The 57671-nt window shown below is 36.8% G+C and carries 51 protein-coding genes and 1 pseudogene (2 of these 52 cut by a window edge); 21 read left to right on the top strand and 31 right to left on the bottom strand.

The genetic code is table 11. The annotated features are described in order from the left end of the window. Positions 1 to 1240, top strand: partial view of a HAMP domain-containing sensor histidine kinase gene (locus tag B9O19_RS03435; RefSeq protein WP_102365110.1) — the 3' portion only. The gene continues 239 nt to the left of window position 1, outside the view; 1240 of the gene's 1479 nt are visible here — the last part of the coding sequence; its start codon lies beyond the left edge, outside the window; it ends in the stop codon at positions 1238 to 1240. A 327-nt stretch (positions 1241 to 1567) separates the two neighbouring features. Here B9O19_RS03435 and B9O19_RS03430 read toward each other — a convergent pair whose 3' ends face one another. From B9O19_RS03430 to B9O19_RS03405, 5 genes are all read right to left on the bottom strand, one after another. Further along, on the bottom strand, positions 1568 to 2317 hold the full coding sequence (locus B9O19_RS03430; RefSeq protein WP_102365109.1) for an SDR family NAD(P)-dependent oxidoreductase: 750 nt from the start codon (positions 2315 to 2317) through the stop codon (positions 1568 to 1570). Between the two features lie 1276 nt (positions 2318 to 3593). Further along, positions 3594 to 4010 carry an RrF2 family transcriptional regulator gene (locus B9O19_RS03420; RefSeq protein ID WP_102365107.1) on the bottom strand — a complete coding sequence of 139 codons (417 nt, stop codon included), beginning with the start codon at positions 4008 to 4010 and terminating at the stop codon, positions 3594 to 3596. Beyond that, entirely contained in the window at positions 4007 to 4441 is a 435-nt protein-coding gene (locus B9O19_RS03415) for a rhodanese-like domain-containing protein (RefSeq protein ID WP_102365106.1), read from the bottom strand. Before B9O19_RS03415 ends, B9O19_RS03420 begins: the two co-directional genes overlap by 4 nt. A 102-nt stretch (positions 4442 to 4543) precedes the next feature. After that, positions 4544 to 5893 carry an FAD-dependent oxidoreductase gene (locus B9O19_RS03410; protein ID WP_102365105.1) on the bottom strand — a complete coding sequence of 450 codons (1350 nt, stop codon included), beginning with the start codon at positions 5891 to 5893 and terminating at the stop codon, positions 4544 to 4546. A 1047-nt stretch (positions 5894 to 6940) separates the two neighbouring features. Continuing rightward, a complete protein-coding gene (locus tag B9O19_RS03405; RefSeq protein WP_102365104.1) occupies positions 6941 to 9436 on the bottom strand; it encodes a transporter substrate-binding domain-containing diguanylate cyclase in 2496 nt (831 codons plus the stop codon). Positions 9437 to 10010: 574 nt separating this feature from the next. Here B9O19_RS03405 and B9O19_RS03400 point away from each other — a divergent pair. Next, positions 10011 to 10196 (top strand): 4Fe-4S dicluster domain-containing protein, encoded by a 186-nt coding sequence (locus B9O19_RS03400; RefSeq protein ID WP_102365103.1) that lies wholly within the window; start codon positions 10011 to 10013, stop codon positions 10194 to 10196. 247 nt (positions 10197 to 10443) lie between these two features. Here the strand turns inward: B9O19_RS03400 and B9O19_RS03395 are convergent, their stop codons facing one another. Beyond that, positions 10444 to 10815, bottom strand: a complete 372-nt coding sequence (locus B9O19_RS03395; RefSeq protein WP_172620952.1) for a RidA family protein — start codon at positions 10813 to 10815, stop codon at positions 10444 to 10446. Positions 10816 to 10853: 38 nt separating this feature from the next. After that, positions 10854 to 12047, bottom strand: coding sequence for a threonine ammonia-lyase (ilvA, locus tag B9O19_RS03390; protein WP_102365101.1), 1194 nt, complete (start codon positions 12045 to 12047; stop codon positions 10854 to 10856). A 344-nt stretch (positions 12048 to 12391) separates the two neighbouring features. Here ilvA and bsh point away from each other — a divergent pair, with 344 nt between their 5' ends. From bsh to B9O19_RS03320, 13 genes and pseudogenes are all read left to right on the top strand, one after another. Beyond that, positions 12392 to 13366 (top strand): choloylglycine hydrolase, encoded by a 975-nt coding sequence (gene bsh, locus B9O19_RS03385; protein WP_102365100.1) that lies wholly within the window; start codon positions 12392 to 12394, stop codon positions 13364 to 13366. 854 nt (positions 13367 to 14220) lie between these two features. Beyond that, entirely contained in the window at positions 14221 to 15153 is a 933-nt protein-coding gene (hprK, locus tag B9O19_RS03380; protein WP_102365099.1) for an HPr(Ser) kinase/phosphatase, read from the top strand. Between the two features lie 25 nt (positions 15154 to 15178). Next, a complete protein-coding gene (locus B9O19_RS03375; protein WP_102365098.1) occupies positions 15179 to 15901 on the top strand; it encodes a phosphatase in 723 nt (240 codons plus the stop codon). 21 nt (positions 15902 to 15922) lie between these two features. Continuing rightward, a complete protein-coding gene (gene murB / locus B9O19_RS03370; protein ID WP_102365097.1) occupies positions 15923 to 16834 on the top strand; it encodes a UDP-N-acetylmuramate dehydrogenase in 912 nt (303 codons plus the stop codon). Between the two features lie 18 nt (positions 16835 to 16852). Further along, complete coding sequence (gene rapZ, locus B9O19_RS03365; RefSeq protein ID WP_102365096.1) at positions 16853 to 17710, top strand: RNase adapter RapZ; 858 nt, start codon at positions 16853 to 16855, stop codon at positions 17708 to 17710. Positions 17711 to 17732: 22 nt separating this feature from the next. After that, entirely contained in the window at positions 17733 to 18830 is a 1098-nt protein-coding gene (locus tag B9O19_RS03360) for a gluconeogenesis factor YvcK family protein (RefSeq protein WP_102365095.1), read from the top strand. A gap of 5 nt (positions 18831 to 18835) precedes the next feature. After that, positions 18836 to 19759: a DNA-binding protein WhiA gene (gene whiA, locus B9O19_RS03355; RefSeq protein ID WP_158648904.1), complete on the top strand. Its 924-nt coding sequence runs from the start codon at positions 18836 to 18838 to the stop codon at positions 19757 to 19759. Positions 19760 to 20419: 660 nt separating this feature from the next. Beyond that, a complete protein-coding gene (gene spoIVA / locus B9O19_RS03345) occupies positions 20420 to 21883 on the top strand; it encodes a stage IV sporulation protein A (RefSeq protein ID WP_172620951.1) in 1464 nt (487 codons plus the stop codon). Positions 21884 to 21957: 74 nt separating this feature from the next. Then, a pseudogene (locus B9O19_RS03340) lies at positions 21958 to 22305 on the top strand (sigma factor); the annotation flags it as partial. A gap of 419 nt (positions 22306 to 22724) precedes the next feature. After that, entirely contained in the window at positions 22725 to 23468 is a 744-nt protein-coding gene (locus B9O19_RS03335; RefSeq protein WP_102365091.1) for a DUF2577 domain-containing protein, read from the top strand. A gap of 4 nt (positions 23469 to 23472) precedes the next feature. After that, a complete protein-coding gene (locus tag B9O19_RS03330; protein WP_102365090.1) occupies positions 23473 to 25812 on the top strand; it encodes an FAD-dependent oxidoreductase in 2340 nt (779 codons plus the stop codon). Between the two features lie 187 nt (positions 25813 to 25999). Continuing rightward, positions 26000 to 28054: a copper amine oxidase N-terminal domain-containing protein gene (locus tag B9O19_RS03325; protein WP_102365089.1), complete on the top strand. Its 2055-nt coding sequence runs from the start codon at positions 26000 to 26002 to the stop codon at positions 28052 to 28054. 210 nt (positions 28055 to 28264) lie between these two features. Continuing rightward, positions 28265 to 30319: a copper amine oxidase N-terminal domain-containing protein gene (locus B9O19_RS03320; protein WP_102365088.1), complete on the top strand. Its 2055-nt coding sequence runs from the start codon at positions 28265 to 28267 to the stop codon at positions 30317 to 30319. A gap of 616 nt (positions 30320 to 30935) precedes the next feature. Here B9O19_RS03320 and B9O19_RS03315 read toward each other — a convergent pair. From B9O19_RS03315 to B9O19_RS03240, 16 genes are all read right to left on the bottom strand, one after another. Further along, positions 30936 to 31742, bottom strand: coding sequence for a CHAP domain-containing protein (locus tag B9O19_RS03315; RefSeq protein WP_102365087.1), 807 nt, complete (start codon positions 31740 to 31742; stop codon positions 30936 to 30938). After that, positions 31739 to 32188 carry a phage holin family protein gene (locus B9O19_RS03310; protein ID WP_102365086.1) on the bottom strand — a complete coding sequence of 150 codons (450 nt, stop codon included), beginning with the start codon at positions 32186 to 32188 and terminating at the stop codon, positions 31739 to 31741. The genes B9O19_RS03315 and B9O19_RS03310 overlap by 4 nt, the downstream gene beginning before the upstream one ends. Position 32189: 1 nt before the next feature. Next, positions 32190 to 33158 carry a hypothetical protein gene (locus B9O19_RS03305; RefSeq protein ID WP_102365085.1) on the bottom strand — a complete coding sequence of 323 codons (969 nt, stop codon included), beginning with the start codon at positions 33156 to 33158 and terminating at the stop codon, positions 32190 to 32192. Positions 33159 to 33173: 15 nt separating this feature from the next. Continuing rightward, positions 33174 to 35009 carry a hypothetical protein gene (locus tag B9O19_RS03300; RefSeq protein ID WP_102365084.1) on the bottom strand — a complete coding sequence of 612 codons (1836 nt, stop codon included), beginning with the start codon at positions 35007 to 35009 and terminating at the stop codon, positions 33174 to 33176. Between the two features lie 6 nt (positions 35010 to 35015). Next, positions 35016 to 35549 (bottom strand): putative phage tail protein, encoded by a 534-nt coding sequence (locus B9O19_RS03295; RefSeq protein WP_102365083.1) that lies wholly within the window; start codon positions 35547 to 35549, stop codon positions 35016 to 35018. Next, positions 35530 to 36612, bottom strand: a complete 1083-nt coding sequence (locus B9O19_RS03290) for a baseplate J/gp47 family protein (protein WP_102365082.1) — start codon at positions 36610 to 36612, stop codon at positions 35530 to 35532. The genes B9O19_RS03295 and B9O19_RS03290 overlap by 20 nt, the downstream gene beginning before the upstream one ends. A gap of 15 nt (positions 36613 to 36627) precedes the next feature. Beyond that, positions 36628 to 37044 carry a DUF2634 domain-containing protein gene (locus B9O19_RS03285; protein WP_102365081.1) on the bottom strand — a complete coding sequence of 139 codons (417 nt, stop codon included), beginning with the start codon at positions 37042 to 37044 and terminating at the stop codon, positions 36628 to 36630. A 71-nt stretch (positions 37045 to 37115) separates the two neighbouring features. Beyond that, on the bottom strand, positions 37116 to 38114 hold the full coding sequence (locus tag B9O19_RS03280; RefSeq protein WP_102365080.1) for an XkdQ/YqbQ family protein: 999 nt from the start codon (positions 38112 to 38114) through the stop codon (positions 37116 to 37118). A 5-nt stretch (positions 38115 to 38119) separates the two neighbouring features. Continuing rightward, entirely contained in the window at positions 38120 to 38782 is a 663-nt protein-coding gene (locus B9O19_RS03275; RefSeq protein ID WP_102365079.1) for a LysM peptidoglycan-binding domain-containing protein, read from the bottom strand. Next, a complete protein-coding gene (locus B9O19_RS03270; RefSeq protein WP_102365078.1) occupies positions 38775 to 40451 on the bottom strand; it encodes a hypothetical protein in 1677 nt (558 codons plus the stop codon). The genes B9O19_RS03275 and B9O19_RS03270 overlap by 8 nt, the downstream gene beginning before the upstream one ends. 317 nt (positions 40452 to 40768) lie before the next feature. Continuing rightward, positions 40769 to 41155: a hypothetical protein gene (locus B9O19_RS03265; protein ID WP_102365077.1), complete on the bottom strand. Its 387-nt coding sequence runs from the start codon at positions 41153 to 41155 to the stop codon at positions 40769 to 40771. A 279-nt stretch (positions 41156 to 41434) separates the two neighbouring features. After that, positions 41435 to 41848: a phage tail assembly chaperone gene (locus B9O19_RS03260; RefSeq protein WP_102365076.1), complete on the bottom strand. Its 414-nt coding sequence runs from the start codon at positions 41846 to 41848 to the stop codon at positions 41435 to 41437. Between the two features lie 71 nt (positions 41849 to 41919). Then, positions 41920 to 42384 carry a phage tail tube protein gene (locus B9O19_RS03255; protein WP_102365075.1) on the bottom strand — a complete coding sequence of 155 codons (465 nt, stop codon included), beginning with the start codon at positions 42382 to 42384 and terminating at the stop codon, positions 41920 to 41922. Positions 42385 to 42421: 37 nt separating this feature from the next. Then, positions 42422 to 43771, bottom strand: a complete 1350-nt coding sequence (locus tag B9O19_RS03250) for a phage tail sheath C-terminal domain-containing protein (RefSeq protein WP_102365074.1) — start codon at positions 43769 to 43771, stop codon at positions 42422 to 42424. 14 nt (positions 43772 to 43785) lie between these two features. Continuing rightward, the gene (locus B9O19_RS03245) at positions 43786 to 43965 is read right to left on the bottom strand and encodes a hypothetical protein (protein ID WP_102365073.1); all 180 of its coding nucleotides are present in this window, start codon (positions 43963 to 43965) and stop codon (positions 43786 to 43788) included. A 126-nt stretch (positions 43966 to 44091) separates the two neighbouring features. Beyond that, entirely contained in the window at positions 44092 to 44559 is a 468-nt protein-coding gene (locus B9O19_RS03240; protein WP_330007151.1) for a phage tail terminator family protein, read from the bottom strand. A gap of 451 nt (positions 44560 to 45010) precedes the next feature. Between B9O19_RS03240 and B9O19_RS03230 the strand changes: the two genes are divergently transcribed. From B9O19_RS03230 to B9O19_RS03220, 3 genes are all read left to right on the top strand, one after another. Beyond that, complete coding sequence (locus B9O19_RS03230; protein ID WP_102365070.1) at positions 45011 to 45310, top strand: nucleotidyltransferase family protein; 300 nt, start codon at positions 45011 to 45013, stop codon at positions 45308 to 45310. Continuing rightward, positions 45300 to 45650 (top strand): HepT-like ribonuclease domain-containing protein, encoded by a 351-nt coding sequence (locus B9O19_RS03225; RefSeq protein ID WP_102365069.1) that lies wholly within the window; start codon positions 45300 to 45302, stop codon positions 45648 to 45650. Before B9O19_RS03230 ends, B9O19_RS03225 begins: the two co-directional genes overlap by 11 nt. Before the next feature lie 1070 nt (positions 45651 to 46720). Next, the gene (locus tag B9O19_RS03220; protein ID WP_102365068.1) at positions 46721 to 48352 is read left to right on the top strand and encodes a recombinase family protein; all 1632 of its coding nucleotides are present in this window, start codon (positions 46721 to 46723) and stop codon (positions 48350 to 48352) included. 208 nt (positions 48353 to 48560) lie between these two features. Here B9O19_RS03220 and B9O19_RS03215 read toward each other — a convergent pair whose 3' ends face one another. From B9O19_RS03215 to B9O19_RS11615, 3 genes are all read right to left on the bottom strand, one after another. Then, on the bottom strand, positions 48561 to 48788 hold the full coding sequence (locus tag B9O19_RS03215) for a hypothetical protein (RefSeq protein WP_102365067.1): 228 nt from the start codon (positions 48786 to 48788) through the stop codon (positions 48561 to 48563). A gap of 81 nt (positions 48789 to 48869) precedes the next feature. Next, positions 48870 to 49025 (bottom strand): hypothetical protein, encoded by a 156-nt coding sequence (locus B9O19_RS11620; RefSeq protein WP_158648903.1) that lies wholly within the window; start codon positions 49023 to 49025, stop codon positions 48870 to 48872. Positions 49026 to 49194: 169 nt separating this feature from the next. Next, positions 49195 to 49362, bottom strand: a complete 168-nt coding sequence (locus B9O19_RS11615; protein WP_158648902.1) for a hypothetical protein — start codon at positions 49360 to 49362, stop codon at positions 49195 to 49197. Positions 49363 to 49471: 109 nt separating this feature from the next. On the opposite strand from B9O19_RS11615, the gene B9O19_RS03205 reads away from it, so the two are divergent. Together B9O19_RS03205 and B9O19_RS03200 are read left to right on the top strand one after the other, a co-directional pair. Next, on the top strand, positions 49472 to 49888 hold the full coding sequence (locus tag B9O19_RS03205) for a sigma-70 family RNA polymerase sigma factor (protein WP_330400552.1): 417 nt from the start codon (positions 49472 to 49474) through the stop codon (positions 49886 to 49888). Positions 49889 to 50041: 153 nt separating this feature from the next. Further along, positions 50042 to 50836 carry an HAD family hydrolase gene (locus B9O19_RS03200; RefSeq protein WP_102365064.1) on the top strand — a complete coding sequence of 265 codons (795 nt, stop codon included), beginning with the start codon at positions 50042 to 50044 and terminating at the stop codon, positions 50834 to 50836. Here the strand turns inward: B9O19_RS03200 and pdxR are convergent. Beyond that, positions 50831 to 52219 carry a MocR-like pyridoxine biosynthesis transcription factor PdxR gene (gene pdxR / locus B9O19_RS03195; protein WP_158648901.1) on the bottom strand — a complete coding sequence of 463 codons (1389 nt, stop codon included), beginning with the start codon at positions 52217 to 52219 and terminating at the stop codon, positions 50831 to 50833. The genes B9O19_RS03200 and pdxR overlap by 6 nt on opposite strands. A gap of 228 nt (positions 52220 to 52447) precedes the next feature. Here pdxR and aspS point away from each other — a divergent pair, with 228 nt between their 5' ends. Then, positions 52448 to 53794 (top strand): aspartate--tRNA(Asn) ligase, encoded by a 1347-nt coding sequence (gene aspS, locus B9O19_RS03190; RefSeq protein WP_102365062.1) that lies wholly within the window; start codon positions 52448 to 52450, stop codon positions 53792 to 53794. A 169-nt stretch (positions 53795 to 53963) separates the two neighbouring features. Here the strand turns inward: aspS and B9O19_RS03185 are convergent, their stop codons facing one another. The 4 genes in view from B9O19_RS03185 to B9O19_RS03170 are tightly spaced (at most 18 nt apart) and all read right to left on the bottom strand, a layout consistent with a single transcriptional unit that may run on beyond the window. Then, positions 53964 to 54914, bottom strand: coding sequence for a hypothetical protein (locus B9O19_RS03185; protein WP_102365061.1), 951 nt, complete (start codon positions 54912 to 54914; stop codon positions 53964 to 53966). 18 nt (positions 54915 to 54932) lie between these two features. Next, a complete protein-coding gene (locus tag B9O19_RS03180; RefSeq protein WP_102365060.1) occupies positions 54933 to 56522 on the bottom strand; it encodes an MBOAT family O-acyltransferase in 1590 nt (529 codons plus the stop codon). A 15-nt stretch (positions 56523 to 56537) separates the two neighbouring features. Continuing rightward, positions 56538 to 56765, bottom strand: coding sequence for an acyl carrier protein (locus B9O19_RS03175; protein WP_102365059.1), 228 nt, complete (start codon positions 56763 to 56765; stop codon positions 56538 to 56540). A gap of 1 nt (position 56766) precedes the next feature. Next, on the bottom strand, positions 56767 to 57671 hold the 3' portion of the coding sequence (locus tag B9O19_RS03170; protein ID WP_245862996.1) for an amino acid adenylation domain-containing protein. It continues 598 nt past the right edge of the window; 905 of the gene's 1503 nt are visible here — the last part of the coding sequence; its start codon lies off the right edge, out of view — the gene reads right to left on this strand; it ends in the stop codon at positions 56767 to 56769.

Here is a 57671-nt window from a genome sequence, read left to right as displayed (position 1 = left end):
TATAATCACGGACGTTGACGGCAGGGTGATAGTTAACACTACCGAAAGCGGTTACTGGGCGAACGAGTCAAGAGAATCATTAGAGCTAGATCATCTGCGTGAAGTCTTGTCCGGCAAGCGTGTAACCGTTGTAGGAACCATGAATGGTGCTTTCAATGAAACGATGTTCACCCTGGAAGTTCCTGTTATAAGAGGAGAAAACAAAGCGGTTTATGGCGCTGTGCTGGTAAGCACGCCGATACCGCAAAGGAGGAGCATGCTTTTTGAGCTGTTTAAAATCCTTTTATTTTCGGCTCTTGTGGTTATAGTGGTTTCGTTTATTCTTTCTTATATGCTTTCCAGGATTTTGGCTAACCCGATAAAAAGAGTCAGTAAGAGCGCCAGCGACTTTGCCGGCGGTGATTTAACATCAAGAGTTGCTATAGACAGGGTGGACGAGAACGTGACGGAGATAACAGAACTTGCTGACGCGTTCAATAACATGGCTGACGAACTTGAAAAGTCTGAGGATATAAGAATGAGTTTTATTTCCGATGTTTCTCATGAACTCAGAACCCCTATGACAACCATAGGCGGATTTATTGACGGTATTTTAGACGATACTATACCGCCTGAGAAGCAGAAGGAGTATTTGAGCATCGTCAAAGATGAGGTGACGAGGCTGTCCAGACTGGTTAATACTTTCTTGGATATAACAAGAATGCAGTCGGATAAGGTGAATATCGTAAAATCAGATTTTGATATAAATGAGGTTATCCGCCTTATTATAATCGGTCTCGGTCCTAAAATAGATAAGAAAAACTTAAATATTGATTTGGTTTTTGATAATGATGTTTGTTATGTCCGAGCCGACGCTGATAAGATAAAAATGGTTATAACAAATCTTATAGATAACGCAATAAAGTTCACTTATGACCGTGGAACAATAACAATAACCACATGTCCTAAAGGCAGCGAAGTGTTTATATCAGTTCATAATACCGGTGTGGGAATACCGGAAGAACAGCAAAAAATTATATTTGAAAGATTATACAAGGTGGATAAGTCCAGAAGTATAAACAAAGAGGGCACCGGCATAGGTCTTTATATTGTAAAGAGTATGCTCGGCGCCCACGGCAAGGATATAAAGGTAAAGAGCGTTGAAGGCGAGTATGCAGAGTTCAGTTTTTACCTTGACAGGGGAAAACCAACTGTCAAAGGAGGAGGAAAACCGATACTGCCTGACAATAAGATAAAATAAAAATAAGCCGGACAATATGTCCGGCTTTTGTTTTATATAAAAATTAAAATCGATAAAAACTTGCAGTCTGGCTGACAGTAATATCCGAATGAGACGTCCGACAGAGGTGTCTGACCAAAAAGCTTGAGCGAGGCGCCTGACCGAGGTGACTGTCTAGGGTTCCTGACTGAGAATCCTGACCGAGGTGACCGACAAAGATGTTTGCATAAGGTTCCTGACTGAGCAGTTTGACAGAGCTGTTTGACTGAAATTATTAACTGAAATTATTAACTGAAATGTCTGAGCAATAGAAGTATATAATTAATTATCCAAACAGCAAATACTAAATTACATAACCAGTCCTCCGTCAACATGTATGATAGTTCCGGTTGTAAATGTCGAATCATCAGAGGCAAGATATACATAGGCGCCGGCAAGCTCGTTCGGTTCTGCCGCCCGTCCGAGAGGTGTAATCCGGCGCATACCTTCCATCATTTGGTCGTTTACCGAATGGGCTACCATATCGGTTAATACCACGCCAGGCGCTACTGCGTTAACCCGGATATTATACTGACCGAGTTCTTTGGCGCATGATTTGGTTAGACCGTTTATGCCAAATTTTGAGGATGAGTAAGCTGTCTGCATCTTGCCGCCGTAACTGCCGACCATAGAACTGGTGTTTATGATACTGCCGCCGCCGTGCTCTTTCATAACAGCGGCAACTTCTCTTATGCACTTGAACGGACCTGATAGGTTTATCCTTATAACCGAATCAAAATCTTCATCTGACATTTCAAATATATGTTTTGCTGAGGTCACCCCTGCGTTATTCACCAATATATCTATTTTGTCCCACTGTGCTAAAACGGTTTTAACCATTTCAGCTATAGAATCACTGCTGGAAATATCAACGCCTACAGGAATCAGTTCCGCTTCCGGGAATGATTCTTTTAGTTTATCAACTGCTTTTTGTGCAGAAGATACCCGGCTTCCGCACACCGCAACTTTGGCTCCCTCTCTCACGAAAGCCTCTGCAACGGCAAAACCTATACCTCTTGACGCCCCTGTTATAATAGCTGTTTTATCTTTAAGTTTCATTTTAATAATCTCCTTTTTAATATATTTTAATTATTATTTAACAATGATAATAAACTTCAAAAATTTTTTCCGTAAGTAATTTATATAAACTTTTTATACATTTAAAATAATAGCAAACTTAACGTTTATTGCAAACAGTTTAATTGATTTGAATTAAAATAATATGTCTGGAAACAGTGTAAAAATTAAATTTTATTTAAAATATTTTCTTATATATGAGGTTTTTAGTAAACATCGCAAGGATGTGGTCACAGTTGCATCACGGTGATGCTTACTACACCGCATTTTATATAACTTTTAAATATTTTCTTATATGCGGAGTTTTTTAGTGAACTGCGGAAGGACGCGCTTGCGCGTCTCGTTAGGTGAGCAGACATCTCACGCGAAGCGTGAACATATATGCGACAATTTGACATAATCCGTTTTATATAAAACGGTCCCAAGACTGCGCGCCTAACGCGGCAAACTGCGTTTGCCCTCCGGTGCTTGCTAAACCGCATTTTATATAACTTTTAAATATTTTCTTATATGCGGAGTTTTTTAGTGAACATCGGAAGGACGCGCTTGCGCGTCTCGTTAGGTGAGCAGACATCTCACGCGTAGCGTGAACATATATGCAACAGTTTGTTATAATCCGTTTTATATAAAACGGTCCCAAGACTGCGCGCCTAACGCGGCAAACTGCGTTTGCCCTCCGATGTTTGCTAAACCGCATTTTATTTATAGTTTTAAGAGTTAATATTCAAAATACACTGTATTTTAGTGAACTGCGGCAGGTGTGACCACACTTTTAAAAAAAGTGTGTGTAATACATACTAACTTGTTTTGCCATTACCTGCAATGTCATTAGTATGTATACTCAATGCAGACAACGTCTGCCTCGTTAGGTGAACAGCCATCTCACGCGTAGCGTGAACATATTTGGAACAGTTTGTTATAATTCTTTTTATATTTGTCTTTTCCGCGACTGCGCGCCTAACGCGGCAGATTTCATCTTCATTGAGTATACATATTAATGACCTTGTAGGTTGTAAAGAAATGGGTATGTATGTATAACACACACTTTTTAAGAAAAGTGTGGTCACAGCCCTACCGATGCTTACTAAACCGTATTTTTATAATTTATTTTTTAAAAATATTTTCTTATATACCTTAGACTATCATCATGGTATAAATAAAACAGTCTGCCGGTAATTTTCTAAATAGTTTTTTGAGTCTGCATTTATTTTATATCACATATAGGCAAAGTGAAAAATATAAATATCATGCCTTCAAATTATTCCTTTTTAAATAATTCTCTTTCCACGTCCGCAATGGTTATCGTATCTAAATATTCGTCGCAGAGATGATTCAGACTTGAATAGAGATTGTCGATATATCCTGCCATACCGGACGCTACCTGACAGTTCATTTCCTTGTTGCCGCTGTGCCAGGTAGTGTCGGCAAACTTTACATTTAAAGCCTTTGCTATCTGCCCCAAGGTTACTTGCCTAGTCTTTTGATATGAATATCCACCGGCTGTTCTGCCTTCGCGAGTTTCAACCAGTCCGGCCTTTTTCAGTTTCGCAAGCACTCGACGTATTCTCACAGGGTTTGTGCAGACGTTTTCGGCAAGTGTTTCGCTGGACAAAGTGTCCGCTTTATGATGAAGAAATACCATTGCGTGTACTGCTACAATAAATTCACTGTTCATTCTGTCACACCGCTTTCCGTTTCGTATTGCCAGTCTGCTATACCGCCAAAGTCATAAACATTTTTATAACCTAGTTTTATCAGTTTATCAGAGGCCTGTTTGCTTCTCACTCCTGTGCGGCAGTATATAAGCAGAACCGCCTCTTTGTCAGGGAGCATTTCGTCTGATTTCTCTGCAATAGTTTCATTTGACACAAGTATTGCTCCGGGGATATGTTTTTCTGCGTATTCTTCCGGTCTTCTTACATCAACAACAGTAACGCCGCCGCTCTCCATCATGATTTTCGCTTCTTCGGATGAGATTTTGTGGTACACTCCGGCGGCAGAATCAGGAGTTTCAGAGGAAGGAATAATGCCTACGCTTTTTGCGGCGCATGAGGATAGAAGAGTTATAGCTGTCAGAATGAAACAAATTATTATTTTACGTTTCATGTTTTACCTCCTCTTATAATAAAATTATAGTATTTTACATCTCTTTAAGAGACGTTGATATACGGTTTATAGATACTGCGGATTAGTCAATCCTTTATTTTGTCATAAAGTGAAAAGGTCGTTTAAAGCTTCTGCCATAGTTGGGTGCGTAAATATACGGTCCCGCAGAACGGTGTAATCCGCGTCCATATCCATAGCCAGTTTGATAATGTTTATAACCTCATAGGATTCAGCGCATAACAGCATAGCTCCCAATATCTTATTTGTATTTTTGTCTATCAGCGCTTTTAGTATACCGTCAGTGGATTTGAGAACCTGAGCTTTTGGAATAGTTGAAACCGGAAGTGCTGCGGTGATATAATCTATGCCGGATTTTTGCGCTTCTTTCTCGTTCATACCAACTCTTGAATACGGAGTTGATAAAAATACGCTGTATGGAACATTCCTTCTGCTGTCAGCTGTATAATTTCCTGAGCCTGACAATTGAGACCATACTATTCTTGAATCATCAAGGGATATATATGTGTGCTGAAGTCCGCCGGTCACGTCTCCCATAGCCCAAACGTTTTCTGCTGTAGTACGAAGATTTTGGTCGACCTTGACAGCTTGTTTGGAGGTTAACTCTATGCCCGCCGCCTGACAGTTGAGTTCGGAAGTGTTGGGAATACGTCCGGTTGCTGCAAGAACTGCGTCGGATTCGAGACTGTAATCTTGTTTATTCCATTCAAAAACTACTTTTGGTCCTTCATCAACATATTTAATTTTGGCTCCAAGTCTGAATTTTACTCCGCTCTTTTCAAGAATAGCTTTTATTTCTCCGGCTATATCCTCATCTTCACGGGGCAAAAACGTTTCACCGTCTTGAATCACGGTAACATCACTGCCGAAACCGCTGAACATTGAGGCAAATTCCAAACCGATATATCCGCCGCCGATTATTGTAAGCTTTTCCGGGAAATTATCTAAATCCATAAGTTCCGCACTTGTGTATATTCCGGATGTTGTTGATAGGCCGCTTATAGGAGGAATGCGTGGCGTTGAACCGGTATTGATAAATATTTTATCCCCTTCAATGATAATAGATTTGCCGCCGGTTTTAACTTCAATCTTAGATCTTTCTGCAAATCGGGCTGTGCCGTTATAAATTGTTATGTTAGGAGAGGAAGCCAATTTATCATAATTTTTTGTTCTAAGCATTTTGGTCAATCTTCGTTTTTCTTCTATAGCTTCACGATATTTTTTTTCTTTTTCAGCTGCGTCTCCATATGGATTGGCAGAAGCGGCACTGTGTATTAGGGATTTGGATGGAATACATCCAACGTTTATACATGTTCCGCCGTACATGTTTGGATCTTTCTCAATAAGAGCAACACTCTTTCCTGTTTTGGCGAGTTTCCCGGCAAGTGTTTTACCGCCTTTGCCGAATCCGATAATTACAGCGTCATATTTCATATAAAGCACCTCCTAAAATTTAATCTGTAATTAATTCGGTTACAGATTATACTGTGATTATAACAGTTACAGTTAAGCTTGTCAAGTATTATTTATATTTTTTAATAAAGCATTAAATTATATAGCTATTTATTGTAGAGGATACAATATGATGAACAGATCCTGTTAAGATTCTCACATGGCGAACTATGGTAGGGCTGTGGTTACACTCTGCTGCGTTAGGCGCGCAGCCACGGAGAAATTTGTAATCAAAAAGGATTAATACAATCTGTTCCAAGTATGTTCACGCTTTGCGTGAGATGGTTGCTCACCTAACGAGGCAGACGTTGTCTGCATTGAGTATACATACTAATGACATTGCATGTAATGGCAAAACAAGTTAGTATGTATTACACACACTTTTTTTAAAAGTGTGGTCACACCTACCGATGTTCACTAAAAGCTCAGCATATGAAAATATTTTAAATAAAAAGTTATATAAAATGTGGTGTAGCAAACATCGGTAGGTATGACTCCACCTGAAAAGATGGATGTTATTCAAAGTAACATGTTTTGATAACCTACAATGTCTGTGACCCCACCAGTATGGTGGGTGTGATACAAAATAACTTGTTTTGATTTACCTACAATGTCAATAATATGAATACGCAATGCGTACGAAGTACGCCGCGTGAGGCGCGCAGTCATGGGAAAACATGTAATCAAAAAGGATTAATACAATCTGTTCTAAGTATGTTCACGCTTTGCGTGAGATGATGGCTCACTTAACGCGGCAAACAAAGTTTGCCCTGCCGCAGTTCACTAAAAATACTGTTTACTATAGAATTTATTTATTTTACTTGACTTTATCATTTTTGTCTAATTGTAGATATGATATTGGGGCGGTAAATAGATGTGGCAGACATGAAAAATATTATAAAATAAAAAAATATAATATTATTAAAATAAAAGGAATGAGCCCGGTATTATACCGGGCTCATTTATAATCAAGTTAAAATATAATTCTTTTATACAATTATCTTATTTATATGGCGTCTAATATGTGCGCTATTCCACTATTTCAAATTTATCCCGTCCTGAATTTTTGGACCTGTAAAGTGCCTGGTCGGCAGTCTGATATAAAACGTCATAATACATTCCGGCTCTTGCGACCGCTACACCCATGCTTATGGTTAAGTGATTGTTGTCATCAAGTTTTATATTGTGAACTGAACTGCACAGGGAAGCGCATTTTTCAGCAAGTGATTTTGTATCCCTTATCTTGCTCATGTAAACCAAAAATTCATCTCCGCCGGGACGTGCGACTATATCGTTGGAACGAAAACTGTTTTTCAGTAAATCGGCAACTGCGCGAAGCATTTTATCTCCCCATAGATGACCGTATGTGTCATTGATATTTTTGAAATTGTCAAGATCTAAAATCAGCAGGGCGCTCATATCGGCTTCGGTTAGTTCGGTCAGACTTTTGGAAATCAATCTTCGGCTTGTTTCGTTGTTATAGATATGAGTCAGGCTGTCGCGCTGTGCTTGGTCAAGCAAACTTTCTTCTGCATTTTTCTCTTCGTCGATTATATTGATTCTGCCTACAGCATAGAGAGGCATTCCATTATCGTCGCGTATGGTTTCCATTGTTATGCGCAGCCAGTGCAGGTTCTCGTCAAAGCAATATATTTGCGCTTCAATAACTCCGTCTTTGCCGCTTTGTATTATATTTAGAAAAGCGTCTCGGCCTTCCATTTTTTTCTCTGACATCTCATGGTCTGCGTCATTAAAAATGTATTCTATCAGTTTTGAATCATCTTGTTTGCTTAAATCAGGATTGTTGAATACCATTGTGTTTTTCTTAAAATCATATTCAAAAAAATAGTCGTTAGAAACTGAATATAAGCTGAGGTGCTTTTGAAGGTCTATCTGCATTTCTTTATTTCGTCTGTTGCGCTGAACCAGTATTATTATCAACAGAAGCATTATAATTAAGAATATACCGGCTATACCGGAAATTATCTGTATAGGATATTTTGAAATATAATATTCAAAGTTATAATCTCTTTGCTGTATTGTGTTAATATTTATTATGGCCTGAAGCTCGTTTTCGGATATTGTCAGTATTAATTTATTCATTATGCTCAGTAGGGTTTTGTTTACGGGTTTATGAAATCCAAAACAAGAAACTGCAGGCGTATATGTTTGAGGTATCATATTCAAGTTTTCATATCCGGGCTGGCTGAGATAATATTCGGCGGTCAGAGAGTTTATATAAGTGTAGTCTTCTCTGCCGTTTTTTACCGCAATCAGGCAGTCATAAACAGAATCATACCACGTAACTTTTCCAATGGTCTCTCCCTTGTATAAAGAATATTTAGGAAGCGCAAGCCGTTTTCCTACAATATTTTCCTGACTTTGATTATCTCCCATAATCAGAAGATACTGACTTGAGGTATAAGGACGCGACATTGCGAGCCCGTTTTCTCTGGCGGTATCATAGTCATAATTCATTTCTGCTATTATGTCGACAGTGCCGTCTTTGACCATTTTATATAATTCGTCCTGATTTTTTGCTTCTTTAAATATAAAATGAAGATTTGTTTTTTCTGATATATAATTCAATAACTCTATAGAGATACCTTTCAGTTCTCCAGTATTTTTATTTTTGTATTCAAACGGCGGACGGCTTGTATCAACTCCTACCCGTATTGGACCGGCTACCTTGATATATTCCAGTTCCTCATCTGAAAGTTTTATTTTTTTATCGTCTGAAACAAAATATTTATTATAAAGCTTTCCCGTAAAGTATGGGTCGGCGGCTTCAATATCAAGCATTGCCTCATTTAGTTCAGCCATAAGACTGCTATAAGCGTTATTTTTTGATAATATAAAATAAAATTGCTTAGGAGCAAAACTTGCTATTGTTTTAAGTTCATCAGAAGCACTCAAACTGGTGCTGAGCATAGCGTCGGCACGGCCTGTTTTCAGTGCGTCTATTTGGTCTTCATAATTTGCGCAGACAACAAACTCAGGTGTAATCAGATTCATATCACAGTATTCATTAAGTTCGCGTATATGTTGTTCATCTGTATCTGACGTAACGGCTATACGCATATTTTGTATAACAATTGAGTCAACGGCGGTATCATTACTTTGACCGATTAAAGTTTGCAGAACCGTCTCAACAGAACCATAACTATGACCGGTATAGGCAAATTCCCGGTTTATGCTTTCGTCATAAAGCGTTGTTCCCATCAGGTCTATTTCTCCATTTTTCAGCATTTCCATAAGAGCGGAGACCTGTTCGCCGGCTGTGCCCGGAACTTCAACAAATTCATAACTCCATCCGGTATATTGGGCTATTTCTTCAAGATATTCGTAGGTATATCCAGTATAATTTCCATTTTCATCAAAATCGGTCATTAAACTTTGTATAGGATATCCTACCTTTATTGTTCTGTTGTTTTCAGCAGAACAGACAGCCGTACATGCAAATGTGACCGCAAAAAATAAGGAAAAGAATAAAATATATGTGCAAAATGTTCTTTTTATTTTCATATTCTCTCCCTCCTGTTAATCTAATATATTTTTATATTATAATATATTATATGAAAAATAGCAATAGTTTGTCGAAAAATATTTATTTAACTTGTACAATAAATATGTTGAATTAATGAAAAAATATATATAATTTTATTACTGATGTAAAAAATAGTAAATATTGAATAAAAAATAAATATAGACATTTTATACAGCATATCTTCAGTACTAATTTTATAAATCAATTTATAATTTAGATTGATTTAAAGTTAATTATATAAGGAAAGAGAGGAGGTAGTTTTTAATAATTATAAAAAACGTTATACATTAAAACAAAATCCTGAATGTGCAGTATTTATAAGACTAAAAATAAAAATTATAATGGTTCTGTTGTGAGTGTCAGAGTTTTTTATAGAACCTTTAAATTTTTTGAACATATTTAATTAAAGAGGAAGAAGTCAAAAAGGAGTGGTAAATAAATGTAATTGTGTATCAATAATTGACAAGCCCTCTGAATAATAGTATATTAATGCTGTAAATCCGCGGCAGGTTAATGTTTGCGGTAAAAATAATAAAAAGGAGATACATAGCTATGAAAGTAATTATAAATAAAGATAAGTGTCCGCAAAACCACAAATGCCCGTCAATAAAAGTCTGCCCTAAGAATGCGATTACCCAAAAAGACAGTCATTCATTACCGCAGATAAATTATGACTTGTGCATACTGTGCGGAAAATGTATGAAGTTTTGTCCCAAAGGCGCATTTGAAATGCAGTAAAAGTATTTGGCTTTTAATTTTCTATATAGGAGTAAGGCAGACGTTATGTGCGGTTTCTGTAGATATAGTTTTATTAATTAATTATTCAAGATAAAGACATCCAGTGGCAATATTGCCACTGGATGTCTTTAATATGCTTAAAATTAAATATGCTATAAATGTATTATGATATTTTATTGCATGTTGAATCTGAACAGTTCACATTATTTAAATTATTCAGCATAGACTTTAACTATAATTTGTTTTATTATTTTTCGGCTATAACTTCCACTTCTACAAGCGCATTTTTGGGAAGCTGCTTAACAGCTACGCAGGAGCGTGCAGGCTTGGATGTGAAATATTCTCCGTAAATCTCATTGAATGAGGCAAAATCATTCATGTCCGCTAAAAAGCAAACTGTTTTTATCGCCTTGTCTACTGAGCTTCCGGCCGCTTCAAGCACTGCAGTCAGATTCTTCATAACCTGCGTTGTCTGACCTTTTATGTCATTGCTTTCAATCTGTCCGCTTTCGGGATTTATAGCAATCTGTCCGGACGTATATATGAGCCCTCCGCATTCAACTGCCTGTGAGTAAGGTCCTATAGCTTCCGGTGCATTATTTGTGTATATTTTGTTCATCATTATACCTCCTGTAATATATATCTTTGAATAATGATTTATTTAATTTTAAATCCGCCGTTTACAAGGGCGTCTTTTATTTCATCCAAATGTTCCTGGTTCCTTGTCTCTATGGATATTCTGAGCACGCAGTCGTTTATATCAAGTCTTTCATCCGAACGGTTATGCTCCAAAGAAACAACGTTCGCACCGTAGGATGAAATAATTTCTGAAACTCCCAATAGCTGACCCGGTTTGTCAGTGAGTTCTACTACCAGCTCAGCCAAACGTCCGGCTTTTTGGAGACCTCTGTTTATAACTCTTGAAAGTATAGTAACGTCTATGTTGCCGCCTGAAACAAGACAAACAACATTCTTTCCTTTAATAGGAAGCTTGTTGAACATAGCGGCGGCAACAGAAGTGGCGCCGGCGCCTTCTGCTATCATTTTTTCACGCTCAATAAGTTCGAGAATAGCTGTAGATATTTCGTCGTCACTTACGGTTACAATGTCGTCTACATATTTTCTGCAGATTTCAAAAGTGTTGACTCCGGGCGTCTTGACCGCGATTCCGTCTGCGATGGTATGAACGTCTTCCAGCGTTTCTATTTCATCATCTTTTATGGATTTTACCATTGAAGCGGCGCCCTCGGCCTGAACGCCGTAAATTTTAATATCCGGGTCCAGCGATTTTAGAGCAAACCCAACGCCGCTGATGAGACCGCCTCCGCCTATCGGAACAATTACGGCGTCAACTTTTGGCAGCTGTTCAATAATCTCAAGCCCTATTGAACCTTGGCCGGCAATAACCATTTCATCATCAAACGGATGTATAAAAGTGGCTCCTGTTTCTTCAACTAAAGATACAGCTTTTTCGTAAGCGTCGTCATACACACCTTTTACAAGGCAGACTTCGGCGCCATAGCTTTTGGTTGCCTCAACTTTGGATATTGGGGCGCCGTCAGGAATACATATTTTTGCCTTAATGCCGTTTTTGGCTGCGGCAAGAGCAACGCCCTGAGCGTGGTTTCCGGCTGAGCAGGCGATTACGCCTTTCTTCTTTTCCTCATCTGAGAGCTGAGAGATTTTATAATAAGCGCCTCTGACCTTAAAGGAACCAGTGACCTGAAGATTTTCTGTCTTTATGTAAAGATTGCAGTCAGGACAGATTTTCGGAGCTTTTATAAGCTCGGTCGGTCTGATGATTTCTTTTAAGACGTGTGACGCGTGGTATATTTTATCAAGGGTGACCATATTACTTCTCCTTTAAATTGGTATATATATGTTTTTTCTGCAGTATTTGTTATTATACTGCTTGATAGGAGAAATTTCAAGGTTAAAATACACAAAATTATTTTATATATTTTAAAAAATACACTCAAAAATGCCGTACCGGCGCCGGCTTATGATTATAAAGCAATGACGTTTGAAGCGGAGTTTTAAAGTGTTTGAACAGAGCGGAGCCGCAGATTAATCAGATTAATATATTTAAGCACGATACTGCTTAAAACGATTATCAATACGCTGTTTAAGACATAATAGATATATAATTTGAATAAAAATCTGAAGAGAAAATAAATCTCGAAAGGCGGCATAAGATGTGCACGGCAATAACTTATAAAACAGTTGACAGCTATTTTGGCAGAAACCTTGATTATTATTTTTCTTATACTGAAACAGTAACAATAACTCCGCGGAACTATCCATTTTCATTCCAAAGCGTTAAAAATATGGAATCTCACTATGCTATAATCGGCATGGCATATGTGGTTTATGATTATCCGCTTTATTATGATGCAACCAATGAAAAAGGCCTGAGCATAGCGGGGCTGAATTTCCCGGATAACGCCGAATATAAAGATTTTGCGGAGGGGAAGGACAACGTCGCTCCATATGAGCTTATTCCATGGATATTAGGGCAGTGTGAAACAGTTGAAGAAACAAAGAAACTTCTGAAAAATGTAAATATATGGAATGTAAATTTTAATAAGAAGCTGATTTCCACGCCGCTGCATTGGCTCATCGCTGATAAGGACTGCTCAATTACAGTGGAGTGTGTAAAAGAGGGGTTAAAAGTTTACGACAATTCCGTGGGAGTTTTAACAAACAATCCCACATTTGATTTTCAGATGTTTAATTTAAATAACTATATGAAAGTTTCCAAAAAAGAGCCAACAAATGAGTTTTCAAATAAGGTGAAGTTAAAGGAGTATTGCAGCGGTATGGGAGGGATTGGTCTTCCTGGGGATTTATCGTCAGTTTCCCGTTTTGTGAAAGCGGCGTTTACAAAATTAAACTCAATATCAGGCTGGTCGGAATCTGAAAGTATCAGTCAGTTTTTTCACATTCTCGGGTCTGTTGCACAGCAGAGGGGATGTGTATGTATGCAGGAGGGAAAATATGAAATCACAATATACAGCTCCTGCTGCAATATGGATAAAGGGATATATTATTATACAACGTATGAAAACAGCCAAATCTCAGCTGTAAATATGTATAACGAGGATTTGGAAAGTAAGGTGTTAGTCTCATATCCTTTGATAAAAGGACAGCAGATAAATAAACAGAATTAGCAGTCATGGTTCCGCCCGCTCGTTGTGCGGAACCATTTTAGTTATAATATAGAATAATAAAATTTTGATATTCTTATATTTATATAAGAAAGCGTGTAAGGTAAATAAATATCGGAAGGCAATATTTAAGCCTTCCGATATTCATTAAAAAGGCAAAGAAATACTACAATAAGATAAGACGGAAATGTCAAATATTAAAAGGATTATAACAAACTGTTGCAAGTATGTTCACGCTGCGCGTGAGATGATGGCTCGCCTAACGAGACGCGCAAGCGCGTCCTCCCGAAGTTCACTAACAAAACTTAGCATATAAGAAAATATTTTAAAATAAAAAGTTATATATAAAAAGTGGAATAGCAAGCATCGGTAGGGCAGATGTAATCTGCCGCGTAAGGCGCGCAGTCGCGGAAAAGATAAATATAAAGGTATTATAACAAACTGTTGCATATATGTTCACGCTGCGCGTGATATGGCGGCTCACCTAACGAGACGCGCAAGCGCGTCCTTCCGAAGTTCACTAAAAACTCAGCATATAAGAAAATATTTTAAAATAAAAAATTATATAAAATTTTGCTATGGCAAGCATCGGCAGATGTGGTCGCAACCCAGACGTGATTCGCTGGAAACTCGATGTAAATTAATGATAAATATTATAATTTAATCATTAATTTGGAACCACAGCAGCGCGTGGCGCGCAAGTATATTTATAATAAATTATTTGCCTTATTAACAAAATAGCCGAAAATGTTTATATCCTCTCGCTTTAAAGTGAAAAATCTATTGCAAAATGGTTTTAATAATAGTATAATTACTTTGTTTAAGATATTTAATTTGAAAATCAGAGGTATTGCCTTATGGAAAAAGAAGTATTTACTGTTAATTTGGAAAAAGTAATACGTGAAATGAAATTGGATAGACTTTATTATCCGAATAAAGAAGTTTTGATTGATACAGCCGACCTTAACAGACCCGGCTTGCAGATAACAGGATTTTTCGATTATTTTGACCCGAGCCGTATTCAGGTTTTTGGTATGGTCGAGAATACGTATCTCGCCGGATTGTCTTCTGAGGTTCGTTACAATAGTCTTAAAAGACTTTTTGAAAAACAAATATCAGCCGTCATTTTGACTAGAAACAGTAATGCTTCTGCCGAGATGCTGAAACTTGCTGAGGAGTTTGAAACGCCGATGCTGAGAACTTCTCAGCCTACATCGTCTTTTACAAGTTCGCTAAACGCATATCTTAACGTGGAACTTGCCCCTAGAATCACTCGGCACGGCGTGCTGGTCGAAGTATACGGTCAGGGAGTGCTTATATTGGGTGAGAGTGGAGTTGGTAAGAGTGAGACGGCAGTGGAGCTTATTAAGAGGGGTCACAGGCTTGTGGCTGACGACGCCGTTGAGATAAAAAAGGTTTCCTCAAAGTCGCTGATTGGCGTGTCTCCTGATATAATCAGACACTTTATTGAGATAAGAGGTATAGGAATTGTGGATGTTAAAAATATCTTTGGTATGGGCGCTGTCAAGGAGTCTGAAAAAATTGATATGATAATACATCTTGAGGCTTGGGAAAAGGGCAAGCAGTATGACAGGCTGGGTCTTGTGGATGAATACACCAATATTCTGGGCTTGGATATTCCATCGCTGACTATTCCGGTAAAGCCCGGCAGAAACTTAGCCGTTATTTTCGAGGTTGCGGCTATGAATAACAGACAGAAACGTATGGGTTATAATGCGGCTGAAGAGCTTAACAGAAGAATAACTGATCAAATCAGTCATTTTGATTGATAAATTGCTATGGAGGTAATTATATTTGAAAGTTTTAGTTGATACACATACTCACACAAACTGCAGCAATCATGCTTTTGGAACTATATGGGAAAATATGAAGTGCGCAAAGGCAAAGGGGCTGGAGATGGTTTGTATGACCAACCATGCTCCGGCGATTCCGGATTCCCCTCATATTTGGCATTTTAACACAATGAAGGAATTGCCCGAATATATTGAGGGTGTGAGACTGCTTTGCGGCTGCGAGGCAAATATCCTGAATTCTGACGGTGAGATTGATATGCCTGTTCAGTATTTAAAATCTATGGATGTTGTTGTCGCTTCAATTCATCCGCCGTGTTATGAGTCTAAAGACTTGCCGGACCATACCGAGACATGGCTGAACGTGGTGAAGAATCCGTATGTTAATATCATGGGACACAGCGGCGATCCGCGTTTTCCGTATGATATTGACGCTGTTGTGAGGGCGGCCAAAGAAAATAATAAGTGTATTGAGATTAATAACCATTCGTATGCGGTGCGTAAAGGCAGCGCTGAGAATTGCAGAAAGATTGCTGAAAAGTGTATGGAAGTCGGATGCAGGATTGTTTTAAGCTCAGACGCGCACAGTCCGTTTGATGTTGGGAATGTTGAAAACGGGATAAAGATGCTGGAGGAGATAAACTTTCCTGAAGAATTGGTTATGAACACAAGTGCTGACAGATTTATCGGCTATTTAAGGTCGGTTGGAAAAGATATTGTATTGTAAGACATAATATTGGAGGGAACGATGAATAACATGATTATAACCCTGGCAAAAGGTATCGTCGGGGAATCAAATGTTAAGACAGATGAGCCGATGAGCTCTCACACGACTTTCAGGGTCGGCGGAGCGGCGGATTTATATATTACTCCTCAGAATGAGAGCCAGCTTGCTTCGCTTATCAAGCTTTTCAGGCAGTTTAAGGTTGAGTTTCATGTAATCGGCAACGGTTCAAATCTTCTTGTGGGAGACAGGGGCGTCAGGGGAGCGGTTATTGAAATAGGAAGAAATCTGAGCAGCATTGAAGTTTCTAAAAATATGGTAACCGCACAGTCGGGAGTTCTGCTTTCCAGGCTTGCAAATTCGGCGGCAGGCAATGGTCTTGCAGGGCTTGAGTTTGCGTCGGGTATACCTGGCTCTTTCGGCGGAGCTATATACATGAATGCCGGAGCTTACGGCGGTGAAATGAAGGACATTATAACAGAAGTAGTTTATCTTGATGAAAACTGTAAAATTTGCACCGTGAGCGGCGAAGACTGCGGTTTTGGCTACAGAAAGAGTATGTTTACAGACAGTGATAAGATTATACTGCGCGGAACGCTCAGGCTTCAAACGGATGAAATTGATGAAATAAAGGCAAGAATGCAGGAACTTACACGCAGAAGGGTTGAGAAACAGCCGGTAGACAAAGCCAGCGCAGGAAGCACGTTTAAACGTCCTGAGGGATACTATGCCGCGGCGCTGATAGAAGAATCGGGGCTAAAAGGATATTCGCACGGCGGCGCTTCAGTTTCGGAGAAACATGCCGGATTTGTTGTTAACAATGGAAATGCTACGGCTGAAGACGTGCGGAATGTAATAAAACATGTTCAGAAAACAGTTAAAGAAAAGTTTGGGGTTGACCTAAATACAGAGGTTAAGTTTTTGGGTGAATTCTAAAGTCTAAGGAGCAGAAAAGTGAAAATTTTAATTGTTACAGGGCTCAGCGGAGCCGGAAAAACTCAGGTGATTAAGGCGCTTGAAGATATTGGTTTTTATTGTGTTGACAATATGCCGCCGGAGCTTATACCAAAGTTCGCTGAGATATGCCATAAGGCGACAGAAAAAATGGATAATATAGCTATTGTCACCGATATCAGAGGCGGCGATATGTTCGGCGAGCTGTCAGAAGCTATAGGCGAGCTCGAGGAGCTTGGGTTTGAGTGTGAAATACTGTTTTTAGAGGCTTCAAACGAGACTTTGATAAAAAGGTATAAGGAAACCAGGCGTCTGCATCCCAGCGCCGGCGGAGGCAGGATAATTGACGGTATCAATAAGGAGCGCGTTCTGCTGAGCGACGCTAAGTCGAAAGCGGCGCATATAATTGATACGTCCGACTTGTCGGCAGCCCAGCTGAAAGCTCAGATAAAATCTATGTTCAGTTCAAAAGAGGATTTGGGACTGATTATTAATGTTATGTCATTTGGTTTCAAATATGGTCTGCCTATGGATTCTGATTTGGTGTTTGACGTAAGGTTTCTTCCAAATCCGTTTTATATTCCCGAGCTGAAAGAAAAAACGGGTCTTCAAACCTGCGTTCACGATTATGTTATGGAGTTTGATGAAAGCAAGAAATTTTTGAAAATGCTGACGGATATGGTGTCGTTTCTGATACCTGAATATATCAAAGAGGGAAAGAGCCAGCTGGTAATATCGGTCGGCTGCACAGGGGGACACCATAGAAGCGTTACCCTTGCGGAAGAGCTTTATAAATTCCTAAAAAAGAGCGGTAATAACGTAACTGTTACACACAGAGATATTAAGAAGGGGATATAGCCGCGGCTATATGTATCGTATTATGGCGGTTTCAAAATATGAAAATTTCAAAAAAACAAACAGCACCGGGTTTAATCCCAAAATAGTTTCTGTCGGCGGCGGTACAGGATTATCGGCAATGCTGAGAGGTATAAAAAAATATACTTCCGATATAACGGCAGTAGTCACTGTGGCTGATGACGGCGGCGGAAGCGGCGTTTTGAGGGAGGATCTTAAAATGCCTCCGCCGGGAGATATAAGAAACTGTATTCTCGCCCTCTCAGAGGTTGAGCCTATAATGGAAAAACTGCTTATGTACAGGTTTGACAGCGGTCTGCTTGAAGGGCAAAGTTTTGGCAACCTTTTGGTTGCGGCTATGACAGGAATCTTCAGCGGAGATTTTGTTGAGGCTGTCCGAAACGTCTGCAAGGTGCTGAACATAACCGGAAAAGTGTTCCCGGTTACGGCTTCTGACGTAGAGTTGGTGGCAACGCTTGAAAACGGACAAACTGTGGTGGGGGAGTCCAGAATAGGCAGTTCGGTGAGTGACCATAACAGCCACATAAAAAAAGTGCGCTTGCGTTCTAAATCTGATTATTTGATGCCTGTTGAGCCGCTGAAAGAAATTTTAGACGAGGTGCGGAAAGCAGACCTTATAACACTGGGTCCCGGCAGTTTATATACGAGTGTGCTCCCGAATTTGGTAATCGGTGATTTAAAGGACGCAATAATGGAGTCTAAAGCTCCTGTTGTATATATAAATAATATAATGACCCAGCCCGGCGAGACTGATGAATATACGGCTTTTGACCATGTGCTGGCTATATTGGATCATACATATGACAGCTTTATTGATTATTGTATTGTGAACACAGGAAAAATAAGCGGAGCGCTTCTCGAAAAGTATGCTGATGACGGTTCGTGTCCTGTGGCTTATGATAAGGAACGTTTCAGTTCTACAGATATAACCGTGGTAGAAAGGGATTTGTCCACTGTGGACGGCAATGGTTTTGTCCGCCATGATATAAACGTTTTGGCGGATACGCTGCTTGATATTATTAATATAAACAGGAACGAGCAGGGGCTTAAAGTCAGTTCTGAAGGCGTTTTGTTATATAACCCTAAAACACGGCGGAGGTGATAGTTGTGGATAAGTTTGGTTGTGTTAAATCTTTTTCAAGACGTGTTAAAGAGGAAATATACAGAACAGAGGTTGTTGACCAGTGCTGTATAATGGCAAGATTTTCAGGACTTATTCTATTCGGAGCGAATATTATCAGCAAAAACGAGATAAAATTTGTAACCGACAATCAGGATGTTATGGGCAGTTTTGTAGAGCTTTCACGCCTGCTTGGGATAGAAGCTGATGTGAAACAGGTAAGCGATAAAAATTTTAAATACACAGCTTCAATATCAGATAATGTAAAAATAGCCCAATTGTTATATGATTTGGATTTGCTGAACAGCCTTACAGGAGACGTTAACTACCATGTCAGCCGCAGTATAGTGAAAAGGCCGTGCTGTAAACGGGAATTTTTAAGAGGTGCATTTTTGGGAGCGGGTACGGTCAGCGACCCGATGAAAAATTATAATTTTGAAATTGTGACCTCAAAGTTTTTGCTCTGTGACGAACTTATAAACCTGTTTATGGAAATGGATTTTAAGTTTCATAGGATAGAGAGAAAAAACAAGTATGTCGCATATGTTAAAAACAGCGAGATAATAGCTGATATACTCTCATTTTTGGGAGCGTATAAGTCTCAGATGGAGCTTATTAATATTAAGATAGAAAAAGAGATAAGAAACGATGTTAACAGAAGCGCCAACGGAGAGACGTCAAATTTATCAAGGACTATAAACGCGTCTGTGGAACAGATTTGCGCGATTCAGAAAATACAGAAAATGACAGGTCTTGACAGCCTGCCGGACGACCTGCGCGAGATTGCGATTCTGCGTTTGGAAAATCCGGATTTGAGCTTAACCGAGCTTGGCGGACTTTTAAACCCTCCGCTAACCAAATCGGGCGTTAATCACAGGATGAAAAAAATACTGGCGTTTGCCGGAAACTAGATATATAAAATAAATACTCAGCCTTCAAAAACTGTTTTGGTTTTTGAGGGCTTTTTATATTATAAAAAGAAAGGACCCCTTTCGCCGGACGCTTGAAAGACGAAAGGGGGTGGAGCTTAATATGTTTGTTTTGTTTAGAAAGTTATAGAAGAATTATGATTATGGTTTAATATTTACTCCTCTTCGCGGATGGTCTTTACTCCAAACATGAGTTTTAGGATTCCTCTGATAACCTTTGGGGGTTTTATAACAACGATTTGCATATGTATTGCTCCTTTATAATATATTTAGGTTTGATAACCTATAAAACGAATTCACTTCTTTTGTTTATTTGCATATGAATTTAACTCCCGCGCAAATGAGTGCGATACCGAATAAAGCTATAAGGAGGTAGGTCGGGATTATTTGTGCTAAGAATACGCCCACTCCCAGAGCGACAAGAACCGGACCCAGTATTGATATGCTGTTTTTCTTTTTGCAGCAGGGCCTTTTTCTGAACATTTTTAACACCTCATCTCTAACTTGCCTCAGTATAATATATTCAAAAATCAAAATTTGGTTACGAACCTGAATTTTATCAATCATATTCTTGTCTGTTTCTGCATATCATCTAACAAATGATTCATGCCGGTCTACCAAAGTTTTAAGGAGGAAACAATAATGCGAGATAACTTGTACAATGACATTGCACTCAGGACACAGGGGGATATTTATATAGGGGTGGTTGGCCCGGTAAGAACGGGAAAATCAACCTTTATAAAACGTTTTATGGATCTGCTGGTTCTGCCCAATATCGGAAACGATTACAAAAGGGAACGTGCAATGGACGAACTGCCCCAATCGGCAGCGGGAAAAATGATAATGACCACCGAACCAAAATTCATACCAAATGAGGCGGCACAGATAACCGTGGGAGACCACGCCAATCTGAAAGTCAGAATGATTGACTGCGTGGGATATATAGTTCCCAGCGCTTTGGGTCATATTGAAAACGAGATGCCGAGAATGGTAATGACGCCGTGGTCTGCTAATCCTATGCAGTTTGAGCAGGCAGCTGAAATAGGAACGCGGAAGGTTATATCGGAGCACTCGACTGTAGGGGTTGTTGTAACTACAGACGGAAGCATAACCGAGATACCCAGAGAAGATTATGTTGGAGCCGAGGAGCGTGTTATAAACGAGCTTCTTGCTTTAAACAAGCCTTTTGTTATCCTTCTTAATTCCGCTCACCCGGACGCAAAGGAAACAAAAGAATTGGCAAAACAAATGCAGGGAAAATACAATGCGACAGTAATACCGGCGAATTGTTCAGAATTAAATGAAGAAGATATCAACAATATTATGGAAAAAATGCTGTATGAATTTCCTCTTATGGAACTCTCTGTGTCAGTTCCGGCTTGGGTTAGTTCTATGGATAACACAAATATTTCTGAAGATATTTACAGCGCCATTGAGAACGCTGAAAAGATATCAGACGTAGATATGATTCCTAAAATATTAAAGGAAGAATGCGAGTTTGTGGATTCAGCTCAGATTGTTGAAATCAACCCTGGATATGGAGAGGCAAGGATTGAGGTTTCGGTTCCTGACAGTCTGTTCTATAAGACGCTTAACGAAAGGTCAGGATTAAACATCAATGATAAGCAGGCTTTACTTAAAGAGATAGAAGCCCTGTCAAAGATGAAAAAGGAATACCAGAAAGTTGCGTATGCTTTGGGCGAAGTAGACCGAAAGGGCTATGGAATCGTATACCCATCAATAGATGAGCTGACTCTCGACGAGCCTGAAATAATCAAGCAGGGAAGCCGGTTTGGAGTAAGACTCAAGGCGAGCGCAACATCTGTTCATATGATAAAAGCTGATATAAAGACAGAGGTAAGCCCGCTGGTCGGAACAGAGAGACAGTCTGAAGAACTTGTAGAATATCTGATGAGCGAGTTTGAGAGCGACCCAAAACAGATTTGGCAGTCAAATATATTTGGAAAGTCGCTGCATGAACTTGTTAACGAGGGTCTGCACAATAAACTGTCGAAAATGCCTGACGACGCCCAGCAAAAGCTCAGAGAAACTTTGGAGCGTATTATCAACGAGGGCAGCGGCGGCCTGATTTGTATAATTTTATAGTTTAACAATATAAACCAAATGATGAGTTATAGACTTTAACGTCCTTGACTCATCTTTTTTTATGGAGGTATATTATGCTTGCTTTTATAAATTCTGTACTACAGTCATTAATACTGCTTATTTCATATATTTCAAACCATAATTCTTTTCCCAAACCGCTTTCCAAAGAGGAGGAGGCGGAATGCCTGAGGCTTATGGCGGAAGGAGACGAGGAGGCAAAAAATAAACTTATTGAACATAACCTGAGACTGGTTGCTCATGTGGCAAAAAAATATTCGTCGTCAACCGCGTGCGCCAGCGACAGCGAAGACTTATTGTCCATAGGAACGATAGGGCTTATCAAGGGAATAAACAGTTTTGACGCCTCAAAAGGCACTAAGCTTGCAACATACGCTGCACGATGTGTTGAAAAACCAATACTCACATAACGGCTCTGATTGTGAGAGAATTAAAATGTAATATATAAAATCAGACGTATCAGTTTATAAAACTATATAATAAAAGTGAATAAAGAATAAAAGACTTTCTCATTTAACATTGTCATATGAGAAAGTCTTTTTTTGTGTATAACTGTTTTTTATAAATTAATTCTATACTTTTATTAATTCATATTTTGTCTGTGTTTAATTATTATTTTACCTGATGATATTTATAAAAATATTTTACATCTTTAAATGGTTAAAATCGGTTTTATGCCAAATAAGTTTTTTAGAATTTATCTTAAAAATCTTTCAGATAATAGCCGGAGTTCAGCAGAAAAAATTTAATATTGATATGTGTGGGAAAATTTTTTGCCTTATAATGATTATAAAATAAGTAATTTATTTAAGGAGGTTATTTTTTGAGTGGTTCAGGTAATTTAGTAAATTTAATTAAAGAAATTGCTGTCGGTGCGGTTTCCGCAAGCGAGCCGGTGCAGATTGTATATGGAGTGGTTGTCAGCGAATCGCCTTTGAAAATTAAAATCGATTCAAATTACGTTTTAACAGAGGAATTTCTTGACCTGTCTATAAATGTAACAGACCACGAGGTCATGATGAAAGTTGATGAGGAAACCGAGATTGACAAGTCCATAGGAACAAGCCATTATCATCCGGGAACGGGATTTAATGTGCCCAATATTGATACGTCGCATAAACACAGATACAAAGGAAAGAAAAAATACACTGTGCTTAACGGGCTTAAAGTCGGCGAAACCGTGCTTTTGATGCAAGTTCAGGGAGGACAAAAGTATGTTGTTATGGATAGGGTAATCAGACGGGGCGGAGACGGAAGCGACTATCCGGAATTTGTTCTTAACAAATCATACTCTTTAACCTTAGATGATGAAGTAGATTCATATATTTATAAGTTCTGCCCGACTAAAACAAGAAACTATGTATTTTCACTCAGTCCATACGGAAACTCTCTTGTATATAAAACCAGCCCCAACGGGTCGGAGGTCGAGAATATTTCAGCGCAAATCGAGCTTTATGATGATATATCCCTTGCAGCCCCTGTTGCTGTCGGAGAGTGGAATGTAAGAATGCTGATGACTGAGGGCGAAACCTATTATATAAAATTTACGGAAAAGGAGAACGGATAAATTTATGAGTATAGAAGCTGCATTAAGCGGAAGCCAGGAAGTAAGGATATTTAAAAATGGAGTAGAAATGAGTTTTGTAAATGAAGCGGGTGAACTTGAAGCGCCGCCATTTATTGAAAATGACAGAACATTTATACCCGTAAGAAAAGTAAGCGAGGCATTAGGAGCCAAAGTTTTATGGGCGTCAGATGGAAACAAACAAACAATAATTATTATATTGGATAGTATAGTTATAAGACTGGTTGTAGGCGAACGTAATATGAGTATTTGGCGAAATGTACCGGATGCTAATTTGGAGATGTGGAGGACGGAAAGTATTAATATAAGTCCTGAAAAATTAGACGAGTGGAATAATAATGGTCTTCCCATAACAGAGACTAAAATATTGGATGTTACGCCTCAGGTGCTCAGTGACAGAACATATGTACCGATAAGATTTATAAGCGAGGCGCTGGGGAAAAAAGTAGGCTGGGATAATGAGGAAAGCACAGCTTATATATGGACAAATATGGAAGCACGGGATGAAAATGATTATGATATAGTTATATACGGAGGAGGACTGCAGGCGTATGCGTCCGCAGTAGCGGCGGCAAAACAGCGCACGACTAAGCTGACAAAGATACTGTTAATAGCGCCGTATCCGGTGGATGAACTAGGAGGAATCAGCACAACAGGAGGACAGAATGCCTGGGATGTGAGTAAATCAGATGACGGAAATTTTTATCATCAGGGCACATTTAAAATATTATATGATAGGTTTCCGATGTCTTATAATACACAGGAGATGTCTAATTATTTAAAAAGCAGTTTAAAGGATTATCTTGTGGATTATAAAACACAGTATGATATAAGCAGGGTAATATGTAAAGAAAAAGCAGCCGGCAATACTAAAGAACCTATTAGGATAGAAAAAATAACTATAAGAGGAATTGCAAGGGATAATGAAGCAAAAGACTATACAAATGGGTATGTAAAATGGACAAATGCCGCTCCGATTACAATAACGGGAGAAATATTCATTGATGCGTCCGAGGAAGGCCGTCTGGCAAGGTCGTTGAATACTTCTGCTACAACGGGTAGATATAATTGGCCGGCAGAATATTTAGATTATGATGAGAATGGAATTATAAGTGATTCTCCAACAAAAACTGTGCCATGTGATAACACGCCGGCAGTAAGACAGCAGGCGGCAACTATAATATATAAATTAAAAGGTGTAGATTTAAGTATATATAAAGGATCATTTTCAAGTTCACCAAATAGAGTATATCATTCGTTATGGGGCGGAGACGAATATAAGGTAAAAGGAAGCGAAACATGGCAATTCAATGATAAGTATTCAAGTCAGGGAATAATAATAAAGTCTTTAAATGCAGGAACAAACAATCCAGCAAATGATGATTATTATATAAATAATTTTCTTTTATTTAACGTGGATGGACGTGCTAATTATAGGGATACACCGGAGGGGCGGAGAGGTTTTTCTTCTGAAAATTCTGATGATGAAAACTATATTCAGGATTTTTATCCTAAAAATAAATTTAAAGATACTATGACAACGGATGAAGCGTGGGTAAAAGCAAGAGACTTTTTTGTATATAAAAAGGAAGAAATTTTAAATGCGATTCATCAAATAGATGGATTTGGAGGTGCCAGTTTTACGGGATATAGTAATGATGTTGGTGGACAGCCAGAAATATGTGATATATTATATTTGAGAGAAACTGTGCATACATCTAAAAATTTTAGTCAAAGAACAAATAATTCGGAAAATAATTATCATGTTATGATTGATGATGCTTTTCAAGGTATAAACGGAGTATATGACGACAAGGATAAGGTTATAATAAATATAGCTCAAAAGAATGAAAATAAAACCTATAGCCACAGAATAGGAATAGCATCATATGGTTTAGATATTCACCCTTATGGAGTAAGAGATCTTATAGATGAAGAAAGTTCAGATGGAATTAAATATATATGGCATAATAAGAGTTTTGAGAAGATGAGACCGGATTTTAAGAAGAATTATTTAGATAAGTGCCTTAACTTCTATAATCCGGATAAATTTTATTCACCTGAATACCCGCTTTATGTGCCTTACGAGGCATTAATTACTAATCAAGTATCAAATTTGCTGCTGCCGGGATACGCTGCAGGTGTGTCATCAGAGGCATGGGGACTTGTGAGAATATTTGCAAATCTGTGCGTTTTGGGTGATGCAGCCGGAGTCACCGCAGCGTATTCGATAGCGGACGGAACTGATCCATTATATTTAAATGAAGCTGATATAGGAGGAATTCAGGATTGTCTTAGAAATTTGGGGGCAAGATTAGAAATATAATTTTAAAACACAGTCTTTTTTAGTTAATACTTTAAAAAGACTGTGTTTTTTATTATGTCGTAAAAACAATATAAATGTTGTCAAAAGTTTATCTATATGTTGCACAATATAAATAAAAGGGTTGATTTATAAAATATATAATGGTATAATATAACAAAATATTGATAAGGTAAAAGGAGGAAAATAAGTGTTAAATAACAAAATAAAAACGGCAATAAGTTTCATGTTGGCGTTATTAATGATGGTACCAACATTAGTTGTATTTGCAGAAAATGAGTTAGATTGGGAAACATATTATGATATCAGAGAATATTCATGGTCATATAAAAATAAGCTAAATGCAATAGCGTATCATGATGGAACATACGTAGCTGTAGGAGACAATGGACTTATAATTACAAGTACAAATGGAACAGAATGGAGTGCGCAAAAAGTAGAAACGGATTGCAAAAGATTTCGTGGTGTAGTATACGGTGCTTCAAGATTTGTGGTGGTTGGCGGAGGATATTATGGTGGAGACGAGAAAAAATATAGTAAATCTGAAATTTTAATATCAGAAGATGGAATAAAATGGAAAGCGGTTGAAACAGAGGAAACAGAAAAATACAGATTTGTATCAGTAGCATATAATGGAAAAGTTTTTGTTATTGTAGACGACACAAATTATGCATTGGTATCACCAGATGGATTTAATTGGCAGGGGTATAAATATTCTGATTCAACTTATAGTTCTTCGTATAAAGATCGTACAACAGAAATAATAAGTGATGGAAATGTATTTTTGATAAAAAAGTATAGAGACTTGTTTTCTGTTTATAATATAAATAATTTATTTTTTTCAAATGATGGAACGAATTGGAAAAGTATAAATCCATATGAAAATATGAATTATAGCTATAATTCATATCCCGGATATGAAGAAATAACATATTATAATGGTAAGTTTGTTATATGGTCATCAAATCCGGATTACTTATTGACATCTATAAGTGGTGAAGATTGGATTGCTGAAAAAATAAATGATCCACTGATTAAGTACAGTCATGAAACTAATTATAGACATGTTACAACTGACGGAAATCAACTTTTCTTAAATTTATTAGATGCTCCATATAAATCATATGTATCAAATGACGGCATAAACTGGACAGTTGCTCCGTATGAAGCGGAAGGAGCACTGTTATATGTAAATGGACTATATATATTACAGTCAAACAAAGGAACGCTAACTTCAAATAATGGTATAGATTGGACGCCTATTAATATAACAAATGCTCCAATATATGAAAATCTAAATAGTGGAATAGAAATAGAAGCAGAATATTATTCACCTAAGTTGGCGAACGAGTCAGAATATAATCATAGTGATGGAGTGGTTGCCACAGATGGAAATGTCTATTTTAGCATAAAAAGGATACCATATTCGGGAGGAGGAGATGCAGGTGCCCCTTCCCAGTATTGTACAGATATTTATTTTTCAACTGATGGAAGTTTTAATTATTCATTGTATTCAGATAGTCGTATAAATATAAAAAATTGGAAAGAACTAGGACTTTATTACGGCCCTGAAGGAGCAGGTTCAAAATATAATGACAGCAAAATATTTTATGGAAGAGGTTTGTTTTTAGTAACAAGCAAAGAAAAAATATATTATTTTGATACTACAAACATGAGTTTAGCGCAGGCAAATTGTCCTGAGGGATATTACATAAATAGTATAATATACGATGGAGAGAGGTTTATAGCCGCAGGAAAAGGAATGTTATACTCTTACAACGGAATAGACTGGACGGCGGATGAAAATTTCCCAAAAGATAAAGTAATAAATAAGTTGTATTGGAATAGGGACTATTACGTAGGAGTGGGAGACGATGTTGTAGTAGGGGCACAGCGTTCGATAGTAAGAGTGGAAGTAAATGGACAGGAATTGACGTTTGATACACCGCCGAGAATGATAAGTGATCGAACCTTTGTACCAATACGAGCATTGTTTGAAGAAATGGGAGCAGAAGTAAATTGGGACGAAGAAACAAACACAGCCACAGTAACACAAAATGATCAAACAATAACATTCCAAATGGACAATACAGCGGCAACGGTAAACGGAGAAGTTAAAGAAATGGACGTTCCGGCACGAATGATAAACGACAGAATTATGATACCGCTCCGCTTTTTATCAGAAAATCTAGGCTATCAAGTAGACTGGGATGATGAAAATTATCTTGTATCGATAACATATTAATTAAAAACAAAGTATTGATTTAAAATTAAAGAATAAAGAAACTTAAAACACAGTCTTTTTAAAAATTAAGGCTGTGTTTTTTATTGTGAAAATAATAAAAGTATAATTATATTTAAATTAATCTATTGTATAAAAACAATAAAAAGCTTGATTAATTAAACAAATTATAGTATACTAAAATAAAAGAAATATGGAAAAGGAGGAAAATAAGTGTTAAATAACAAAATAAAAACGGCAATAAGTTTCTTGTTGGCGTTATTAATGATGGTACCAACATTAGTTGTATTTGCAGAAAATGAGTTAGATTGGGAAACATATTATGATATCAGAGAATATTCATGGTCATATAAAAATAAGCTAAATGCAATAGCGTATCATGATGGAACATACGTAGCTGTAGGAGACAATGGACTTATAATTACAAGTACAAATGGAACAGAATGGAATGCGCAAAAAGTGGAAACGGATTGTAAACGGTTTCGTAGTGTAGTATACGGTGCTTCAAGATTTGTTGTGGTTGGTGGAGGATATTATGGGGAAGACGAAGGAGAATATAGTACGTCTGAAATTTTAATATCAGAAGATGGAGTAAAATGGACGTCGGTTGAAACAGAGAAAACAGAAAAATATAGATTTGTATCAGTAGCATATAATGGAAAAGTCTTTGTTATTGTAGACGACACAAATTATGCATTGGTATCGTCGGACGGACTTAATTGGCAGGGATACAAATATTCTGATTCAACTTATAGTTCTTCTAATAAAGATCGCACAACAGAAATAATAAGTAATGGAAATGTATTTATAATAAAAAAATATGGGGATTGGTATTCTGATTCTGAAATGAAAGATATCTATTTTTCAAAAAATGGAATTAACTGGGAACATATAAATCCATATAAAGAAATAGATTGTAATAATATAAAAGACATAAGAAGTGAAGAAGTAATATATTATAATGGTAAATTTATTCTATGGTCGTCAAGACCAGAATATTTATTGACATCTGCAAATGGCGAAGATTGGATTGCAGAGAAAATTAGTGATTCATTATTTAAGCACAGTCAAAAAGCAAATTATAGACATGTGACAACTGATGGGAATCAACTTTTCTTAAATTTATTAGATGCTCCATATAAATCATATGTATCAAATGACGGCATAAACTGGACAGTTGCTCCGTATGAAGCAGAAGGACCGCTGTTATATGTAAATGGACTATATATATTACAGTCAAACAAAGGAACACTAACATCGAATAATGGTATAGATTGGACACCTATTAATATAACAAATGCTCCAATATATGAAAATCTAAACAGTGGAATAGAAATAGAAGCAGAATATTATTCACCTAAGTTGATGAATGAGTCAGAATATAATCATAGTGATGGAGTGGTTGCCACAGATGGAAATGTCTATTTTAGCATAAAAAGGATACCATATTCGGGAGGAGGAGATGCAGGTGCCCCTTCCCAGTATTGTACAGATATTTATTTTTCAACTGATGGAAGTTTTAATTATTCATTGTATTCAGATAGTCGTATAAATATAAAAAATTGGAAAGAACTAGGACTTTATTACGGCCCTGAAGGAGCAGGTTCAAAATATAATGACAGCAAAATATTTTATGGAAGAGGTTTGTTTTTAGTAACAAGCAAAGAAAAAATATATTATTTTGATACTACAAACATGAGTTTAGCGCAGGCAAATTGTCCTGAGGGATATTACATAAATAGTATAATATACGATGGAGAGAGGTTTATAGCCGCAGGAAAAGGAATGTTATACTCTTACAACGGAATAGACTGGACGGCGGATGAAAATTTCCCAAAAGATAAAGTAATAAATAAGTTGTATTGGAATAGGGACTATTACGTAGGAGTGGGAGACGATGTTGTAGTAGGGGCACAGCGTTCGATAGTAAGAGTGGAAGTAAATGGACAGGAATTGACGTTTGATACACCGCCGAGAATGATAAGTGATCGAACCTTTGTACCAATACGAGCATTGTTTGAAGAAATGGGAGCAGAAGTAAATTGGGACGAAGAAACAAACACAGCCACAGTAACACAAAATGATCAAACAATAACATTCCAAATGGACAATACAGCGGCAACGGTAAACGGAGAAGTTAAAGAAATGGACGTTCCGGCACGAATGATAAACGACAGAATTATGATACCGCTCCGCTTTTTATCAGAAAATCTAGGCTATCAAGTAGACTGGGATGATGAAAATTATCTTGTATCGATAACATATTAATTAAAAACAAAGTATTGATTTAAAATTAAAGAATAAAGAAACTTAAAACACAGTCTTTTTAAAAATTAAGGCTGTGTTTTTTATTGTGAAAATTAAAATTAAAATCAAAATTAAAATTGTATAATATTATTCTTATTTGTATAAAAACAAATAGATTAGTTAATCAAACGAATTATACTATTTGCTATATTTATTTCTGTAATCTTTAATATATAAATTTTTTAATATAATATTATTAAATTGGTATGAAAATAAGGGAGAGCCGTGGCTCTCCCTTAAATATGGTAAAAAATATTGTGTTATAATATTGCGTGTGTTAAGCTAAATTGAAGCCGTGTTATCTGACTGATAATATATTTGGATTATTTGTGTAAAAAACAATTTAGACATAAATATCATTTGTATGCCGTTAAAAACTTATATACATATAAATTATTTTGGTGAGTTTTAAACCAAAGATGATTAGACTTTTTATAAGAGAGGCTAGTTTATTGTTCACTTAAAAATAAAACTTTATATCTTATAAAAAAATTTTTACGTAATGAAAAATCACCTCATCTTATAATAATTATAAAAGTATTATAATCACAGTTATATCATAATTTTACAGAGTTTTTTATTCGCCGTATAATCCCATGCGGTCATTGATGACCAGCATTCGCAGCATATTTTCATCAAGGTTCAGACCGTTTTCGTCTCCTTTCAAACCGCCGCGGCTGGCAAGCTTCTGAATTGTAGCCTTTGCCCAATCAGGCATATTGTCGTCTATGTAATTATATATCATTGGGTTTGCGGCAGATTTTAATTCTGCTATCTCCTGCCCCATTGTGTTGATAATTTCTGCTAAGCTGTCTATTTTTGATGATAATTCTTCATATTGCGTCATGGTTATATCCTCCTTATAGTTTATATTGCCATATCCTAATATGCGGTTGTATGACATACTGTACGATTTTTCTGCCACAGAACCGCCGTTTGCAACCACACCTGAAGAACTTGATGTGTTCCCTTCAATTGTGTATACGACGCCATTTTTTGCTTCAGAGACTATCCCAACATGACAAGCTGTGCCGGAACTATCTTTAAACATTATTACATCACCAGGTTTGGGATTGATTGTTTTCCAGATTCCTTTGCTTTTAAAATTTGCTACACCGTATGGGCAATATGCAAAGTGTCCGCCCAGCATTTCTTCAGCTTTGCCGGTTCCGTATACATTTGCAAACACAACAGACACAAACATTGCACACCATGGCTGAGCTTGATATATATTTAAGCTTTCGCCAAAGTAATTGCAGTAATCGACTGCAAACCGTGTATAGTTATTGTCTCCTGCATTTGCTGTGAAGTCGTTTAAATTTGAATTAGAAGCTTTTTCTAAATACCCAACCCACTTTTTGGCTTCTTCTACAATTGAATTCATTTTTTATCACCGCTTTCGTTTATCTTTTTTGATGCGACTTCCAACCCTTTGGTTAAAAAAGACGGAACATTGACACCAAGTAATGTGAGATTCTCAAGTATACTTCGTATCTCATTAATAATAAATACGGCCAGTGTAAACCATCCAAAATATATAGTGATGCCCAAATCTATACCGACTATTTTTTCCATATCAATCAATGAGCGGGCAACAAAAAAGGCTATGGCAATCACCAGCCAATAGCCAACTTTTTTAATTATACCTTTTAGTCCCTTATTGGAATTCTCTGTGTTAGTATACTTTGCTTTTGCTACTCCGGTGAAGTAATCTGCTATATTAAAAACCAAAAATCCAAGAAATAAATACCAAAATTCTCCGAAAACCGTTGCAAGGAACACAGCAATACCTCCCCAAAGTATATTTGCTTTATTAATTATATGTTCCATTTTAGCCTCCGTTAGTATTTGTTTCTGATATACTTTTTTTAATTAAATCCAGCGCCTGCTTTTTGGTGAAAATCTTTTCCGACGGGTCAAAACTTTCGATATACGATTTTATCTTAAGAATTTCATCTGTCGGCTCAGGGTATTTATATTCCTCATATTCAATATCCAATTCATCAAGACAATAATTTATGTTGGATATATCAACGTTATCGCATTGAATGTCAAATAAAAAGGCATTGCTTCTTTCAATGCCTTTTTTGAAGGTTACATTTGTTTTTCTGTCGCACGAACGTATGATTAAGTTTTCACGGTCTATTTTCAGGCATATGTAAGGGTCTTTTTCGGTTCCGCTTCCTGTTGCCGGTGTGAGGGTATATTCATCTTCCATAAGCAATATCAAAAGATTTTCACCGGGATATGAGTCAATTGCCTGTTGTAAGACTTCTGTGTCATTTGTACCGTCGCATATGAAATCCGCATAATCTCTTGCCATCTTTTCTTTTTCGCTGCCCCTGAACGAATAACCGCAGTCAGTATGTGAAACAACTATTTGACGATAATTGTTATCTAAAAGAAATTTTTGTCTTTGTGCTTCAATTTTCCGGCATGTTTCTGAACTTTGCAGCTGTTTTCGGCCTACATATAAGAAATCATGCGTAACTTTTTCATTTCCGCGTACATATTTTTCTTCGTTTCTTCCAGTTAGGCGGCTGCGCTCTGTTGTGTCACAACGAACTCTAAGTTTGCGCAGAGTTTCAAAGTCATAAACAATAGTAGTATTTATTTGGTTTGCTGAATTATCATGAGTATTTTCAGATGTATTTGGATGAACTATTTTTGCTGCCGGAAAAATAATTTTATTTTCAGGTGTAACTGCAAAATCTTCTATTAAGTCATTTAAGTCTAACTTCTGAGTTCCTAACACTTCTATCTGATCTTTGTTTAAAAGCTGATGATTTGTAAATATCATATTTTTCCTCCTTTTTTAGCTGGTAATGTTATTATAGATTCCGTTGGTAAGTGTGGACGCATTATATATTACTGTATCGGAATTGTTCGCTGCTATAACACCGGAAACATTTTGTTTAATAGAAATGCTAAGTCCACGGCAGCCGGTAATAGTAGTATTGTTTCTTGCATCAACATGTGCGTAACCTATGTTGTCTTGTACCCGAACTCCGGATAATATACAATTTTCAGCATAAATACTTGGTTCGCATGCATCTATGATAATTTTACTGTTAACAAATTTTCCTCCATTTAACCAAAGCAGTTCAGTATCGTTTGATGAAGATACACATGAAATAGTTATGTTTTCGAAATATGAGGAAGAACCGCCCTGCAATATGGATACAGAAGAAGCACCGGATGAAAAGTTAATATTTAATTTTAAATCACGAATAATATCACTGTCATAGCCTTCAATTCCACATAAGTTTTTCCCAACAAGATTACTGGTTATATTAAATGTTGCACTGTTACCCATAATATTTCCTATGCTCATATTTGCTGTGTGTATAGCACAGTTTTTTGCGTCGGAAAAGTCGGGGTCATCGCTGTAATAATCTATGCCGTCAATATTTAAATTATAAGTGCCGTATTTAAACTCAATGTTTGCTCTCGCACCATTTAAATTTTTTAGCGATTCGTGAATTATTCTTCTGTCATTTGTACCGTCGCAGAGTACATCTGCTGACAGCTTGTCAGCAATAGATGAGTTATTAGCTGCAAAAGTAATTGTTGAACTTTTGCTGGTTTTTGAATTGCCGTTAGTAATAAGCCTAGCTGTTTCAAATGGTGTTGTTAACGTACCATAGTAATCTTTTTCATTATTATTGTTATAAATGTAACCTAGCTTTATATTTCCAATATATATTCTTAGTTTCGAAATACTGTTGTCTGTAGTGTCGATTTTAAAGAATTCTCTATCATAGGGATTTTTTATAATATTATAGCAAACTCCGCTTGATTGGATATTTCCATTAAATTTATAATATTCTATATAACAATCCCAATCTGAACCAAGGTCATATGTTTCCGCAACATGTATTTGCTGAGCAGGAATAGTTATTTTATCAAATTCTGCGCATGTCACTTCTATAGCGGGAATGTTAAACATTTGTTCCCAATTTCCGTTAGAGTTTATATCAACATCGTATGATGGCGCTGTAATTTGACCCGAAAATTTTATTGCAATAGCAGAGGATTGATTAAAGTCAGCCAATTCATTTAAAGCGCTTACAATATTGCTTTTATCATTAGTCTTCAAATCTGACAGTTTGCCTACATCTGTTAGATATTTTCCGCTTGTTGACGAGGGGGTTCCATCACAGCTGGTAATTTGGTAATTGTATGTTTGCAGAGTAAATTCTTTTCCGTTTGTGCCTTTTCCAAGCTGAATGCAGTCAATGTCGGCGCCGTTGCTTAACGTTCCGCATTTAGCATTGTCGCCGACAGCAGCGCCGCTTCCTGCCTGCGCACAATTTCCGCCTGCAAATCCATGATATGAATGTGCGTCGCAGCCGACGGAAGCACCGTTCCCGGTGCTGTCAGCAGAATACCCGCCTGCAAAGCCTTTTTTAGCTTCGGCCTCGCTGCCTATTGCCCCTCCGGCTCCGCTTACCTTAGCATAATTTCCGATTGCCACGCCGCCGGCTGCATTTGCAGCGTTATTTCCGGCTATGAAACCGTTATTTGTAACCTTATCTGCCTTGGCAATCAGCGCCTCCTCAGTTTTATCTGTGTTGTAATTTGAGTCGTCGATATTATAAAAATCAGTCTTTTCAGGTTTTTTGAAATTATAGTGTGTAGTGTATTTCATTTTTTATCACGCTCCTAACTTTTCGTCTCTTACTTGTTTATATGTATACTGCGACAGATAGTCATGTGTATAATTTAAATCCATATATCGGTTATATAACAAATCCAAATCAATTATGATATTGGCAGGGACTACTCTTTTCAGCAGTGCGGCAACATCGTCATAATTGGATTTTACATTGAGGGCAAGTCTAACTTTGAGAGTGTATTCTTTTAATGAAACAGAATAATCATTATTGCACAAATATCCAAGCTGCTGTTTTAAGCGCGGAAGAGTAAGAACCAATTGCTCGCTTAACCTAGTGTAAATTCTGAATTTTCTGTCACTCTCTGATTCAGTTGCTTTGGGCTGAATGCCAAAAATTTTTTCCCATTTTGAAAGTCCCTGTTCAGTTGCGTCTGCGATAAACTGGTCTTTAAACATTCTGTCAACAGAATCTTTTAAGTTGTAAATTTCAGACTGCTGGACGTCTAAAATATTATTTAATTCTTCAACTTCTTTTAAGACCGGGGGCAGATAATCAATCAGTTTTTTCTTCAATTGTTATTTCACCCTCTCTTACAGGAATATCAAATTTTCCTAAAGTATAGTTTTCTTCCTTATCTTGAATTGTTGTGTTGAAAACGTCTGCAACACCTTCCAAATCCAGCAGTCTGGTTTCTATTTGACTTTTGCGCACAACGAGATTTTCTGTATCCTCCCAAAGTGCAGCAAGTTCTGTAAAATAATTATCAACTACTTCTGTAACGGATTCTTTTATATCGTCAAGTTTCCAGTCCGGCTGGAGTGCAAGTATTGTTCCGATTTTGAGACTTACCTCCTGAATACCCTCAACTTTTACAACATGTCCGATAGGGGCAATTCCCACGCCTGTGCCTTGATTGTCTAATGGGTCAATGGCTTCTTGTACAGAACTAATTAAGGCGGCGTCAGGCTTTTTGTATGAAGAATTTATGATTACCAGCTTAACTGTTCCACCGCCGTTCCATGTGGGAATTACCTTAACTCCGCCGACTCCTTCAAGTTCTTTGGTCTTTTGTTTATAATCCGCAGCGTTTCCCCCATATGCCGGATGGTTGACAATAGATATATATTTTTTCCTCAGTTCATCATCTGTTTCTGCATTTTTCCCTAATGTGATATTTTTGACTTCAATAGACCCAAATCCTGCAATATAGTCAAGAGGTATTAGTTCATCGGTCAATAGAAATCCGACGTTTCCCGGCTGTTCACATTCCAATCGTGTTATATTTGGATTTTCATCATCAATTTCCGACGCTTTAAATACAAGACCGTTTGCAGAAAATCTTTTGCCTATAAGACCTGACATTAAGTTTCCGTCCATATCTTTGATTTCGGCCGTTATTATCATAGGTTCAGCAGGCTCTCTTTTTATCCCAAGTTCAGCAGTTCTCTTCTCTAAATAGCTGCCTGTTGACGTTTCAACAAAACTCAAATCTAAATATGCTTCTAAAGTTTGATAATATGCTGCAAGCTCCAGAGCGCAAGGCGCTAAAATATCATATAATATACTGCCCTGTCGTTTATCGTAATTGTCCGGCAGCTTATTCAACATATTTGATAATATTTGTTCATAATACATATTTTCACCTCCGTATTAAATATTGTATTTGATTCCAACTACAAGTTCATCCTTAGTCACTACATCAAAAAATAATGACCAATCAGACAGGTTGCTGTTTTCTTGTTTGAAAACAAAATTCTGTACAGATTTTATCCTGTCATCCGTCAAAACGGCTTCTTTAACGGAACGTTTTATCTCTGATTGTGCAAGTTCCGCGGATAGTCCGAGTAAGCTTTCTGTTTCACAGCCATACTGGAAATTGTATATCGCATACTCATAACGCGGAGTGCTTAGAATTAAAAAGACAGCCTGGCGGATAGCGTCCAGACCGTCTATTAATCCTATAATCTTTTTCCTTTCAAAGTCAATCCCGAGGGTCAGTGAGGGATAGCTGATATCTGTGGTTCTAAAGTCTGTATTTTTTGCATTATTCGGCAATAATCCTGCCATAAAATCACCCCGTTTTAGTTTTTATATTCAGTGTTGTAACAAACTTTTGCTTTTTATTTAAAAGTATATAATTAATCAATAACACCGCCTTTTAATGTTAACGTCATGTTATAATCCATTCCGCCGTTCCAAGTATGACTGGCTTCTTCAATTAAAAAATATTGTTTAATATCATATTTTTTAATCTCAACAGATATGATTTCACCGGCACGAACAAATTCTCCTGCTGCGTCAATTATGATTGACTGTTTTTCTTGTGCATGTATTTTGGACAGTGTTTCAATTTTTTGTTTTATTTGCTCCTGTGTCAGACCTTCTTTTGCTACCTCAAAATACTGCAATATACCCCATTTTTTGATAAGTTCGTCGTCCTGCCATTGATTTGCTGTGTAAAGCTCATCTGTGGTTGACGCATCATCATTATAGTTTGATGCAACTATAAACTTTGTATATGCGTTTGTGATATCTTTTGTAAATTTAAAGTTTGTTAGGTTGACAGCAGGGCTGATAGTTAAATCAGTTTTCATTTTATTTACTTCTTTCAGCGTCAGTTTGCCGTAATCATCATATAAACAGAATGAACTTCCTGAATTATCGCCGGTGATTCGCAGTGCGTCGTATATAATATCAAAAAGTTTTTTATCTTTAGGCGCATATCTCGGAATTGCAAACTTTGTATCTTCTATATCACCGATAGTCAGCTGAAATTCATTTGCAATAGATGTTATAATTTCCGAAGCCGTTTTATTGACAAATACATATGAATAATTGTACATCAGATATTTTAATTGGTCATAGCACGTAACATTATAAGTGCCGTCAAAATCATATTCTATTTTAAAAACATATCCACAAAATATTTTTTTACCTTTATATTCAAATGTAATTTTGTTTCCGTTTTCAATATTAAAGGCCGGATTTGAAGATACATTCTTCTGTATGATATTGAATGTCAAAACGCCGCATCTTCCAATATGAAAACATTTGTATCTGACCTGGGTTACAGAGTTAGAGATGTCCCATACCTCATTTGAGTTTCTCAAGAGCATTGTGTAATCTATATCAACCATCCCCCTTAGTAAGTGCGTAACTGCGTGCCTGCTGGAATTCCGTCTGCTATGTCTGCACTTGTCAATCCATTTAGCTTTATTAGATTATTGATTTGAGTATCATTGCCGAATACTTTTCGGGAAATTGAAACAAGGGTGTCGCCGAATTGAGTTGTATATAACTTGGGTACCTGACGCATATCCTCTCTTGAATTTGACAAGAACAAATTACTGTCTCCGTTGATACTCAGTTTTTCCTGTCCATAGAATGTATAGCTTTTTAAGTTTAGTATGTATCTAATTGTTCCAACATCCCCGCCCTGTTCTGAATAAGAAAAATCCTCTATAGAAACCGGTGAGTTTATCTCTACACTGCCTCCTACCCATACAAATCTTATAGGCCTAAGAAGTTCCTGCCATTTCAGTATTGTATTTACATAATCATATGGATTGGTATAGCCTGTAAAGTTACCTGTTCTTTCTCTTGAAGACGCATATTCTTCAGAAGGAAACTCGCTTTCAATGCTTATTGTAAAAGCTTTCGGCAGCTTTTGTTGGGTTACTTCGCCGATATTTAATACATTTATTCCAACGTTTTGTCCAAAGCGGTTGATGTTTAGTTTTTCAGGCAGAATAGGAAGTTCTAAAACCTCATTGTTGTTATTATACGATAGAAATATTTTATACATAGTTCACCACTCCTTCAATGCTTGTTTCCATGCCTTCCTGTACTGATTGACCTATCTTTTTAATTAAAAAGTCAATGTCAGCCTTTTCGTTAATATCTCCGGTTGTAACATTAATGACAGGTTGGGCGTATACATTTTTCTTAACGTAATTTGTTGTTTCGCGCAGTGAAGTTAAATCTTTGTCTGATAAACGGTAAATGTTATTAATGTAGTTGACACCGCTAATATTTAAAGGGCTTTTGGTGTTATAATTACTAAACATTTTTGGCTCTGCCAATTTACTAAGCATAACAGTCTTTGTTAATAACGAAAAAATTTTTTTATAAATATTAAGTACATAAATATAAGGCTTTTTTGTTTTGTTACTAAAAATATTTAAATTATTTAATCCTGTCCCTATATTGATATATGCGATGTTTTTGTTTATTAAAGGTATATATAACTTTTGGGGTATGTTATTAAATAATTTGTTTACAGAAAAAACGCTGTCATAACAAACGTTATTAATATTTTCAGGTGCGCCGGCAGAGGTGTTTTTAACTATATTGAATTTAGTAATGTTTTTGTTATCGGAAAAGTTATTAAGCGTATTAAATATCTTTTTATCTATTATGCAGTTCGATTGAATATTGTTATTGTATCCTTCGTGTATTATTTGATAGTTTTGATGTCTTGTTATGTTAATAACAGCATCATTTTGGGTTAATAAATTTGTTTTATCATTTTTATTTAACATCGTATTAAAATAAGAATTTTTCATATTGCTGTTTACATAATTAGTATTGCTGTTTCTAAATAGACGGTTTATTATATTTTTATTCATAATTATATCCGTATGGTCTAATTCTGATTTAACCGCCTTAGCTTCCGCATTATTTAAATACAGATGCGGTTTATTTATTTTTTTGTTCAGCAGATTAAAATTGCTTTTTTTCAAAGAAACTAATAATTTATTATCTTTGGTTTCTATTTGTGGAGATTTTAAAACAAGTGTTTTTGTATTTCCCTTTTTGTTATAAATTTTATTTATATTTCTCCATATATCCATATTTTTTAATATTGTTTTTTCAATACTGCTCATAAACATTTTTATGTTAGAGATTTTTTTTGATAATCCTTTGGCAGTTTGAGTAGTACTTGCTGTAGAATTATTTATAGTTTTAGAACGGTTGTTATATAAAATATAATTCAACCGTTTATTCAAAACGTTTTCAGATAGATGATTAAAATTTTGAGCGCTATCTGTTATAAATTCGTTGTTGAATTTATTATTATCATAATTTTTTCTATCAGCAGATTGTGCAGCAAATATGCTTGCGTTTGGCTTCTTGATAGTGTCAGTGATATTTAATCCGGTACTATTTGTCATTTCATAATTGCAGTTAAATAATTTTTGTACTAATTGTGTATACAGAAGTTTGTGAGTCAATAATCCGATAGTTTGAACATTATCAGGAATAGAATTAATTGGTATTTTAAATCTATAGTTGAAATTATCTGTATTTAAAGTGTCTAAAAAATCTTTTATTAGTGTATGTGAAGCAATATTCTTTAAAAGAAAACTTTGTGTTGATTTATAGCAATTCTCAATTTCCGAAATGACGTGTTGCAGGCATAAAAATTTTTGTGTCATAGACCGGGCAGATTGTATGCTTTTAGTAATTGTCATGATATTCCCCCTTTTATAATAATTTGAGTTTTTACGGATACTCATAAACCTTAGAAAATAGGCAATTATGAACGGCGTATTAGAATAAGGAGTTATTTTCATCACTGCATATTTAAGTTATGCCATTATGGATTTGCCATTTTATAACTAGTTTATGTTTTAGTATAATAACTTGGATTATATTGGTTATAAACCCATACGATGAGATGACGCTGATTAAAATATTTTGACACATTAATAGTTGATTCCGCTTGTATTAAAATAAATTTTAATAAGCTAAGAATATTTGCTGCTGATTATGAGTATCTAAATTTTTATCAAATTTGATTTAGGTTTTTTGCAATATAATATATAAATCTGCACCGCCATCTTCTATACGTTGCCTCACCTGCTATAATTGGAAATTTATCTCCGTAGCATATATTATCGAACACGCCTTTTCTATATTCCTGAGGTACTTGGTATAAAGCTTGTTCAACTGCTCCAACTTCTCTGCTTATGGATTCGGTTTTTAAAACTTTTTCAAGAGTGGGGTCTCCGGTCATATTTCCTTTTGGCATACCATCGTTGTGCGGCATTTCGTGTATAATGTTTGCATATTCTTCTTTTAAGCGGTTATAGTCTCTAACTAAATATAGCATACGCATATATAAATTTGACGGTAGTATGTATGGGTTGTTCTTTTTTGGTTGGTAATTTCGCATTTTGATTCCTCCTAATTTTATGTATAAAAAAAGCATAAAATTGTAAAAAATTACAACTATATGCTATATTTTGCCATATATCCCGTAAAAAGTATATACTTTAGGAGTTTTATGTTTTTACGTTTTTACTTTCTTTTTTCTCTTCTTTTATTCTTAAATCTATACAAGCTATCACAAATATCTTTTCTTTTATAGGAAGATTAATAAACTTGCTTGGTTCCCAATTAAATTTATGGAGGGCATAATAGGCATAATTTGCTTCCCAATCGCCCCCCTTTATTAGTTTTTTGCCTCGTTTATTTCTTCATCAAAATCTTTGTCAAATCCGCTTAAAGCAGATATTTTGTTTGCCAGTTCGTTAATCTCTCCGGGCAATAATGTTTCATGCAAATATTGTTCGGGAGTTGCGCATCCTTTTTTCTTAATGCTTTCAGCATCTTTAAAGTTTGGGTCGATAACATTGTTAATAATGATTTTATCGTTAAATATTTTGCTGTCGAATCTTATTTGTTCATTTTTCCTTTTTGGCATTATGGTTGCCTGAATTCTTGCGGATTCATAATCATCATAACTCATTGATTTAATTTTGAATTTCAATAAATTCCCCTTTTTATCAACAAATCTTTCAGAAACGGCAACATCGTCTGTTATATCACTGCTCATACTGTTTAAAAAATCTTGTAACTCGCTCATATTTGTACTGTATCCTCCTTGTAAATATAAAATATTAAAGGACGGGACATAAGCCCCGTCCTAATTCAAAATTATCCTAATGCAGGCTCTTTAAAGCTGTCTAACACTCTGACGTTTTCAAACGTAAAGCTTACCTCTTCATCCAATATGTCTGATTCAGTATCAAGCTTTGCCATTATGACTTTATCAAGATTAACGCCCTCTAAAACTATTGTCTGAGAGCCAGCGTCTGATGCCGGGTCTTCATTTGTGACCAGTATATCGAAATAGGTATCTACACCGTTTTGCATATAGCTGGTCATTAGCTTTCTGAAGTTTGTGGTAATATAATAGATAGTCATACTTCCGGTGCCGCTCCATCCCGTTGCCTTGTGCTGTGTTCCGCGCCTGCCCAGAGTTTTTATTTCCGATTTGGTCTTTTCTACATTTGCTTCAATTTTTTTGATGTAGAACATATCTTCCACGTTTCCGTCAATGGTTGCTACTGCCTTACCTTCTTTTCCGCTAATAGTATCTTGTGCTTTTAAATATGACATAATTAGTCCTCCTCAATGTTTATTTTGTGTTTTGAAATTATATTGACAAAGTCACTGACATGTATAGTTTTTCCATGCTGTCTACAGGCTGAATGTAACAATCGCATATAACCTGGTCTAATTCGTCTCCCTGCTCTACAATTACATCAGAGTCAGGATCAAAATTTTGAATTGCATTTATATTTTGCATTGTCTCAAAATACTGTAGCACTTCCTTCTTAAAGAGGTTTCTGCCCTGTTCGCTGTTGTCAACTTTGCCGATATACATGCTTTCAAATATATCTTTAATATCGTTTCCGATACTGTCAATAACTCTGATAACGCGATTTTTTGAAAATCCGCGCGGTTTGACTGCTGAAAATTCAGTAAAGCTGTTTATATCTGTTTCAACCCTGACATTGCCGTCAGAACCGGTAAATAACCACATGCCCTGACCAATCAACTCAATTATTTCGGAATTTAACAGCAATGGAGAAGCTTCAAGCGCTCCGTCATATTTCTTATAGGTATTTGACTCATTAACAGCAGCTCCTGCGGCTGTTCCGGCAACCCAGGCGGTTGCTTTTACCTTATCAATTTCAGTGCCGTCAGCCATTATAAAGCCATTGTATACTTGGATTATTCCCTCATAATTCATTCCGCCGACAGATTCAAAATATGGAACAACCGCCTGAACCTTGATACCTTCATCTTCACGCAGGCGTTCAATGTATTCTTTTACCAAAGGCAATATTTTTGCTGCGTCTTCCTCATTTATAGGGAATGCGGCAGTATTGAAATTAAGGGTTTGTATATATTCCATAAAATCTGCATAGCTGTCAACTGTTCCGTTTTTTCCTCCTGTCAGTTTAATACTTTCAGCTGCCGGTTCATCTGCCAGAGCGCCGCTGAATGTTACCCAATCATTAGCGGATAAATCATTTACAGTCTTTATTCTCTGTGAATCAACCAATTTACTTCCAACACTTGTTTTAACATTATAATAACCGGTTGATTCTTCACCTTTCAATTCTTCTAGAACTTCTATGGTGATTGCATTGCCCAATTCTCCAAAATACTTGGCTGTTGCAGTGATGCCGCGGATAATTGCTTTTGCTTTTTCTGTGTCATCCTTACCTGAATTCATGCGGTATACATATACTTTAGAAGCATTTTTCAAAGCTTCGCGAACCAGCAGCATTTTTGGATCCGATATGTCATACCCAAGCGTGCTGAACGTATTGTCACCGGAATTAATTACTGTAAGTTTTGCACCCCAATCAATATCCATAGGCAATACGACGATACCTCTGTCTGAAATGCTTCCGGACGTTTTTGCTTCGGCAGCTATGTTAACATAAGCTCCCGGTCTCACTTTGTTTTTAGTTAAAAATGTTCCTCCTGCCATTAATACATCTCTCCTTATAAGTTATTTAATGTTTCTGAATAAATTTTTTCCGCTTCTGATATGGTATATTTCTTTTTGTCATCTAGACTAAGCTTTAAAACATCTCTTTTTATCCCATGAACGGAACTTAAAATTTCGTTTTTAAAGTATTTTATGGAATTTGTTTTTTGCGGGCTGCCGCTATCTTTTTTCATATTTATTACCACACCTTTCCGGCTCACTAAATATATTAAAGCGACGCGCTTACCGTGAGCCGGATAAGGCGTATAGGCAAAAATCCTGTGCGGCTGATATAACTGTTTGAAAAATTATACATTTTCTCATACCCTTATGTTATCTTTCTGATATAACTTACCCATAAGAGGACTGGATGTTTCTTGAAGGACCAGTCTCTGTGTGTACATGATACTGAAAACAAGTTTGCCGTCTGAAATTTTATAGTGCATACTATTTCCATGCAGAACTGAATTGCTGAAAGGTATATTTTCTAAGTATTCATACAAACTGTCACCTGTTTGTATATACTTTTGATTTCTGTCAGCTGTACCCTCAGGAAGGAAATACTGTATGAGAAATAACTCGTTTTTAATATACACTTTTTTCCTGTCTTTGCTTAGGCTTGATATAAATTGTTCCACTATAAAATGTTCTTTTGAATTATCAATATCTTCTAAGTTTAGAGATACTTGAATATTTTCAAATTTGGACTGCAATGTATCTTTAATTGCCTCGGCAGTGCTTGCGTTTACATATGATGTACTTTCCGATTCTAAAATGATTTTTACCACCTCCAAAAATTTTTTTAGGCGCCTTTAATAAAAAACATCAATTGGATGCTTTTGTTGCATGGAAAAAGCGCTGCTGTTGTGACGGCAGGCAGCGCTTACAGTATTATGAAGCACATTTAACGCAAAAATATTATATGTTGGGGCGTTTATTGCTGTTTATACTTATTCCATGGTGATAGTATAGCACCTATTTTTTTCCCACACATATCAACATGGAAAAATTTGTAAGAGGATTATGTAAAGAATTAAACTGGTTAATTTTTTGCAGATTTTATTTTGATATCAATAAAAGCTTATATTTATTTGATGTCTTAAATAAGAGATATAATATAACAAAGCTTGATACCGAAATAGTTTGTATAACAAATATTATAAAATCAAAACATTTTGATTTTTAATAATTGGTTTGATATAATATAAGTGAAAGAATTTTGTAAAGAGGGGTATGTATATGAACAGGACTTATACTATTGAAGAAATAAAAGCGATTGCTGTTCCGGTGGCTAAGCGGTATGGTTTGGAGAAGGTCGCTTTATTTGGTTCTTACGCCAAAGGAGAGCCGAAAGTGACCAGTGATATTGACTTAATTATAAAAAAAGGTGATTTGAAAGGGTATTTTGCTTTCTGCGGTCTAGTTAATGATTTGGAGGAACTTTTTGGAACGCACGTTGATGTTCTGACTTATGAAGCATTGGAAAACTCACTTATAAAGGACGGAGTAAAAGATGAGGTAATTATATATGAACGATAGAGATTTGACTATTTTAAAAAAGATGATAAGGTATGCGGATGAGATAGAATGGACAATAGAAAAAATGAATTTAGATTTTGAGATGTTTGAGAGTGATTTTATTGCAAAAAATGCGATAGCAATGTGTATACTTCAGATAGGTGAATTGGTTGGAAAACTGACGGAAGAAACAAAGAAAAAGTATAATAAAATGCCATGGAAGGATATAAGATCAATACGCAATATAGCTGCCCATAATTATGGTGAACTGGATAATGAGGTGCTGTGGGAAACTGTGACTGATGATATACCCAAACTAAAAGATTATTGTGAGAACATTTTATCAGAAAACAATAATTGAAATATTTCTGTTGGAAGTTAGTTTATATTGAGTGAAAAAATATTACATAATATACGCAAATTCGGCAGTTCTAATTTGTATGGATAAGTTTGCATAAATCACATAAAATAAAAATTTCAAACTAAACAAAACTTTATGTTTTTTAGTTAGAATCGTTAGAACTGTGACTGTGACCTTACCTTCAGTTGAGTGTAAGGCGTAATATCTATTTATTTAAAAACTGCAATGTCCGCGACCTCACCTTTTAGGTGAGTGTAAGCCGCAATAGCTATTTATTTTAAACCTACAATGACAGTGACCTCACCTTCAGGTGAGTGTAAGGCGCACCAGCTATTTATTTTAAACCTACAATGTCAATGAATTACATTATGACCACACCTGAAAGGAATGTGTAATTTAATACATTTGTTTTATTATTCAACAATTCGAAAAGTCAACAGAAAACTAGACGGAAAATTAAGGGGGGTTCTTTGTGAACTGCGGCAGGGCGTGCTTGCACGCCTCGTTAGGTGAGCTGCCATATCACGCGTAGCGTGAACATACTTAAAACAGTTTGCTATAATCGATTTTATAAAAACTTTTCCACAACTGCGCTACTTATACGACAAACTACGGATACATTGCGTGTTCAAATTATTATTTGAATATACAAATTATGTTCGAGTATTAAAATTATTGATATTGTAGGTTTAAGATAAAAAACTATTGCGGCTAACACTCACCTGAATGTGATGACAAAACTGCATTTTTAATATATATGATCTTAAAATTATTTTAAAGTTTTTGTCTACTCTCCATATATACAATGACTGTGCATCTCATATGGCGTGATTTTTATACATTTTGTATTCAAGTTATTAGTATACTTGATTGTTGTTAACACCCTATAATATTAATAAAATATATTCACACTATATAATATGAAATAAAAAATATATATTAAAATCGTACACGGATTTATCCGTGTTTTTTATTTTAAACAGTATTCGTTATGCGGATTGGTATAATCAGTTTTGAGCAGAAATATTATATATTATATAGTTAAAATCCCATGAGAGGCCGATGACAGAATGAATGACGAAAATAAGCGTTTTGCTGTCTACTCCAGAAAATCACGTTTTACCGGAAAAGGCGAGAGTATTGAAAATCAGATTGAACTGTGCAGAAGATATATAAATTTGAATTATCCAAATGCTTCCGAAAAAAATATATTTATTTATGAAGACGAGGGGTTTTCGGGGGGCAACACTGACCGTCCGCAGTTTAAAAAGATGATGGATGACGCGTCGGAGAAAAAATTTAATGTCCTTATTTGTTACCGTCTAGACAGGATAAGCCGTAATATCGGAGACTTTGCTAAGTTGATTGACCGGCTTGGAGAACTAGGCATTTCGTTTGAATCTATCAAAGAAAAGTTTGATACCGATTCGTCTTTGGGACGTGCAATGATGTATATTGCCTCAGTATTTTCGCAGCTTGAGCGTGAGACAATAGCTGAGAGAATACGCGACAATATGCACGAGTTGGCTAAGACGGGAAGATGGCTGGGAGGAAATACTCCGACAGGGTATAGGTCGGTTCAGGTTCAAACTATTACTGTTGACGGTAAAAAAAGAAGCTCATGTATGCTGAAGATAGAAGAATCTGAAATGACAGCCGTAAAAAAGATTTTTGAAAAGTTTTTGGAATCAGAAAGTCTAACAGCAGTCGAAACCTATATGATACAAAATCACATTAAAACAAGAAAAGGAAAAGATTTTTCAAGGTTTTCAATTAAAGGAATACTAAGAAACCCGGTGTATATGATAGCTGATAGTGATGCCTGGGAATATCTCAGCGTTTTGGGTGCTGAAATATTTGCTGAAAAATCAGATTTTGACGGAAATTGCGGCGTTATGGCATATAATAAGACTTTACAGAAGAAGGGAAAGACTAATAAAATCAGGGATATAAAAGAGTGGATTATCACAACGGGCAGGCACAAAGGCGTAGTATCGGGAAAAGAGTGGAAACAGGTGCAGGAATGTTTAGAGCGCAATTCCGTGAAAGCATACCGAAAACCTAAAAATAATACCGCTTTGCTTTCCGGTCTTTTATACTGCGGTGACTGCGGACATTATATGCGGCCTAAAATATATAATTCATTTTATAAGGATGGAGAGAAAAAATTTTCATATCTTTGTGAGATGAAAGAAAAGAGCAGGCGAAGCGAGTGTTCGGTTTCAAATCCGGCAGGAAACGAGCTTGATGCTGAGGTTATTAAGGAGATTTCAAAACTTGAGGAGGATAAAAAAGAGCTTTATTATATACTTAATAAGGCTAAAAAAACATTCAGCGACGGCAGAGAAAGCAATACGGAGATTGAAGAACTAAATGAGGGGTTAAATGTAAATAATAGAAAAATTGCTTCTTTGGTAGAAAATCTCACAGAGCTGGAAAAGACTGTGGCGGATAAGTATATTATTAAAAAAATTGAAGAACTTCACGCAGAAAATGAGTTATTAAAAAAGCGACTTTATGAACTTATTAAAACATCTGAAAATAAAAAAAGTGTTGATGTCAATTATATAACGGATACGTTAACTGTATGGGAATCAGTGATTAAATTAATAGAGGTACGTGAAAGAAGGGAAGTTGTCAGAACTATTGTTGATAAAATTATATGGGACGGAGAGAGTGCCCATATCTATTTTTTTGGTTGAACATTTTGGCGCATAGGAAAATTTCCTGATTTGAACCGAATACAGCAGAGAACTCATCTATTACATGACCGAAATTTGTAATTTTAACCGCGTCGCTCCAACCGCTGTATTTCTCGTCAGTTTCGGAGTTTTCGGAAACGTTTTTCTCAAATGTTGCTCCGTACAGTTCCTGTGAGGTATCACCTTTTTCGCCTGTGCCGTTGTCCGGCTAAAGCAGATACATAGCCTTGTTATTATTGTTATAGAGCTGATAGACGCCAATATTCATATCAATATACTCATTTTCTGAGAAGTTGGTTGGTTCTCCGGTAAACCTGCTGTTTGCCAGTCTGTCAAACATGGTTTCGGAATATTCTTCTTCGCTCATTCCAAGCTGTTCCGCGGACTGCTTATACCAAGACGGCGAGTTTGATTCTGCGCTTTGGTATATATCCATTTTTTATATAGTGTTAACGTCCTTAGTTATGTTCATTATACAGAAGTCGCTGGCGTTGTTTATCTATGACAGGTATATCTCTCAGTTATGGCCGTTGCTTTTCAGTGAAGCTATATCGGGTTTAACGTCTTTATATACGCTTGTACCGTATGTCACCAAACTGGGAATATACTCAAAGCTGAATATAAACAGGTCTATTTTGAAACCGCCTTCCAGCTGGAATAGAAAGTCGTCCATATATTACTCGGTTGACACGCCGTATTTGAATTTTAATATAAAGTCGACCGAGACAATTCCGCGTACCATCAGAACTCCGCAGATTCCTATTCCGACAATAACTCGCGCTTCCAGTCACAATATTATATAATTCTGCGGATCCAGCAAATCATTGAAATTTTTAACATATTTAATTATTCCGCCTTATTATTATATCAATCAATGCTGATTTCTGTTCAGCTGAAATGTCGAGTTTTTCAATATATTTCAAAATATATTCTGCGTGCGCGGCGGCGACGCGTTTCATAAGTGCTTCTTTTTCAGTCTTATCTTTTGGAGTATGAACAATTATGTTCATAAAAATCACTCCTAAAATATAATTATAAAGCAAAATTTTTTGCGTTTGAAATGATGGATTAAATTATATCCGCTAAAATCGGATAGTTTTTTAAACTTTCTAATAATATATGCTGATGTGCTTGTACTTTATCCGATATTTTCAGAGCCGCAGCGTTAGTATAGCAAATGAGATACTTATGATGTTAAGAAGCAGGAAGAAGAACCAAAATGACGTGTCTCTCAACGACTCTATCGGTACTGATAAAGAGGGCAACGCCATTATGCTTATGGACGTTATAGAAAATGACGACGAGGATATTTTTGAAGAGATGCAGTCGGGCGACAGAATAAAGACTTTATATAAAAACATTAAATATAACCTTACGCCGAGAGAACGCAAGATAATCACTCTGAGATATGGACTGATAGACGGAAAATGTCTCACTCAGCGCGAGATTGCCAAAATGCTCGGAATATCCAGGTCTTATATTTCCAGGATAGAGAAAAAGGCCATTTCAAAGCTGGGCGAGGGAATAGTGGATTAAAGAGTTTAACGAAAATAAAACACACAAAAAAATCTGTTTCGGGCAGTTTATTTTCAGAAGTTATTTCCTTGACAGCATGATAACAGCTGTGGTATAAACGTGTTATAGGGATATACTATTGATGAAAATAAACAAACTCGGAGTGTGTGATATATGATAAAGTTTATTGCCTGCGACCTTGACGGGACTTTACTTAATTCATCCAAAGAGCTTCCTCGGGATTTGCGTGCGACAGTTGAACGCCTGAATAAAATTGGAGTAACCTTTGCCCCGGCCAGCGGAAGACAGTATTATAAGGTTCTTGAACAGTTTGAGCCTATCAGCAGAAATTTTATGTATATAGCCGAAAACGGCGCGTTTGTCATTAAGGATGGTGAGGTAATCGTCCGTGACTGTCTTTCGGGAGCCGTTGCTTTGGATGTTATAAAAAGAACGAGAAAATTGCCGAGTGTTTACCCCATATTGTGCTGTGAAGACTGCGCGTATATGGAAAGTTCTGTCGGCGGTTATAAGCCTGTTGAGGTCGGTCAGTATTTTAGGAGACTGGAATTTGTGCCCGACCTTACTGATTATTGTGATACAAAGAATATACTGAAGGTTGCAGTATATACTCCAAACGACGCATATGAGAATATTTATAAAAAGCTCCCTGAATACCCTGAATCTGCTCAGATAATCCTGTCCGGCAGAGAATGGGTTGATGTGATGAAGATTGGAGTATCAAAAGGCTCTGCAATTAAAAAGGTTCGTGAAATATGCGGCTGGGATAAGTCCGAATGCATGTGTTTTGGAGACTATCTGAATGATTACGAGATGATGTTTGAATGCGGTGAAAGTTTTGCGATGGCAAATGCGCATGAAGATTTGAAAAAGGCGGCTAAACATATAGCCCCGTCCAATGATGAGAACGGGGTTATGAAGTCAATTCAAAAATGGTTTGGGTTATAAAGTACCGTTTAGGAGCGGCGTCCATGTGTCCATTAGCAGTTTTGCGCCAGCCTCTATTTCTGGTATTGAAAGCTCTCCGAATCCAAGAATAAATGTTTTAAGAGGAACTTTCGGGTTTTCCTGTTCCAGCGCATTTTTTATATAGGATAACTTTACCCCTTTTTTATGAGCTGAGACAATCAAATTCTCCTCGGATATATCGGGCTTTGGCACCATTAATATTGTGGTGCCTGCGTCCGTGTTTTTTATTTCTATTTTTTGACCCAGCGGGTGCTTGCAAAGGCAGGAAACCAAATGTTCCTGTTTGTTTTGATATTGTTTTCTGAGCCGTTTTAGGTTGGTATAATAACTTCCGTTTTTAATTATCTCGGCTATAAACTCTTGCTCGGCTTTTGAGACGTAAGAATGATAGGTATAATATTCTTTCTGCCAAAGATTGACAAGATGTTCCGGCAGGATTAAGTAAGCTGTGCTGATGTTGGGTGCTATACTCCGCTGAAAGTCTCCGGCAAAAATCACGTTTTTATTTTGGCTCATCGAAAAGAGCGGTTTTGACTGATTTTTATATACAAAATCCATGTCGTAACCATACTCGATTATGTATCTGTCTTTTCCTGCCCAATCGAGAATCATCCGTTTCTGCTCTTTTGACATTGTATAATACATTGGATAATGATGAAACGGCATTAAAAATAAAATATCAGCGTTAAAATTGTTTAACGATTTTTGTGTAGGTCCGTCTGTCTCTATGTTGAGATATGACAGCCTGCGTCCGCCGAGTCTCATATATCTGGCTATTCTATAATAAGCCGGGTTTTCAAGACCAAACACCATATCATTTCCCATTATACGAAACAGAGAGTCGAGGAGGGTTTCGAGACCCGACCCGACAATAACCTGGAGCGGACTGCAGTTTATGTCCAGAGTTTTGTTGAGCATAAGGCTTATTTGTTTTCTTAAATCATATGTTCCTGTATAGTCGGGATAGGAGAATGCGTCCTCAATAAAATTCTTGAGACAGTATTTATATGATTTTTTTAGGCTTGCCGGAACCGAAAGGTCGGAACCGTTCCTGCTGAAGTTATAAGTGTACGGAGTGTCGCTGTGCCATTTGCGCTCGGGCACATTTTCATCAGTTTTTGTTATATCGTTAACATAGTATCCGGATCGCTCTTCAGATGATATATATCCGTATTGGACAAGGAGATTATAGGCATTTGTGATAGTGTTAACCGAGACGTTCATCTGCTTAGACATTTGTCTGCTTGATGGCAGACGCGTCCCTCCCTTAATTTCGTTGTGGTTAATTTTTTTGGCAAGCTGGTTGAACGCCTGTATATACAGCGGTTCGGAGCTGTCTCTGTCAAAATCTATGTATATCATAGTTTTCCCCCAAATGTAGAAATAAGTAAAATTTATCCAAATTTCAATAATAAATAATGTATTAATATAGTAATTATAGCACAAAATGTAGATAGCCGCAACAGTTTTATAAGGAGTAGAACATAAGGGGATATTCCAAGATGATACGGTATTATACGGGCTTGACATAGAAAATATTGTATGATAGAATACAAAGGATATTTTTAGGAATAGAAAGGGTTATATTTTATGGAAATGATTGATTTGAGCCGTTACACTGGAAAATATGATATTGAGACCGTTATTGACGGATTTGAAAAAGGAACCGTTAAGGACGGGGATACCGTTGAAATAGAGGGAATGATTCACCGTATCCGCGCTATGAAAAGCTTTGCGTTTTTTGTTTTGAGAACACAGAGAAATTTGGTTCAGTGTGTTTATGAACCGTCAGACAGTGATAAGCCGATTGCGGACTTTAAAGAAGAGGACAGCGTAAGGCTGACCGGAACGATTAAAAAGGACGACAGGAGCGCGCTTGGTTTTGAGATTCATATCAATAGTATAGAGGTTTTGTCATCTCCTGCCGAAAATATGCCTATTGTTATAAATAAGAAGAAGCTGGACTGCAATGTGGACATAAAGCTGGATTACAGACCGTTGTCACTGAGAAATCCACACGAACGCGCCGCGCTCAAAATAGTTGACGGTATCATAAACGCCTTTAGGTCATTTATGCACGGAGAGGGATTTACTGAGTTTGTTCCGCCTAAAATCGTTTCCGCAGGAGCGGAAGGCGGAGCCGATATGTTTGAGGTTGACTATTTCGGTGAAAAAGCATTGCTCAATCAGAGCCCACAGATGTATAAACAAATGATGGTTGGAGTGTTTAAGAAAGTATATACCGTAGCGCCTGTTTTCAGAGCTGAGAAGCACAGCACATCAAGACATATAAATGAATTTGAGGGTCTTGATTTTGAAATGGGATTTATTGACTCTTTTGAAGATATTATGGCTGTTGAAGCAAGGTTTATGAAGTATATGTTTGACTATCTTAAGACGAATTACTCTCCGGAGCTTAAGGAGCTTGGAGTGGAGCTTTCTGAAATTCCTGACATTCCGCAGTTTAAGTTTATGGAGATAAAAGAGATCATTGCTGAAAAATATAATAGGGAATTCAGAAACCCTAATGATTTGGAACCGGAGGAAGAACGTCTGATAGGTGAGTATGTAATGGAAACATATGGCTCGCCGCTGGTTTTTGTTACTCATTACCCTTCCAAAAAGCGTCCTTTCTATGCTATGGACGACCCTGAAAATCCAAAATATACGTTAAGTTTTGACCTGCTTTTGAATGGAGCCGAGGTAACCACAGGCGGTCAGAGGATACATGATTACCAAATGCAGCTTGACAAAATTAAGTCCAGAGGAATGAACCCTGAAGAGTTCTCAGACTTTTTAATGATGCATAAGTATGGTATGCCGCCTCACGGTGGATTGGGTATAGGTCTTGAGAGACTGGCGATGAAGCTGCTGGGAGTGGATAATATAAGGACAGTTACCGCATTCCCGAGGGATATTGGACGTATTAATCCTTAAATCGGGACGGGATTGGTTTGTTATATTCCGGCTGAGATAAAATTTAAAAATAAACGGATTGACAATATTTTTGTCAATCCGTATTTTTATGGTTTTATATTATTAATATTTGTTTTTATTTTATATAATATTTATGAGCTTAACCTATAAATATTATATAATAAATAAACTATTCACCTATTGTTTTTTTATATTCTGCAAGATCGTTTGCCCATTGCTCAAATCCGTTTTCTCCCCTGTGGTCGGGCAGATGATAGTTCTCATCTAAAAATTTCCCTAAGTATTCCGTAACTTTTACTGCGCCGCTGTGGTTCATATGCCAGCCGCCGTCCCGGGTGTCGGTGTTCCAGTCTATGCCAAAACTGTCTCTGTTTATGTTAAAGTCTATGAATTTTAAGCCGTTTTCATCCGCATAATCTTGTATTGCGTTATGTTTTTCATAACTCCAGCTTTTAGAGGACGGCACGTCAATCAATAAAAGCTCAATATCATTTTCTTTGCATAACTCTGTTATTTTGTCTAAAAAGAACTTTTGTATTTTATGAAAGGATTCAATATTTTCTGTTTCATTCATATATTCTCCCCCGGTGTATGGATTGGAATAAGTGACGTATTCGTAACCCTTTAAAACATTGGGGCGGTTATGGGAGGGTACTGTTGTGAAATCCCTTTCAGTGAGTTTTTTCCAGCGGTTGTGATATTCAAACAGCGGAAAATCCTCACTTATGTATTCGCTTATTATACTTTGCAGGTCGCTTGCGGTCGAACGGTATTGAAAAACAACGTCCGTTTCTAAAATACACAGTTTAGGTTTATGCTTGTCTATCAATGATTTCAGCAGAAAATATGAGCGGTAAATCATTTGATTGGACTCACCCGCTGCATATGAGGTATAGCCATAGTCTTCCCATAGCTGCATGGGCGTCATTGCGGCAAAAAGGTTGCTGTTTCCAACTGCGAAAATATCTAAGGTGTTTTTGCACTCAGCATATATATCGTCCGCGTCTGTTAAATGGATTCCCATTTCACCGGCATTGCTTTTTGGAGACACCACGTATGCGGCAAGACAAAGCAGTATAATGAGGATTAAGGCAAATAGTATACGTCTAAACCATTTCATTTTATTTCTCCAGTCGTTTTAATATGAGGCGTACATCAGCGCAGAGGGTGAATATCCCCAGCCATACGCGCCGAAAATTATGATTGCCAGCACACAGGCATAATAAACCGCCCAGCGTGCAGCCGTTGGTTTTTCAGACAGTTTTTTTCTAATATCCAGTCCGCGCTCTCTTAAAATTTCCATAGTCAGCAGAACTGTGCAGGATATGATTAATATAAATATATCGTTAATATCAACTTTTAGATTAATGCTAAAGAAACTCAAAACCTGAGCCGGATTAAAGTCTGTAAATAGTTTTGTAAACATATTTATACAGACTTGAAGATTATCTGCCCTGAATATCAGCATTCCAAAATTGACCAGGACAAAAGTTCTGAAAATTTGAAATGCTTTATATAGTTTGCTTTCTTTTTTTATATTCAGGCTGTTTTTTATTTTATTAATTTCCGGTTCTAAAACCATTCCTAAGCTTATAAGGATAAAATAATACAGTCCGTATGCAGCGTATTTCCAGCTGGCGCCGTGCCACAGACCGGTGCTGAACCAAACGAGAAATAAAGCGCAGACTGCCGGTATAAGTTTTCCGGCACGGTTGCCGAAGTGGTTTCTTGAAAACTTGCCAAGTTTCTTGACAGGAGACGACAGGGAAACAGGGTAGAATAAGTAGTCTTTAAACCATGTTCCCAGCGAGATATGCCACCTTCTCCAGAACTCGGAAACACTGCCGGAAAAAAACGGGCGTTCAAAATTCTTAGGTATTATAATTCCAAACAGTTCTCCCGAACCGCGCACAATATCCATACAGCCTGAAAAATCGCAGTAGAGCTGAATTGTATAGCATAGCACTGATATAGCTATTATAGCTCCGCCGTAATTTGAATAATTAGAAAACACTTGATTAACCAGCACGTTGAGTCTGTCGGCTATTATTATTTTTTTAAACAGACCCCAAATTATCAGCTGGAATCCGGAAACTATGTTTTTGGAATCATAGTCGTTTCCGTTGTACAAACTTTCGGCAGTCTGACTGTATCTGCAAATCGGCCCCTCGATTAGCTGGGGGAAAAACGTTAAGAACAAACAAACTCTGAATGGGTTTTTATCAGCCTTGACAGTGCCTCTGTATACGTCTGTTATATAGCTGACTGCCTGAAGAGTGTAAAATGATACACCTAGGGGCAGCATTAGGGAAAGCGTAGGAATAGGGGTTAGACCAAACAGATTATTTATCAGTCCGTTTATATTGGAGCCGAAAAAGTTGAAGTATTTCAAGAAAAGCAGAACTCCTATAAGTATAGAAGCCGATATTCCTGTGACAATCTTTTTCTCACGGTTCATTTTCTGTTTTATTGCTTTTCTTTGTGTTTTATCTGAATCTGCAATGATACCGGCGTATTTTTGGTTTATTCTCTCAAGCCAAAGTCCTGCAGCATATATAAAGAGTGAAGACGCGAGAATGAATACTATAAGCGCTCCGCCCGTTATTAAATAAAACGCAAAGCTTGCCAATAATAGAACCGCCCAGCGGTATTTTTTTGGTGTCAGATAATATCCGCCCAAAACAGCCGGAAGAAACACGCATAGATAAATAGGCATATTGTATTGCATATGATCTCTCTTTTCTTATTCTTGTTCCAGTCTTTTTATCATTTCATAAATGCTGTTTACAGATTTAAAGTTGTCACGGGTGACGTCAACAGGAGTTATTTCAATATCAAAATTGTTTTCCAGTTCGGCCGATACCTGAACTATATCTAAAGAATCCAAAAAACCATCGGCTATAAGGTCCTCTGAGTTCTCAAAGCCTTCTCCGCTGCAAATGCCGCTTAAAATTTCAATCAGTTCATTCATTTTATACCTCTCCTTTTATATATAGGTTTTTTAATTTGTTTCTGTCAATTTTTCCGTTTGAATTGTAAAACATTTTATTTAGAAACACCCACTTTGCAGGTATCATGTATTTGGGCAGTTTTTCTTTTACAATTTTTTTAATCTCTTTAATTTCAGAATCAGTTTGAAGAAAAGCGGCTATTTTGTCCTGCTCTTCATCATATATGCAGGAGGAAGCCTGAACATTCGGAATTGAATTAATTGCGTTTTCTATTTCTCCAAGCTCAATACGGTATCCCATATGCTTAATTTGATGGTCTTTTCTGCCTAGGTATATTAACTCGCCCTTATCGTTCAGTTCTACTAAGTCGCCGGTTTTATATATAATTTCAGGATAGCATGTGTTGTTTGGGTTTTGCACAAACGCCTCGGCAGTTTTTTTCGGGTTATTATAATACCCCATGGCAACAATAGAACCTCTTACACAAAGTTCTGTTTGTGTATTATCACCTTCAGCCGGTATAAGTTCCAGCGCGCAATTGTCGCAGGGCTTACCAATCGGCAGTGATTCATCGTCTTGAAAACTTCTGTCTAATATATAGTAGGCGCATATATCCGTAACTTCTGTCGGCCCGAAAAGATTGGCAAACAATACGCCCGGAAGATGTTTGCGCCAAACATTCAGTTGTTTCATAGGCATTGTCTCTCCGGCGAAGAGAACTTTTTTTAATGTTTTTGGAACGCAGTAGTCAAATGCTTTCCAGTTTGCAACCAAAGCCAGTGCAGAGGGAACCCAATAAATAGTGTTGATTTTGTTTTCGTCAATAAACTTTAACAGCTCAAGCGGAAACGAAAAGAGACTTTGGGGAATAATGCAAAGTTCGGCGCCTGTCCTAAGCGACGCGTAAATATCAAGAACCGACATAC

The organism is Monoglobus pectinilyticus (assembly GCF_002874775.1).
GTDB lineage: Bacteria > Bacillota > Clostridia > Monoglobales > Monoglobaceae > Monoglobus > Monoglobus pectinilyticus.
Note: the sequence above shows the minus strand (reverse complement) of the source record. Positions and strands in the feature narration are given on the sequence as shown.

Bases quoted from the DNA above. Each gene is read 5' to 3' on its own strand.
- B9O19_RS03430 (WP_102365109.1), bottom strand. From the start codon at position 2,317: ATGAAACTTAAAGATAAAACAGCTATTATAACAGGGGCGTCAAGAGGT.
- B9O19_RS03415 (WP_102365106.1), bottom strand. From the start codon at position 4,441: ATGAAACGTAAAATAATAATTTGTTTCATTCTGACAGCTATAACTCTT.
- B9O19_RS03330 (WP_102365090.1), top strand. From the start codon at position 23,473: ATGAGTATAGAAGCTGCATTAAGCGGAAGCCAGGAAGTAAGGATATTT.
- B9O19_RS03175 (WP_102365059.1), bottom strand. From the start codon at position 56,765: ATGAATGAACTGATTGAAATTTTAAGCGGCATTTGCAGCGGAGAAGGC.
- B9O19_RS03270 (WP_102365078.1), bottom strand. From the start codon at position 40,451: ATGACAATTACTAAAAGCATACAATCTGCCCGGTCTATGACACAAAAA.
- B9O19_RS03310 (WP_102365086.1), bottom strand. From the start codon at position 32,188: ATGGAACATATAATTAATAAAGCAAATATACTTTGGGGAGGTATTGCT.
- bsh (WP_102365100.1), top strand. From the start codon at position 12,392: ATGTGCACGGCAATAACTTATAAAACAGTTGACAGCTATTTTGGCAGA.
- B9O19_RS03315 (WP_102365087.1), bottom strand. From the start codon at position 31,742: ATGAATTCAATTGTAGAAGAAGCCAAAAAGTGGGTTGGGTATTTAGAA.
- B9O19_RS03360 (WP_102365095.1), top strand. From the start codon at position 17,733: ATGGCGGTTTCAAAATATGAAAATTTCAAAAAAACAAACAGCACCGGG.
- B9O19_RS03215 (WP_102365067.1), bottom strand. From the start codon at position 48,788: ATGGATATATACCAAAGCGCAGAATCAAACTCGCCGTCTTGGTATAAG.
- B9O19_RS03245 (WP_102365073.1), bottom strand. From the start codon at position 43,965: ATGAAAAAAGATAGCGGCAGCCCGCAAAAAACAAATTCCATAAAATAC.
- B9O19_RS03180 (WP_102365060.1), bottom strand. From the start codon at position 56,522: ATGCAATACAATATGCCTATTTATCTATGCGTGTTTCTTCCGGCTGTT.
- B9O19_RS03185 (WP_102365061.1), bottom strand. From the start codon at position 54,914: ATGAAATGGTTTAGACGTATACTATTTGCCTTAATCCTCATTATACTG.
- B9O19_RS03275 (WP_102365079.1), bottom strand. From the start codon at position 38,782: ATGTATAAAATATTTCTATCGTATAATAACAACAATGAGGTTTTAGAA.
- aspS (WP_102365062.1), top strand. From the start codon at position 52,448: ATGGAAATGATTGATTTGAGCCGTTACACTGGAAAATATGATATTGAG.
- B9O19_RS03280 (WP_102365080.1), bottom strand. From the start codon at position 38,114: ATGGTTGATATAGATTACACAATGCTCTTGAGAAACTCAAATGAGGTA.
- B9O19_RS03405 (WP_102365104.1), bottom strand. From the start codon at position 9,436: ATGAAAATAAAAAGAACATTTTGCACATATATTTTATTCTTTTCCTTA.
- B9O19_RS03305 (WP_102365085.1), bottom strand. From the start codon at position 33,158: ATGATATTTACAAATCATCAGCTTTTAAACAAAGATCAGATAGAAGTG.
- B9O19_RS03255 (WP_102365075.1), bottom strand. From the start codon at position 42,384: ATGTCATATTTAAAAGCACAAGATACTATTAGCGGAAAAGAAGGTAAG.
- B9O19_RS03200 (WP_102365064.1), top strand. From the start codon at position 50,042: ATGATAAAGTTTATTGCCTGCGACCTTGACGGGACTTTACTTAATTCA.
- B9O19_RS03265 (WP_102365077.1), bottom strand. From the start codon at position 41,155: ATGCGAAATTACCAACCAAAAAAGAACAACCCATACATACTACCGTCA.
- hprK (WP_102365099.1), top strand. From the start codon at position 14,221: ATGGAAAAAGAAGTATTTACTGTTAATTTGGAAAAAGTAATACGTGAA.
- B9O19_RS03290 (WP_102365082.1), bottom strand. From the start codon at position 36,612: ATGTATTATGAACAAATATTATCAAATATGTTGAATAAGCTGCCGGAC.
- B9O19_RS03400 (WP_102365103.1), top strand. From the start codon at position 10,011: ATGAAAGTAATTATAAATAAAGATAAGTGTCCGCAAAACCACAAATGC.
- B9O19_RS03420 (WP_102365107.1), bottom strand. From the start codon at position 4,010: ATGAACAGTGAATTTATTGTAGCAGTACACGCAATGGTATTTCTTCAT.
- ilvA (WP_102365101.1), bottom strand. From the start codon at position 12,047: ATGGTCACCCTTGATAAAATATACCACGCGTCACACGTCTTAAAAGAA.
- B9O19_RS03395 (WP_172620952.1), bottom strand. From the start codon at position 10,815: ATGAACAAAATATACACAAATAATGCACCGGAAGCTATAGGACCTTAC.
- B9O19_RS03205 (WP_330400552.1), top strand. From the start codon at position 49,472: ATGCTGATGTGCTTGTACTTTATCCGATATTTTCAGAGCCGCAGCGTT.
- B9O19_RS03285 (WP_102365081.1), bottom strand. From the start codon at position 37,044: ATGGCAGGATTATTGCCGAATAATGCAAAAAATACAGACTTTAGAACC.
- B9O19_RS03225 (WP_102365069.1), top strand. From the start codon at position 45,300: ATGAACGATAGAGATTTGACTATTTTAAAAAAGATGATAAGGTATGCG.
- B9O19_RS11620 (WP_158648903.1), bottom strand. From the start codon at position 49,025: ATGGACGACTTTCTATTCCAGCTGGAAGGCGGTTTCAAAATAGACCTG.
- B9O19_RS03300 (WP_102365084.1), bottom strand. From the start codon at position 35,009: ATGAAATACACTACACACTATAATTTCAAAAAACCTGAAAAGACTGAT.
- B9O19_RS03260 (WP_102365076.1), bottom strand. From the start codon at position 41,848: ATGAGCGAGTTACAAGATTTTTTAAACAGTATGAGCAGTGATATAACA.
- murB (WP_102365097.1), top strand. From the start codon at position 15,923: ATGAATAACATGATTATAACCCTGGCAAAAGGTATCGTCGGGGAATCA.
- spoIVA (WP_172620951.1), top strand. From the start codon at position 20,420: ATGCGAGATAACTTGTACAATGACATTGCACTCAGGACACAGGGGGAT.
- B9O19_RS03250 (WP_102365074.1), bottom strand. From the start codon at position 43,771: ATGGCAGGAGGAACATTTTTAACTAAAAACAAAGTGAGACCGGGAGCT.
- B9O19_RS03220 (WP_102365068.1), top strand. From the start codon at position 46,721: ATGAATGACGAAAATAAGCGTTTTGCTGTCTACTCCAGAAAATCACGT.
- pdxR (WP_158648901.1), bottom strand. From the start codon at position 52,219: ATGATATACATAGATTTTGACAGAGACAGCTCCGAACCGCTGTATATA.
- B9O19_RS11615 (WP_158648902.1), bottom strand. From the start codon at position 49,362: ATGAACATAATTGTTCATACTCCAAAAGATAAGACTGAAAAAGAAGCA.
- B9O19_RS03410 (WP_102365105.1), bottom strand. From the start codon at position 5,893: ATGAAATATGACGCTGTAATTATCGGATTCGGCAAAGGCGGTAAAACA.
- B9O19_RS03230 (WP_102365070.1), top strand. From the start codon at position 45,011: ATGAACAGGACTTATACTATTGAAGAAATAAAAGCGATTGCTGTTCCG.